Below are 57671 nucleotides of genomic sequence, written 5' to 3'. Positions count from 1 at the left end.
CATTTTTATCTGTTTTTCATATAGAATATAAGGAGTATAACCGCGGTGCGGTGTATCTGGGCTATTTCCTGACACCGGCAACGGTCTGTCTGGCGATTCCGCTGTATAAGCAGCTGGAGCTTTTGCGCCAGCACCTGATTGCGGTTGCTTCTGCAATTGTGGCAGGGGTAGCGGGAAGTGTCGGCAGTATCTATGTGATGTGCCGTTTCTTTCAACTGGAGCATACGCACTATGTGACATTGCTTCCGAAGTCCATTACGACGGCGATTGGCATGGGCGTCAGCGAGGAAGCGGGAGGTATCGTGACGCTGACGGTTATCAGCATTATAATTACAGGAATTTTGGGAAATATTATAGCCGACTGGCTGTTTCAGATATTTAAAATTGAAGAGCCAATCGCGAAGGGTCTGGCACTTGGAACAGCAGCCCATGCGATTGGAACGGCAAAGGCGCTGGAATTAGGCGAGATCGAGGGTGCGATGAGCAGCTTGTCAATTGCGGTCGCCGGTCTTTTGACCGTAGTGGTAGTACCACTGATGTCGGGACTGATTTAAAGGTGGTGCTGAAACGGTCAGAATTTGTATAGAAATTGGAATGCACATAGAGAGGCAGAGAAAAAGATACTGCGGGTCATGCGCATGATAACGGCAGCAAAAAGATAGGAGGGGAGCAGGTATGATGAATTTGTATGAGGCGATAGGATGTCGCCATTCAGTTCGAAAATACACCGATCGGGAGGTCACGGAGAAGCTGCGTGGGCAGATCCTGTCCTATTTTGATAAGACCTCCCGGTTAAATGACCGGATCCGGGTTGAGGCAGTGATATTCGACAATACAAAGAAAAAAGCCGATGTCCACGGACTCTGGAAGGTGGATGCTCCCTACTATCTGGCGATCTATTCGGACCAGGAGGAAGGCTGCGAGCGCAATGCCGGTTATCTGATGGAGCAGATGGTGCTCTATATGACGGCAAAAGGGCTTGGAACCTGCTATTTGGGCAGCGTGCAGCCGGCGCAGAAGGTGCGCGGCGGCAAACGCTGCCTGATGATGGTCGCATTCGGCTACCCGGAGGGCAAGCTCTACCGTGAAAGCCCGCTGGCAAAGCGCCTCCCGCTCAATGAACTCTGTATTTTCAAGGAAGAAGCCGGAGAGCAGATGAAGACGATTCTCCGTGCGGCGCGTCTCGCACCGTCCGCGATGAACACCCAGCCGTGGCGCTTCATCGTCTATTCCGACCGAATCTATGTGTTCGCCCTAAAAACCCGCTTTCCGGGCAAGAGCTTCCATGCGATGCGCGAATTCAGCATCGGCATTATGCTCTCCCACATTATGCTCGCCGCCGAAGAACTCTGGATGGAACTTCAGACGGAGACGGAGGAACATTTTGCGGCTAAAAGTTACAAAAATGGAGATTATGTGGCGACGTTGACGCTGCATTAGATGCATTGATTCATTGTGTTAAATGTTGAAATAGTTTATATTTAAGCAAGAAAAACCAATTTTGCAATTTTAAAACCAATTATTCAAAGAAACGATACACTCAAGAAAGAAGCGCGCCAGCCGTCCGATGCCGTGACAGCTGGCGCGCTTCTTTCGGGGCAATCAAAAGGGCATAAGCAAAAACCCTTTTTTCCTTGCTCCGTGCCCTTGAAAGCGCCCTCCACTTATGATAAAATAAGTTGATTATTTATGAGAGATACTCTGGAGGAGAACGTGATGGTTAGTAAATTGATTGAGAAGATTCAGAAGACAAAGGCACCGATCTGTGTAGGACTGGATCCGATGCTTGGATATATTCCGGAGCACGTGAAGGAAAAAGCATTTGCGGAGTTCGGAGAGACCCTGGAAGGAGCGGCAGAGGCGATCTGGCAGTTTAACTGTGCGATCGTGGATGCGACGGCTGATCTGATTCCGGCGGTCAAACCGCAGATTGCGATGTATGAGCAGTTTGGCATCGAAGGCCTGAAAGCGTATGACCGGACTGTCAAATACTGCCAGCAGAAGGGCTTAATTGTCATCGGAGACATCAAGCGCGGCGACATCGGTTCCACATCGGCTGCCTACGCAACCGGTCATCTCGGCAGCGTGAAGGTTGGAAATACGACCTGTTCCGCGTTCAATACCGAGTATGTGACGGTCAATCCGTATCTGGGAACCGACGGCGTGAAACCATTTGTGGACGAGTGCAACGCATCCGACCGCGGTATCTTTGTACTGGTAAAGACTTCTAACCCATCCAGCGGCGAGTTCCAGGATCGTCTGGTGGACGGCCGCCCGCTTTATGAGCTGGTAGCGGAGAAGGTCGTTGAGTGGGGGGAGGCTTCCATGGATGGCGACTACAGTAATGTAGGCGCAGTTGTGGGCGCAACTTACCCGGAGATGAGCAAGATTCTGCGTAAGCTGATGCCGAAGACTTACTTTCTGGTTCCGGGTTATGGCGCACAGGGCGGTACGGCAGAAGACTTAAAATACTGCTTCAACGAGGATGGACTGGGCGCGATCGTCAATTCTTCCCGCGGTATCATCGCAGCATACAAGAAAGACGCATACGCCAAATTCGGTCCGGAGCATTTTGCGGACGCATCGAGACAGGCTGTCATTGATATGATTGCGGACATTGGACGCGTACTGTAAGGAGGAGCTCATGGCACAGAAGAAAGAGACAGCAGTTGTATATAGTCAGGAAGAACTGGCACCTGGCATTTTCAGTATGTGGATCGTGACGGACATAGCGGACGAGGCAAGACCGGGACAGTTTATCTCGGTCTACAGCCAGGACGGTTCCAGACTTCTTCCGCGCCCGATCAGTATCTGCGAGGCAGATCCGGATGAAGGACGCCTGCGGATCGTATACCGGATTGCCGGTAAAGGAACGGATGAATTTTCCAAATATGTTTCCGGAGACCCGATCGACATCATGGGACCTCTGGGAAATGGTTTCCCGCAGGAGGGCGAAAATGTATTTCTGATCGGCGGCGGTATCGGTGTTCCGCCGATGCTTGAGATGGCGAAACAGTTAAACTGCGAAAAACAGATCATTTTAGGATACCGGGATGAAAATCTCTTCCTCCGGGATGAATTTGAGGCATATGGAGAAGTCTTTGTGGCAACCGAGGACGGAAGCGTCGGCACGAAGGGCAATGTCCTGGACGCGATCCGGGAGCAGAACCTGACGGCGGATGTGATCTACGCCTGCGGACCGACCCCGATGCTGCGCGCCATCAAGGAGTATGCGGCAGAAAAGGGAATCAAGTGCTATATTTCCCTGGAGGAGAAGATGGCATGTGGAATCGGCGCCTGTCTGGCATGTGTCTGCCAGTCGAAGGATGTAGACCACCACAGCAATGTACACAACAAGCGGATCTGCAAGGATGGTCCCGTATTTTTAGCCGAGGAGGTAGAATTATGAGACAGATGGCAGTCAATCTTGCGGGTGTAGAGCTTAAAAACCCGGTCATGACGGCATCCGGAACCTTTGGTTCAGGGGCAGAGTACGGCGAGATGGTCGATCTGAACAAGCTCGGCGCGGTTGTGACCAAGGGTGTGGCAAATGTGCCGTGGCCAGGTAATCCGACCCCGCGTATTGCGGAGGTGTACGGCGGCATGATCAACGCGATCGGCTTACAGAATCCGGGGTATGATTTATTTGCATCGAGGGATATCCCGTTTTTACGTCAGTATGATACGAAGATTATCGTCAATGTATGTGGAAAAACGGCGGAAGATTACGTCGATGTAGTGGAAAAACTGGCGAGCCAGCCGGTCGATATGCTGGAGATCAACATTTCCTGCCCGAACGTCAAGGAGGGCGGCATCGCATTTGGACAGGATCCGAAAGCAGTGGAGGCGATCACCCGCGAAGTAAAACGCCATGCAAAACAGCCGATTATCATGAAGCTCAGCCCGAATGTTACCGACATCACGGAGATGGCGAAGGCAGCCGAGGCAGGCGGTGCGGATGTGCTGTCCCTGATCAACACACTGACTGGCATGAAGATCGATATCAACCGGAGAACCTTTGCGGTAGCCAACCGTACCGGCGGTCTGTCCGGCCCGGCAGTGAAACCAGTGGCAGTTCGCATGGTTTACCAGGTGGCGCAGGCGGTCAAGCTTCCGATCATCGGCATGGGCGGTATCATGAATGCGGACGATGCGATCGAATTTATTCTGGCAGGCGCAAGCGCGGTGGCAGTCGGTACGGCGAATTTCCATAATCCGTATGTGACGGAGGAGATCGTGAAGGGCATCGACGCCTACATGGCAAAATATGGCATTGAAGATATACATGAACTGATTGGTGCGGTTCGGTAAGATAGGAGAGTATGATGGAACAGTATAAGCAGGAATTTATCAATTTCATGGTAGAGAGCGAAGTGCTCAAGTTTGGCGAATTTACCTTAAAGAGCGGACGTAAATCTCCGTTCTTCATGAACGCGGGTGCATATGTAACCGGTACGCAGCTGCGTCGTCTGGGCGAGTATTACGCAAAGGCGATTCATGACAACTATGGTCTGGATTTCGATGTCCTGTTTGGACCGGCTTACAAGGGAATCCCGCTGGCAGTTGCCACCTCGATGGCGATCAGTGAGCTGTACGGCAAAGAAGTACGTTACTGCTCCAACCGGAAAGAGGTCAAGGATCACGGCGATACCGGCATCCTTCTGGGAAGCAAGTTAAAGGACGGCGACCGCGTCGTTATCATCGAGGATGTAACCACTTCCGGTAAATCCATCGAGGAGACTTTCCCGATCCTCAAATCCCAGGCAGATGTGGAGATCAAAGGCCTGATGGTATCTTTAAACCGTATGGAGCGCGGCAAGGGAGAAAAGTGTGCGCTGGATGAGATCAAGGAACTGTACGGCTTCCCAACCGCAGCGATCGTATCGATGTCAGATGTCGTAGAGTGCCTGTACAACAAGGAGTGCCAGGGCAAGGTCGTGATCGATGATACACTGAAAGCAGCGATCGACGCATACTATGAGCAGTACGGTGCAAAATAGAGATTTGGTTCACGGAGCGGCATGCTTGAAATGGGAAATGCCATGCGACGGAGTGTAAGAAGGAGCGGATCGATATGGAAAAGATCTACAAAACGATGCAGGGAACCGGTGTGATTAATATCGTGATTGGAAGCGTGATCATCACGGTAGGGTTGGCAGCCGGTGTGATGGCGATCGTCAGCGGTGCGTTTTTACTGAAACGCAAATCAGATATTACATTCTAAAAATTGGATTTGAAACAGGGCAGATATGCCCAGTCGAAAGAGAAAAACCGTATGACCGGGGACGGTGTACGGTTTTTCTCATTTCTGGCAGTTTATGTGGGGAATTATGTGGAAACGGACAAAAACGCATCAGAAGGTGTGCTGGATATTCTTTGTCGCATACCTGGTGCTTCTTATATATTTTATGTTTTTTTCGGACGGATTCGGGCGCGCGCCGCATGTGGAGTATGCCTATAATCTCGTTTTATTTAAGGAAATCAAACGGTTTTATATTTATCGTGATATAGTGGGGACGGAAGCGTTCCTGTTAAATACGGCTGGCAACGTGGTGTGCTTCATGCCGTTTGGATTTTTCCTGCCGATCATCAGTCCGAGATTTGGAAAATGGTACCTGATGTTGATTCTGAGCTTCCTTCTGACTTTGAGCATCGAGACGATTCAGCTCGTATTCAAGGTGGGAAGTTTTGATGTGGATGATATGTTTTTAAATACGTTAGGTGGAATTGCTGGCTACCTCTGCCAGTGGATTACACGTGCAATTGGGAGGTGTCTGCATGGGACGTCAAACAGATAACCGGATTTCTTATATCCGCAAGCCGATGGCGGAACACGGCTATCTCTGTCTGGGACTGGCGGGAGTCGGTCTGCTGCTGTGCGTGGCAGGGATGGCATTCAGTGTCCGCAGCCAGGGCAATACGCCGGTCGGTGCGCTGTCGATGTGCTTTTCGAGCATATTATTTTCCGTGGCGTCGCTGATGTACGGATGGAAATCTTTTAAAGAAGAAGAAAAAAATTATATATTCGCGAAAATTGGTACGATTTTGTCGGGGCTTCTGGTCATCTGGTGGATTGTGACGATTTTGATTGGCATCCGGGGCTAAGAATGAATGGTTTTTATGCGTGGCTTGCCTGGAATGCCGGACCAATGGAACGCCGGTAAGAGCCTTTGCGGCGGGCGTGGTTTGAAAGTGAAATTTGGCGATGGCAGAAGGAGGGAAATATCTGAACATGAAATATTGGGAACTTTTGAAAGAAGAAAATGAGGCGGTTGCGGAGCGCCATGAGCTCGCGATGGAGCGCATCGGCCATATGAAAGAAGAAGCGACGGTTGGCGAGCCATACCGGGCATTTTTTGAGCGCACCGTCCAGTTTATCGAGCTGATAGAAGAAACCTTCCAGAAACAGATGGATGGGACGCTGGCGGCGATGAGCCAGAAAGAGGCAACAGAATTTAACCGGACGCTTTATGCGGATATACTTCCTGGGGCGTATGGAAAGAGCTTTGCGAACCCGGACTATGCGGCAAAAGAGCTGGGAGAGGACTATGGTCCGTGGCTGTCATTTCTCTATACGGAGATCCGCAGCGCGATCGTTTACGCCTATGAGAGCCGTCTGGTGGATGTGACGGTGTTGGAGGAACTGTTTATTGAGGTTTACAACCTGTTTGAGGACGGGACGCCGGAGGTGGCGGAGCTTCGCGAGCCGCTCTACTATTTTGTCAGTGATTATTGTGACAGGATGCTTCCGTGGCGGGTGCGTGAGACGCTGGATCCGTCGCTGGATTTCGGAAAATCGATCATCATGGACAGTGATTTAAACGATCTGCGTTATCTGTACCGGTTTGGCGAATATATCTCGGAGACAGAGCTTGCGACGGCACGTTTTATGAATGAGCTGCCGGAGGAGACGGTACGCCGGATGGCAGATACCTACACAGAAGGCTACCGCAAGGGATTTGCGGCGACCGGACGCAGCTATGAGGGCAAGAAAACGGTGCAGATCCGTTACCACATCGGATTTGAGCGCATGATCCGGATGGCAGTGGAAAATTTCCGCGAACTCGGTCTGGAGCCGATCATTGCCCGCGCCTCCATCGGCACGGTGAACCGGATGGCGGCGCGCACGAACGGTTACTATGGCACACCGGCGAACCGCCAGTACGAGTATGATCACCGCTACGACAATGCGGTTTACCTGGACAAGGCCTTTCGTGAGCGGAAACTGTCTATTTTGAAGGTGGCATATGAGACATACAAGGATCTGGCGTCGGTATATGCCGGTCCGGCAGTTGTGGAAACCTTCGGCGAGGCCGGATTTGAGCCGGTCAATGCAGCAGCAGCCTTTTCTTTAAGTGAAAAACAGGAGAAACTGCTGTTATCCTACAGCAATGAGGCGATGCAGATTGTGGACGCGTATATTCCGGGAACGGAGACGAGCTTCACAATCATTGCATTCCCGCTTCCGGAGATCGGAGCGGAGTTTGAGGCGATTTTTAAGGAGACGATCCGCATCAATACGCTGGACTATGAGCTGTACCGCGACATCCAGCAGATCATGATCAACGAACTGGATCAGGCATCGCAAGTCCACATCAGCGGACGCGGCGGCAACCGCACCGATCTGACCGTACAGCTTCACACGCTTGCTGAGCCGACGAAACAGTCGAATTTCGAAAACTGCGTGGCGGATGTAAACATTCCGGTTGGAGAAGTCTTTACCTCCCCGCAGCTTGCTGGGACAAACGGGCTTCTGCATGTCGGCAGCGTCTATATCGGGGAATTTCAGTTCAAAGATCTGGAAATCCGGTTTGAAAATGGTATCGCTGTCTCCTATACTTGCAAAAACTTTGAGACGGAAGAGGAAAATAAGGCGTTAGTGAAACAGATGATCCTCAAAAACCATGAGACGCTGCCGATGGGCGAGTTTGCGATTGGCACCAACACAACTGCGTATGAGGTAGCGCTGCGCTACGGCATTCTCGACAAATTCCCGATTCTGATTGCCGAGAAGATGGGACCGCACTTTGCGGTAGGCGATACCTGCTACAGCTGGATGGAGGACTGCCCGGTCTTCAACCCGGATGGACGCGAGATGGTGGCGCGTGAGAATGAGATTTCAGCAAAACGCAAAGAAAACCCGCAGGAGGCATATTTTGGCTGCCATACGGACATTACAATCCCGTACTCCGAGCTGGATACGATCGAGGCGATTCATCCAGATGGAACGAGTGTAAAGATCATCGCGGGCGGACGGTTTGCGCTGCCGGGGACGGAGAAGCTGAATGAGCCGCTGGAAAAATAAAAAGAAAAAGTCATAGAAAACAGGTTTATTCTCATATAATCTCCTGAAAAGGGATTCCGGAGCAGCCGGATGGGAGATAGAATCAAAAAATGGATAGCCGTTCTGCTGGCAGGAAGTATACTGGCGATGATTCAGTTGGTTCCGGTCGGCGGGGCGGTTTTTGTTCGTGAAAACATAGAAAATAAAGAGATTTTGGGAGAGAAAGAGACTTCTCTACAACAGACCCTTCACGCCCGCGCCTGGGTTCTCATGGATGCGGACAGTGGGCGTATTCTGGCGGAGAAAGATGCGGATACCGCTTATCCGATGGCAAGCACGACGAAGATTCTGACCTGCATTCTCGCACTGGAACAGGGAAATCCCGATGACTGGGTCGAGGTATCAGAGAAAGCGGCCTCCATGCCGGATGTCCAGCTCAATATGCGGGCGGGGGAGCGGTACCGCTTATCGGATCTACTCTATTCCCTGATGCTGGAATCCCACAACGACAGCGCCGTGGCGGTGGCGGAGCACATCGGGGGAAGTGTGGAAGAATTTGCGGAGAAAATGAACCGGAAAGCGCGGGAGATAGGATGTAAGAATGTTTGTTTCGTGACACCGAACGGTCTGGACGTTGCGGATGCGGATGGAAACGAACACAGCGCTTCGGCGTCGGATATGGCGCGGATCATGCGCTACTGCGCGTTCCAGTCGCCGTGCCACGAAACATTTCTGAAAATTACCCGTACGGCATCACGGACGATTCAGGATGAGTCGGGAAAACGTTCATTTTACCTGGCAAACCACAACGCGCTTTTAAGCCAGTGCGCGGAGGTGCTGTCGGGCAAGACAGGATTTACCGGGAAAGCCGGGTACTGTTATGTAGCGGCGTTAAAAAAAGAGGGAAAAGCATTTACGGTGGCGCTTCTCGGCTGCGGGTGGCCGCCGCACAAGACGTACAAATGGGCGGATATGCGGAAACTCGATCAGTATGCATTTGATACATATGACTGGTATGATATATTTGACCGGGAGAAAACATTTCCGGAGGTGGAGGTGAGGCGGGGCGTGAAAGGAACGACGGCGCTCACACTGAATCTGCCATCGGAAAAACAGATGTTTCTGATGCTTCTGCGCGCGGACGAGAAGCCAGACATCCGTTATGAGTACCCGACCGAGCTGGAAGCACCGGTTCATGAAGGACAGGAGGTCGGGCAGGCATCCTATTATATTAATGACGAGCAGGTAGCTGCTTATCCGATCTATGCGGCAGAAACAGTGGAGAAGATTGATTATGGGTGGTGTTTAAGACGATGCGTAACTTATTTTGAAAGAGAATTTCAGTCAATGTGGCAGACATGGGGAGTTTGAGTTGTTATTACTGGGCACGTATGCGTGAACAGCAACGACTTGTTCACAATACTTTTACAAAAATCTGCTTTATTTTGCTGGTTAATTTTGTTATAACTATAGATAGTGTGAATTACTGAGAATCAAGGATCCGGACACGGAAACGTGGAAAGGGAAAGAGAGGCACGGAGGATGAAACAGACATCACTGAGCAGGGAACAGGGGCTTGCGCTCCTTCGCAAGTATAATAAAGAACCATTTCATATTTTACATGGACTGACCGTGGAGGGCGTCATGGAGTGGTATGCCGAGCAGCTGGGATACGGGGACGAAAAAGCATTCTGGGGCATGGCAGGACTGCTGCATGACATTGATTTTGAACTTTATCCGGAAGAACACTGCGAGCGGGCACCGGAGCTTCTGCGCGACGGAGGCGCAGAGGAAGATTTAGTCCATGCGGTTGTCAGCCACGGCTACGGCATACGGGTGGATGTGGCTCCGGAACATGAGATGGAAAAGGTGTTGTTTGCAGCCGATGAGCTGACAGGGCTTATCTGGGCGGCGGCGAAGATGCGCCCGTCCAAGAGTACCAAGGACATGGAGCTTTCAAGTCTTAAGAAGAAATTTAAGGACAAGAAATTTGCGGCTGGATGTTCCAGAGATGTGATCCGCCGCGGGGCTGATCAGCTTGGCTGGGAATTAGACAAACTGATGGAACAGACGATTCTCGCCATGCGCTCCTGTGAGGATCGGGTCAACAAAGAGATGGAGGAACTGGAGTTTTGAGAGAAAATAAACCAATGAAACTGTTGTCAGTAGCGATTCCGTGCTACAATTCGGCGGCATATATGCGTAACTGCATCGAATCCCTGCTGCCGGGCGGCGATGAGGTGGAGATCCTGATCGTGGATGACGGTTCCACAAAAGATAATACGGCGGAGATTGCCGATGAGTATGAGAGAAACTATCCGGGGATTTGCCGGGCGATTCATCAGGAAAACGGTGGTCACGGCGAGGCCGTCAATGCGGGACTGCGCAATGCGACGGGCGTCTATTATAAGGTCGTGGACAGCGATGACTGGGTCAACGAAGAGGCATATATGGAGGTTCTGGATACGCTGCGCAAATTTGTCCATGACAATGTGACGCTGGATATGCTGATTACCAACTTCGTTTATGAAAAACAGGGCGCAAAACACAAAAAGGTCATGAACTACAACATGGCGCTTCCAAAACGCCAGCTCATCGACTGGAACGGTGCAAGAGGCTTCCGCCTGGGACAGTATATCCTGATGCATTCGGTCATTTACCGTGTGGAAATGCTTCGGAACTGCGGCTTGGAACTGCCAAAGCATACGTTCTACGTGGATAATATTTTTGTATATCAACCGCTTCCACACGTAAAATCCATGTACTACCTGGATGTGAATTTCTACCGCTATTTCATCGGACGCGACGATCAGTCGGTCAATGAAAAAGTCATGATCAGCCGTATTGATCAGCAGATACTCGTCACGAAGCTGATGCTGGGATATTACGATGTGACCAAGATCAAGAATCCAAAGCTGCGCCACTACATGGTCCGCTATCTGGAGATCATGATGACAGTTACTTCAATTCTGGCGATTCGCTCGGAGACAGAGGAGAATCTGAAGAAGAAAAAAGAACTGTGGCAGTATTTGAAACAGCAGAATTTCACGCTGTATATGCGCCTGCGCTGGGGCTTCCTCGGACAGGGCGTAAACCTGCCGGGAAAAGGCGGACGGAAGGTGTCGATCGCCTGCTATAAGATTTCGCAGAAGTTTTATGGGTTTAACTAGAAATCCATTATAAAAATTGAAATAATATGGATTAGAAAACGAAATCAAATCTATCATAAAAGTGAAATTAAAAGATCCGATCGTCTGGAAAGTCGAGTGTTTCCAGATGGTCGGATTTTCTGATTCTATGTCAATCATTAGATATGATTCGATAAGGGATTACCACGTGATGAATGTTAGAAACCTAGTTTTCGTAACGGCTGCGGCAGGGGGGATTTATCGCAGATAAAAAGCTGGCACCTGTCATACTTTGGCGCCAGCTTATGTTTACTTGTCTTGAGAAATCCTTTAGCGAATATATTCCGGTTCGTTCTCTGTCTCTTCCTGCGTGCTTCCCGCATATACTAACGGATAGATAGCTGCGCTTAAAAGAATCGCGCCTGCGACGTCCAGAACCGAGTGCTGCTTCAGCGAGACAGTTGCCATGCAGATAGCGACCATCAGGATACCGGAAAGAATCCGGATTACTTTGTGCTTTTTCAGAGACTCACTCTTCATGACCGCGATGTGGGTTCCGATGGAATTGTACACGTGGATGCTTGGAAATACATTCGTGTTCGTGTCAGCCTGGTGGAGCATATAGACCAGACGGGAACAGAGGTTCTTGTCCGGGTTTACGGCGGTCCGCAGGTCAGTTCCATTCGGGAACAGGGTGCAGATTAAGAGTGACAGCGTCATGCCGGTAAATAAAAATGCACATAACCGGTAATATTCTTCCTTGTTCTTGAAGAACAGGTATGCAATCGCAGCGGTCACATAGGCGAACCACAGTAAATATGGGATGACGAAGTATTCATTAAACGGAATCATATCATCCAGCGATGAGTGCATGATATGGTAATTGGAGGTCACGGTTTTTTCCAGATGCATAAACCACGGAAGATAGATAAATCCGTATCCCAGAATCCATATATGCCCGTATTTCTTCAGGAGTTCCTTCAGAAAATGTTTCATATCAATCAACCTCGATTTTCTTTTTATCATAAATAAATTAACATTATTTTAACATCTCTCCAAGTTCGTCTGATTATAGCACACTCACCCGCCAACTTCAAGGCTAAATAGGGATTGTTATAAATATTAAGAAAAAGGTTATGGAATGTGAAATTTGTTAAACAAAAATTTTATGGATGGACAGGGACTTTGGATTTATATATTTTATGCGGCTGTATATATGTGTCAACTGTGATGGTATATGCGCTATCGCCTTTCACATAGGAAGTTGGTTTTAGAGTGAATTTAGGCAAAATAAAAACAGCTTGCTCAACTGCAAACTGCTTCATCAATAGCGAGAGGGGGATTCGAACCCTCGACACCGCGGGTATGAACCGCGTGCTCTAGCCAACTGAGCTATCTCGCCATATTAAATTTTAAAAGTGGGACCTACAGGGCTCGAACCTGTGACCCTCTGCTTGTAAGGCAGATGCTCTCCCAGCTGAGCTAAGATCCCAGATAAAATAGCGAGAGGGGGATTCGAACCCTCGACACCGCGGGTATGAACCGCGTGCTCTAGCCAACTGAGCTATCTCGCCATATTAAATTTAGAAAAGTGGGACCTACAGGGCTCGAACCTGTGACCCTCTGCTTGTAAGGCAGATGCTCTCCCAGCTGAGCTAAGATCCCGCTGACACTCGCACAAATCACGACTGCTTTGCAAGTATAATATAAATTTTCAAGATTGTCAACACTTTTGAGAAAATAATTTATAGAAATTTTCTTATCATTTAAAAGGAAGTATGGTATACTTATCTCATGCAAAATTGTAATGGCGCTGTATCCTGTGACAGGTATTCTGGCAGGGTAAAAGATAAAATATAACGGCCCAGCAGGGGAGTTTCTGTATTTTCGGAAAGCAGGGGACGTTATGGCAAAATATGAGGATGGAGTAATGTATTATTTCATTATTAATCCCGCTTCACAGAGTGACCGCGGCTATAAGATATGGAAGAAAATAGAGCAGCGGCTTGTGCGGGACGGGGTTGAGTATCAGGCATATTTGACAGAATATGCGGGGCAGGCGACAGAGTATGCAAGGAAGCTGACGTCCCACTGCAAGGAGGCACGGGTGATTGTGGTCGTGGGCGGTGACGGGACGATGAATGAGGTCGTGGACGGAATCGTTTCCTGCGACATGGTGACGCTGGGCTATATTCCGGTGGGGACAGGCAGTGATCTGGCGCGCGGGCTCCGGCTTTCGAGAAGACCGATGCGTGGACTGCGCCGGATTTTTAAGGCGCGGCGGATCCGGCAGATCGATTATGGTGTGATTGCATATGGCGATGATGTGCTCCGACATCGGCGTTTTATCGTCAGCGCGGGGATCGGGCTGGATGCGGAGGTATGCCAGCATATGCAGCGTTCGGCGATCAAAAATATCTGCAACCGGATTCATCTGCGGCGATTGTCGTACCGGATACTGGGATTTATACAGTATTTGAAGGCGAAACCGATCCGGGGGTATATTTTGCTCGATGGAACGCGCCGGGTGGAATTTAATTATATTTATTTTATCAGTGCACAGATTCAACCCTGCGAGGGCGGCGGATTCTGGTTTGCGCCGAAGGCGGACAGCAGCGACGGCAACCTGGAGGTCTGCATTGTCAGCCATGCCTCGAAGCGGCAGGTGCTTGGAACCCTGCTCCGGGCGTTGTTCCGGCGCTCCCACAACCGGGGGCTTCGGTGCTTCAGCTGCCGGGAGGTCCAGATCTACACGGAACGCCCGATGGCAGTTCACGTGGACGGCGAGAGCTGTCAGTACCAGAGCAATCTGGAAGTCCGCTGTATTGAGCGTAAATTAAAAATTGTTGGATAAGTGTATATTTTTCAAAAGTATAAAATAATTTATCAAATAAAGTAACTGCGGGCAGTCCGGACAGTTACAAAATGACCAAGAAAGGAACTGGAATACGATGAGAATAGGACAGGGATATGATGTGCATAAACTTGTTCCGGATCGGGAACTGATTTTAGGCGGCGTGACGATCCCGTATGAGAAGGGGCTGTTAGGACATTCGGATGCGGATGTGCTGGTGCATGCGGTGATGGATGCGCTCTTAGGGGCGGCGGCACTGGGCGACATCGGACAGCATTTTCCGGACACGGATCCGGAATATGAGGGTGCGTCGAGCATCGAGCTTCTGAAAAAGGTAGGGAAACTTCTGCAGGAACGCGGCTATGTGATTGAAAATATCGATGCCACGATCATTGCGCAGCGCCCGAAGCTGGCGGCATACCGCCCACAGATGGCAGAAAATATTGCAGATGCGCTGGGGCTTCCGGTCAGCCGTGTGAGTGTCAAGGCGACGACCGAGGAAGGCCTTGGTTTTACAGGCAGCGGCGAGGGCATTTCCTCACAGGCGATTACCCTGTTGACGGAAGTGGAGAATTACTGTTATGATAGTGAAATGATGACGCAGGCAGCGGCTTGCGGTGGATGCGGCGGCTGTGGCGGCTGTCAGGCAGCACCGGAAGCAGATTTAAAATAGAAGAGGAGTAATGAGGTTATGAAAATTTTCAACACATTGTCCCGCAGAAAAGAGGAGTTTGTGCCGATCGAACCGGGCAAGGTTAAGATGTATGTGTGCGGACCGACCGTTTACAATTTTATTCATATTGGAAATGCAAGACCGATGATCGTATTTGATACGGTCCGCCGGTATTTTGAGTACAAAGGATACGAAGTAAACTATGTATCTAACTTTACTGATGTGGATGACAAGATCATCAGGAAAGCCATCGAGGAGGGCGTGGATGCGGAGACGATCTCCAAGCGCTATATCGCAGAGTGCAAAAAAGATATGGAGATGATGAACGTCAAACCGGCGACGAAGAATCCGCAGGCGACTCAGGAGATCGGCGGTATGATCGAGATGATCAATACGTTGATCGAAAAAGGACATGCGTATGTGGCAGCTGACGGCACGGTTTATTTCCGCACCAAATCCTTTAAAGAGTACGGAAAACTGTCCCATAAAAATCTGGACGATCTGCAGTCCGGCTTCCGTGAGATCAAGGTAACCGGCGAGGAAGGCAAGGAAGATCCGACCGATTTCGTTCTCTGGAAACCGAAAAAAGAAGGAGAGCCGTTCTGGGAGTCTCCGTGGTGCCAGGGCCGTCCAGGCTGGCATATCGAGTGCTCCGAGATGTCCAAGAAATACCTTGGCGAGTCCATCGATATCCATGCAGGCGGAGAGGATCTGATCTTCCCGCACCATGAAAATGAGATCGCGCAGAGCGAGTGCGCGAATGGCAAGACCTTTGCCAACTACTGGATGCACAACGCATTCTTAAATATTGATAACCGCAAGATGTCCAAATCTCTTGGAAACTTCTTTACCGTGCGTGAGATCAGTGAGAAATACGATTTGCAGGTTCTGCGTCTCTTCATGCTGAGCGCCCAGTACCGCAGCCCGCTCAATTTCAGCGCGGATTTGATGGAAGCTTCGAAAAACAGCTTAGAGCGCATCCGCACTGCGGCAGAGCATCAGGCAGACTGCCTGAAAGCAGCGAAAGAGGGCGAGATGACGGCAGAGGAGAAGCAGAATCAGGCAGCAGTCGAGGAGTTGGTTCAGAAGTTCGAGACGGCGATGGACGATGATTTCAACACCGCAGATGCGATTTCAGCTATTTTTGAGATTGTACGCCTGAGCAACTCCACGATTTCGGAAGCATCGACGAAGGCATACGTTTCCTATGTTAAAGAGACGATGGATAAACTCTGCGATGTGCTCGGTATTATCACGGAGAAGAAGGAAGAGATTCTGGACAGCGAAGTAGAAGACTTGATCGCAAAACGCCAGCAGGCGAGAAAAGACAAGAATTTCGCACTGGCGGATGAGATCCGTGGACAGCTTCTCGATATGGGAATTATTCTGGAAGATACGAGAGAGGGCGTCAAATGGAAACGGGCTTAAATGCGTTTAAGGAAGCGCTGCATTTAAAACATGTTGAGGCGGGGGAGTATTCCCCGCTGGCGCTGGCGTATATCGGAGATGCGGTCTATGAGCTGGCGATCCGTACCCTTGTCATGAACCGCGGCAATATGCAGGTCAACAAGATGCACAAGAAGACGGCGAACCTGGTCAAGGCGGACGCACAGGCACATTTTTATCTGCTTCTGGAGGAAGAGCTGACGGATGCGGAGAAGGCGGCATACCGACGCGGACGCAATGCGAAATCTTTTACGATGCCGAAGCACGCGACGATGAAGGATTACCGGATGGCGACCGGATTTGAGGCGCTGATGGGCTATCTCTATCTGACCGAGCAGTTTGACAGGATGGCAGAACTTCTGGGAAAAGGGCTGGAACAGATGGGAGAATTAATATCGTTATAAATCATGATGAGGAAGATAGATGGAACAGGAAAATAAGCAGGAAAATAGATTTGAAGAGACGATGATCGAAGGCAGAAATGCCGTTTTAGAGGCATTCCGTTCGGGCAAGACGGTGGATAAGCTGTTTGTGCTGGATGGCTGCCAGGATGGACCGGTCAAGACGATCACGAGAGAGGCAAAAAAGCAGAATACGATCATCCACTATGTGGCGAAGGAGAGACTCGACCAGCTTTCTGAGACCGGCAAGCATCAGGGCGTGATTGCACAGGCAGCGGCATACCGCTATGCAGAGGTGGAAGATATGCTAAAGCTGGCAGAAGAGAAAGGCGAGCCGCCGTTTCTCTTTATTCTGGATGGCATTGAGGATCCGCATAATCTGGGTGCGATCATCCGTACTGCCAATCTGGCAGGCGCACATGGCGTGATCATCCCGAAACGCCGCGCAGTGGGACTGACATCGACGGTTGCGAAGACCTCGGCGGGAGCGCTGAATTATACGCCGGTGGCGAAGGTAACCAATATTTCAGCCACGATCGAGGAGCTGAAAGAGAGAGGACTCTGGTTTGTTTGCGCCGATATGGGCGGAGAGAGCATGTACCGCCTCGACTTAAAAGGACCGATCGGTCTGGTGATTGGCAATGAGGGCGAAGGTGTCAGCCGTCTGGTGCGGGAAAAATGTGATTTCATCGCATCGATCCCGATGAAGGGAGATATCGACTCCCTGAACGCATCGGTGGCAGCTGGTGTGCTGGCATATGAGATTGTGCGTCAGAGAATGATGTAGGGTAAGTGAAAGGTATCGGGCAACCGATTCCGCTACTCCCCTCCCCGTTGGAATCATATAAAAATATGAAAAGATAGGAAATGAGAATCGGATGTCTGCGAATGAAAACGGAGGCATCCGATGAAAAAAACGGGAAATTTAAAAAAATAAAAAAAATTCAAAAAAACCGTTGACAAAACGATTGTATCATGATAAACTAATCGAGGCTTAGAGATGAGCCGAAAACAAAAAGATGCTGCTGTAGCACAGTCGGTAGTGCGTCGCATTGGTAGTGCGGAGGTCACGGGTCCGATTCCCGTCAGCAGCTCTGCTAGAAAAGAACGGAAGCCTTTGATTTACAAGGGTTTCCGTTTTTTTTATTCTCTACTTGCAATTCATTCCAGTTGTGCTATAATGATAACAGTTTGGACGGGGACATAGCTCAGCTGGGAGAGCGTTGCGTTCGCAACGCAAAGGTCGCGGGTTCGAATCCCGTTGTCTCCATGATAGAGAAAGCCTTGAAAACACTGGTTTTTCCTTTGTTTTCAAGGCTTTTTTGTGTTTTTAAGATTTCAAGCGGAACAAAATATTCCGTTATAGGTACAAACTTTTCGGTACAAGGATCACACGAAAGATCACACGGACTTTCAGTATCGATGAATTTGCCGCACATTTTTTAAAAAAGAACTTTCGAAAAAATTCAAAAAAATAAAAAAAACTCTTCCATTTTGAACTACCCTATGTTATAATAAACTCACTTGTGAGTCAGAAAGACAAGCAAGCGGGCATGGCGGAATTGGCAGACGCGCCAGATTTAGGTTCTGGTACGAGAGTGTGCAGGTTCAAGTCCTGTTGCCCGCACTAGAAATTACGCAGAAGTGGCGGAATTGGCAGACGCGCACGGTTCAGGTCCGTGTGATGGCAACATCATGAGGGTTCAAGTCCCTTCTTCTGCATGATTAGCTGCAGAACCTGAGTGCAGCGTGGAACTCCCAGAGATGATTTCTCCGGGAGTTTTTCTTTTTCTATACAAGGAATCAAAAAGGGGCAGACGCGCAAGCGAAAGCCCCTTTTGTAATTCGAATTTGTAATATAAATCAAAAAATTAGAATTTCTGAAATTCTTCTACATTTATTACAAATACGGTTGCTCCGCCGACTTTCATGTTCATCGGAACGGTCATATTAACGGTCGGGCAGCAGTTTCCGGCCATGGTCGGCGGCGTGTATACAAGCTGCTCGCGGGCACCGGACATTTTTTTGATGATGGAGATGGCGTCCTCGACGCGTTCATCTTCGACACCGAGCATCAGGGTTGTACTTTTCTTTTTCAGAAAGCCGCCCATCGTGGAAAGCTTGGTGACAAAGAAGGAGTGCTGGTTTAATTCATATACTAAATCATCGGCGTCCTCACTGCCAATGATTGCGATAATCATTTTCATAAGCGGTACCTCCTGAAAAATTTTCTATTATTGTACCATTAATTTATGAAAATGGAAATAAAAAAATGAGAAATTTATGTTAAAATATAAATGATTATGATTGCTTGCAGGTGAGAATTTTTTGGACTGAAAATTCCATCTGCCGCAGGAATGGCGGCAGATTTGCGGGATGAGAGAAAGGCAGAAGTATGATTCGAAATATAGTATTTGATATGGGAATGGTTTTACTGGAGTATGATCCGGTCAAGGTGTGCTGGGAGTACACAGATAATCCGGAGGATGTGGAGTGGATGCACCGCGAATTGTTTGATTCGAAGGAGTGGTCGCTTTTAGACGAGGGAACGCTGACGGATGCACAGGCGCTGGAGCGGGTGCAGAAACGCCTGCCAAATGAACATCTGCGCTGGCTGGCGAAGGAAAGTCTGGAACACTGGCATGAGTACAACATCTGGGCAAAGCCGGGGATGGGAGAGCTGGTGAAGGAACTGAAAGAAAAGGGCTGCGGCATCTACCTCTGCTCGAATTGTTCCGTGCGCCTGCGTGTGTTCGAGTATGAGATTCCGGGCATTGAATATTTTGATGGCACGCTTGTCTCAGCGGAGGAGAAGCTGGCGAAGCCGAATCCGGCGATCTATGAGAGATTGTTTGAAAAATTTCATCTCAAAGCGGAAGAATGCTTTTTCATCGATGACCGTCAGGATAACATCGATAGCGCGAAGGGCTGCGGCATGGATGGTTACTGTTTTGCGGACGGGAATGTGGAGAGGCTGCGGGCGTACATGGAGGAGATGGAAATATTATAGAAAAGCAGTGCAAGGTGGCCGATAAAAAGATTATTTTCCTAAAAAACACCGGGAGAGTCATAAGCTGATGAAAAGAAAGTGAAAAGGTTTTGGAATCAGGCACTTATGGTCTAAAAAAAATACAAAATCAGCAAGAAATTTGATTGATAATAATATCACAATATGAGATAATGAAGAAGAATGGGGAAAGATGCATTTTTAGTAAATTCCCCTGGAAGATGCATGTGAACAGGCAGTTTTTTGACCGGGAATCTCCGGTGAAAGGCTGCGTCTGTTTTATAACGGATAGTGAGGAGGTCATTATATGAGAGTATCGATTTGTATCGGAAGTGCCTGTCATCTGAAAGGATCCCGTGAGGTAATCCAGAAGCTGCAGAAGCTGGTTTCAGAGAATCATCTGGACAGTGAGGTAGATTTAAATGGAGATTTCTGCAGCGGCAACTGCCGTAAAGGTGTCTGTGTGACGATAGACGGAGAACTGTATTCCGTAAAACCGGAGACAACCGAAGAATTTTTCCAGAAGGAGATTCTGGGACGCCTGAACGCGTAATCGTTTACATATAACGGCAAAAAGAGAGGGAGAGTCTATGCCGATTATTGATTTTAAGGCGACGATGTGTAAGCATTGTTATAAATGTGTGCGGGGCTGCGAAGTGAAATCAATCATGATCCGGGATGGTCATGCATATATCATGCCAAATCGCTGTATTCTCTGTGGGCAGTGCCTTTTGAACTGCCCGCAGTCGGCAAAACGTGTTCCGAGCGAACTTTCCAAGGTCAAAAAGCTGATTGAGAGCGGCGCACCGGTCATTGCATCGCTGTCGTCTTCCTATATGGGGGTTCTGCCGTATAAAAAGCGGGGGCAGGTCAAGTCAGCATTAAAAAAGCTGGGATTTACGAATGTTTGTGATGCGGCGGAGGGCGCCGCGCTGGCGACGGAAGAGTATGTCCGTTTATTAGAGCAGGGCGAGATGAAAAATATCATCACAACTGCCTGTCCGAGTATCGTGAACCTGATTGAGATTCATTATCCGGAACTCATCAAATATCTGGCACCGGTGCTGATTCCGTCGGGGATCCATACGCGCATGCTGCACGCGGAGTTCGGCGAGACGGCGAAGGTAGTTGTGATCGGACCGTGTATCGCGGAAAAAGAGAAAAACAGGGTTGTGAAGCCGGATGCAGTCCTCACATTTGAGGATTTAAAACAGTGGCTGTCAGAGGAACAGATCGAGATCGAAGCATGTGAGGAAGAACCGTTCGAGGATCGTGAACCGGGCGCGAACCTGCGTTATCCGGTCAGCGGCGGACTGCTCACGGCGGTGACGGCGACCCAGAAGAAACCGGACAAGTACCGCAAGTTCTACGTCAGCGGCGTGAAGGACTGTCTGGATGTCTGTGAGGCGATGAAAACCGGCGAGGTGGCTGGCTGTTTCATCGAGATGAACGCCTGTCATGGAGGCTGTGTCAATGGACCGTCCACGGCGACCTCGGTGTCGAGTTTTAAAGTTAAGCTGGATCTGGAAGCGATGCTTCCGAAGGAACCGGCAGATTTGTCCCTGATGCATGAGGCGGCGCGTCAGGTAGAGATTCACCGGACGTTTGCGGACCGTTCCCAGAAGGAGCGGATTCCGACCGAGGAAGAGATCCGGGAGATCTTGAAAAAGACGGGCAAGACGACACCAGAGCAGGAATTAAACTGTGGTGCGTGCGGTTATCCGACCTGCCGGGAGAAAGCGATCGCCGTTTTCCAGAAAAAGGCGGAGGTCGATATGTGTATTCCGTACCTGCATGACCGGGCGCAGTCGCTGTCTCATCTGGTGATGGATACGTCCCCGAACCTGATCATGATCATCGACGATGATATGCGGATCCGGGAGTGTTCGGTGGCGGCAGAAATGTATTTCGGCGTCAAACCGGAGGCGATCAAGGGAAAACCGCTGGAGGACTTTATCAACGCCGAGGATGTACGCGAGGTATTCCGGACGCACACAAGCGTCCATAGCCGGAAGGTGATCTATCCGGATCGGAATCTTGTGACGCTTCAAAACATTGCGTATATCGATGACGGCAATTTTGTCATTGCCACGATCATTGATGTGACGCGCGAGGAAAAACAGGCAAAACAGGAATATGCCAAGAAAAAGGCGACCATTGATCTGGCACAGAATGTCATTTACAAACAGATGATGGTTGCACAGAATATTGCCGGACTCCTGGGTGAGACGACGGCGGAGACGAAGACAACCCTGATGAAGCTTTGTTCCCTGATTGACGATGAGAGCGAAAGTGAGGTCCGATAAATGGGAGTAACCGTAGATGTCACGTTTAAAAGTCTGAATAAGTATTCAGAGATCCTGTGCGGCGATACGGTAGAGTGCCTGAAAACGGAAGATTCGGACGTTATCATTCTGGCGGATGGCATGGGAAGCGGCGTCAAGGCGAATATTCTTTCGACGCTGACGGCAAAGATTCTGGGTACGATGTTTTTAAATGGAGCCACGCTGGAGGAATGTGTGGAGACGATTGTGCAGACGCTTCCGATCTGTCAGACGAGACAGGTGGCGTATGCGACGTTCTCGATTCTCCAGATTTTCAACAACGGCGAGGTATATTTAGTTGAATATGATAACCCGCGATGCATTTTTTTGCGCTGTGGTCATGTGGTGGAGCTGCAGAAATACAAGCGTCTCGTCAAGGACAAGGAGATCAGCGAGTGCCGGTTCCAGGTTCAGAAGGGTGATGCGCTGGTACTTGTCAGCGACGGCGTGACGCACGCGGGAGTCGGAAAGAGCGGCAAATATAAATTTGGCTGGCCGTGGGAGTCGGTGGCAGAGTTTGTTTCGGAACAATGCCTGACCTCTCTTTCGTCGGCACGTATGGCGGCGGCACTCTGTGCGGAATGCAGCCAGATTTACGAGGGAAAACCGGGCGATGATACGACGGTTGTGGTAGCTCGGATCATTGACCGGAAACCGGTCAACCTGATGACGGGACCGCCGCTCGACCGCAACGACGATGAGACGATCACGGCGGATTTTATGAAAGATGAGTCGGCAAAGCACATTGTATCGGGCGGAACCAGCGCGACGATCCTGTCGCGGGAGCTGGGACGACCGCTGCGGGTATCAATGGATTACAGCGACCCGGATATTCCGCCGATCGCTTTTATGGAAGGTATCGATCTGGTGACGGAGGGAGTCCTGACGCTGCGGAAAGCGATCGAACTTCTGAAACGCTATCTGATCGAATGCGATTTAAGTTCTGAGTTTTTCAGCGAGTTGGACAAGAAAAATGGTGCGTCCATGATCGCGAAGATTTTGATAGAAGACTGCACGGAATTACATATGTTTGTGGGAACGGCGGCGAACAGCGCCTACCAGAATCCAGGGCTGGCGTTTGATCTGGGAATCCGCCAGAACCTGGTCAAACAGCTAAAAGAAGCAGTCGAAGGTATGGGAAAGAAAGTTACGGTAACGTATTATTAATAAGGAGGATAAACCATGGTAACGAATGACGCGACAATTCTGCGCATCAAACATGAGATACTTTATGAGGTAGCAAAGCTTGCCTGGAATGATCAGTTAGAGGACGGAAGAGACGATATTCCGTACAAAATCAGCCCTGGTCCGCAGGCACAGTACCGCTGCTGTGTATACAAGGAGAGAGAGATTGTCCGCCAGAGAATCCGTCTGGCAGAAGGTAAATGTCCGTCTGACCGCAATACAAACAACGTCGTACAGGTTATCAATGCAGCCTGTGAGGAGTGCCCGATTGCGTCCTACACAGTCACCGATAACTGCCGTAAATGTATGGGTAAAGCCTGCCAGAACTCCTGTCCGTTTGGAGCGATCAGCATGGGAAATACCAAGGCGCACATCGACCCGGATAAATGCCGCGAGTGCGGAAAGTGTTCCCAGGCATGCCCATACAATGCGATTGCCCATCTGGAGCGCCCGTGTAAGAAGGTCTGCCCAGTGGATGCGATTACCTACGATGAGTATGGCGTATGTGTGATCGATGAGAAAAAATGTATCCAGTGTGGCGCCTGCATCCATTCCTGCCCGTTCGGTGCGATCGGTTCCAAGACCTTCATGGTCGATGTGATCCGCCTGATCAACGCAGGCAAAAAGGTCGTAGCGATGCTGGCACCGGCGACCGAAGGCCAGTTTGGACCGGACATCACGTTTGCAAGCTGGAAAACAGCTTTAAAGAAGATTGGATTTGCAGATATGATCGAGGTTGGTCTGGGCGGCGATATGACCGCGGCAGCTGAGGCAGAAGAGTGGGCGGAAGCTTACAAAGAGGGCAAGAAGATGACGACCTCCTGCTGTCCGGCATTTGTCAACATGATTAAACAGCATTTCCCGCAGCTGCTTGACAATATGTCCACGACGGTTTCCCCGATGTGTGCGGTCTCCCGTATGCTGAAGGCTCAGGATCCGGAGGTTGTCACCGTCTTTATCGGACCGTGTATCGCGAAGAAGAGCGAGACGCTGGATCTGAATATCCAGGGCAATGCGGACTATGCGATGACTTACGGAGAGATCCGTGCGATGATGCGGGCGAAAGATGTAAATCTGGAGCCGGAAGAGAACAGCATGCAGGAAGCCAGTGTATTTGGAAAACGCTTCGGCAACGGCGGCGGCGTAACAGCGGCGGTATTAGAATGTCTGAAGGAGTCTGGTGAGAATACCGATATCAAGGTAGCGCGCTGCAACGGTGCGGCTGAGTGTAAGAAAGCCCTTCTTCTTCTGAAAGTGGGACGTCTGCCGGAGGACTTCATCGAGGGTATGGCGTGCGTCGGCGGCTGTGTCGGCGGACCGAGCAAGCACAAAGCCGAGCTGGAGGCGAAGAAGTCGAGAGACAAACTCATCGCCGAGGCAGATGCAAGAGAAGTACATGAGAACCTGAAGGCGTATGATATGTCGTCGTTCTCGATGCATCGGCATTGATGTGGGATACCCTTGGGAGAATGTGGCTGAGATAAAATAAATAGGAATTTATATATGAGTTAGTGGGAAAGTGCCTGCTCTGGAAAATGAAATTTGGAATATGAATTTTATTTTCTGGGGCGGGCGTTTTTCGTTGTGAAAATTCCAAAAGAGTTCTTGCATTTAGAGAATAGATGTGTTAGACTCAATATATCTTATCGAAATGAACTGCGGTCGCAGGTGGTTTCGTTCTAATTTATCTTTTTATTCTGGTAATTTGTGAGGTGCGTTTCGCACAGAATTCGATGATTTAGGAAAATTTGGGAGAATCGGATAACTGTATCGTTATAAAAAATGTGCAATATATTATATGATATATGCAATGTAAAATGAAAGCTTTTTATAGACGGAAAGAACCGTTGTTTAACTCAGAGTGAGGATGTGAAAAAGGTTTGAGGGGGGAGGTTTGAGTTGTTAAAAATAAACATGGGGGCTCATAAAGGGCGTCGCTGCCGGAATGGTACCATTTTGGGAATATCACTGATATTGATATTTTCATCCGGTAGAATGGCGCTGGCAGCTGAAAATGCAGTGAAACAGGCAGAAACAGCTGTCATAGTCGGCTACAGCGTCTCATTTATAGATGCTGAGAATGCAAATCATCTTATATTTCATACGCAAACGGGCAAAGTTTTGGAAGGAACTTCTCTGAATGTATCTTTCCCAGAGCAAATCATAGGGAGCGACGGGCATATCTGGAAATCAGCGGTACAGTCACCGCAAATATTTGAACTGTATGGAACAGGAACTGAAAAAATTTATATCAAATATGAAAGAGGCGGCAAGGTCCCAGAAATGGGAGCAGAGGAGGATGCCGCCATGCTGGCGCTTCGGAAACGCCTGGAACGATGGAAACAGAGGGCATGGGAGGCAGAGTGCGCCATATTTGGGCGCGAGGATGCGGCGGTATCGGGCAGCGATTCCGGTCTGACCGTTCAAAATCAGTCGGAAAATGATGCCAGGATCCGGAATCTGGTATCTGCGATTGGGGATGCAGCGTGGCATGAATTTTATCTGATTGGTCAGGATTTTACACCATCGGCAAAAACAATCGGGGTGGAATACGACGCGGTTTATTCTGAGGTGGAAGAGGATTCCTTTTCGGTGGATGGAAAGGAATATATCATCACGCGCATCCGGGTGCGGAGAAACTGGGATGACCGTACTTGTACGCATCAGTGGAGCCAATGGGAGTGGGAGGAAAATGATTGCTTAAAGAATGGGCGGGCAGTGTATGTCTGCGGACGATGTCAGAAAGAAAAGATAGAGCGCCTTCCGGCGCTGGGGCACCTGGATGAAAACGGGGATCAAATCTGTGACCGCTGTGGAAGCGTGGATTGGAGTGAAAGTGAAATGCCCGAAAAAGTGATCTGGAAGGAGGGCGATGTCCAGCTGCGCGAGGTGGGCGGAGAGATTTTGTCATTTACCTGTATCGACGACGATTACCATGACTGGCAGAATGAACACCGGAAAGCAGCGCTGTTTCTCTGTGACCGCGTGATCCGGGCGGATGTGGACACGGCACCGGGAAAAAAGATGAACATTTTCTCGTTTGGCAAAGACAATAATTATAAAACTTCGCAGGTGCGCGCATGGCTGCAGAAAAACAGTCAGAACAGCAGCTTCTGTCTGGAACCGATCCATACGGGAATCCAGACCGCGTACATGGGAAGCACGGCGGCTGGTGCATTTTCGCAGACGTCCGGGCGGGAACTGGCGCGTCATGATATTGGTTTTCAGCTTATGAACGACCAGCTTTTCTGCCTGTCATTGGAAGAGGCACTTGCGTACCGGGAATATCTATGGCGGTTTGATTCCGGGGATGATAACCCACAAAGTCAGGTCAGTGCCTATTCACAGGGATATTATCTGCGGACGCCTTTTTATTTGCAGGATGAAAACGGGAAATTCATTTATAATCAGCAGATTTATGGCGTTGACCTGGTAAATGGCTGTCTGCGTCCGGTGAGGACGGACAGTGAGACATATGGAGTACGTCCGGCATTTGCACTGTCACAGATGTAAAAAAGAATACTTGTTGAGCTTGGAAAGCGGGAGTGAAGCTGTTTGGCAGTTTGATTAGGAAAGAGATTAATCAATCTAATGTTTGGGGAAAGAGGGGAACGTGTATGGGGAAAAAGAAGATGAAAAAAGTGATTCCATTTACGGTGATGACGACGATGTTTTTGTCGGCGACGCTGCCGGCGTTTGCGGCGAGCGGGTTTGTGTTTGAGGATTGGGATTTGGGGATTGTTTCGGAAAGGAAGGAAAAGTTAGATGATACAGACGATGCCATAAAAAGGCGGAAAGAATGGCAGAAACGGGCTGCATCGTCCAGTGAGCTTATGAATGCGGATGTGAGGGCAACTCCCTCTGAATTACGTTCTTCCAAAGTCATAGAGGCAACTCCTTCACAATTAATCATGCCGCGCGTTAGCGTCAGCGCCAGCCTCGGAAATCTCTGGGAAAACTGGGATGTGGTGGATTTGAGCTTTCTGGATGGAACACATGGACTTGGAACGAAACAAAAACCGTATCAGATACGCACGAAACATCAGCTGATGGGACTTAGCTTCCTGGCGGCGTTTGGCATGCAGCCGGATTACGGCGAGGTGGAAGAAGAGATCGTGGGGGATTACCGGGGCGCATGGTTTGAGCTGACGGCGAACATCGATCTGGGAGGAATGGACTGGAATCCGATCGGTTATTACCGGGATGATTCAGAATTTTCAGGGGAGGTGACGCACCCGTTTACGGCAAATCTGGATGGAAACGGTTATAAGATTTCAAATTTCCGGTTTGCAGGAGGCAGTTCGCCGAATGTTGGATTCTTTGGTGCGCTGGATGGGGCGGAGATCCGAAATCTGATGCTGGAACCAGGAAAGCCGGTCAAAGGAGTGCGTCAGGTGGGAATTTTGGCAGGAAATGCGAAGAATTCCAAGATTTTTAATTGTCAGGTAAAAGGCGATGTGGAAGGAACCGGAGCGGTCGGTGGAATGATCGGGCACATGGAAGGCAGCACGGTGGAAAATGGAACGGCACAGGTAACGGTCCGAACGACGGGACGTGCAGCCGGAGCGCAGGCGCTTGCGGGCGGAATCGCCGGGGAAGCGGCGGATGATTCTCGTATCATTGACTGCCAGGTCCGCACCGGGGATAACAGTACCTCGCGGATTCAGGGAACGGATGCGACTGTCGGCGGAATCGTGGGGCTTCAGAATGGGGCGGCTCTCTACAATACCTATGTAAATGGCACGATCGGCGGTTCTGGCAGCCAGAATGTCGGAGGACTCGTTGGAGAACGAATCAGCGGAGACTTGAAAGTGGGGCGGTTTGAGGGAACGATCGGTCAGTCGGGAACCGGGGCTGCCGGACACAGAGGAACCTTCATCGGATATCGCGCACCAGCTAATTATTTTAAATATGGGGATGACATCGCGTACCTGTTTGCGGATACGGAGGCGAAAATCGCAAACAATGTCTGTGGAAGCGGCATTTCAGATGATAACCAGTATACATACGCGGCGCACATCGGATATTCCCACGCGAAGGACAATTTCTTCACGCTGGTATCCGGCGGTGTCACGCGGGATGTGGACGAGCGATATTTTTATGAAGAACTGGAACAGGGGATTCTCTCGATTGTGGATGAAGAGCTGGGCGGGGAGATGGATGCGGAGTCGGTGGGGTATGATCTTGACCATTTTGCACCAAATGATGCGGGACGCCCGGTCCGTGGTTATCTGATTACGATTCCGCAGGTCGATACCGTCTCCAATGGAACGAATTATTACGATGTGGCAGTGCTGGAAGCACGGGGAAATGGCGCGTATTACCGGACACTCGATAAAGAACACCGCGGTGCGGTGGCACCGGGAAAGACGGTGACGGTCAGCACCTCGGCAAAGCAGGCGGAAAAAGCACGCTTTCAGATGGAGGGAGTTCCGACGTACACGCGTGGGAAGAGCCGGAAAGATACTACTTATGTAAATGGCGGCGAGTATTGTTTTACGATGCCGGAGGAAAATACGCAGGTGTCGGCGGTTTATAAAAAGGTGGCAGTTTCGGTCGGTCTGACGCCGGGCGTGACGAAATTCCAGGTGGTGCAGGAGCGGACCGGAAACCGGAAACATCCGACGAAAGTCACACGCGTGATGGATGGAAATGGAAAATTAATTGCGACGTACATCCATGGAAATCTGCAGGCGGGAACACAGGTGCAGCCGGTGACGGTGCAGGCGATTGTGGATCGGAATAATGATGTGGCGGATGCATCGGTGCGCTGGAGTATCGATGATTCAGATTTGATTACGTTACTTCCAAATGACGATGAGGAAAGTGGTTATACGAAAAAGAGCGCGTCAGTCCAGGTAAATTTAAATAGTTCGTTTATCACTGATATAGTCCGGAAACTGGAAAAAGAGCAGGCAGACCGCGGATACCAGTATGCGATCGGAAGCGACATATACGGAGCAGGGTATCAGAATGGCGGCGTAGCGGTGCTGACGGCAGAGACGAAACCGGCGGCGAGCTTTGATGGGAAGCCGTGCCGGGGAAATGCGCGGATTGAGGTTACGTTCCAGATCAAGGATCAGACCTATGTAGCCAATGAGGGGGCAGAACTGAATCAGGATCAGTTGAAATTTGAGGTTGTGCGGACATTAACCGGAAATCGGAAACATCCAGATGAAACGATTCAGGTCACGGCACCGCAGGTCTTGAGTGCGTCTTTTACACCCGATTATTTTGACCGGAAAGATATATCGTGGACTGTCGGTGACGCAGCACTGATTTCGGTGGACGGAGAGAACAAGTCTGCCGGTGTGCAGGCGAAAAAGGATGCAAAATGGATCCGGGATCTGATCGCGGCAGATCAGGGCAGACATGTAAATACACCGTATGAAATACAGACAGCTTCTGGCAGCCGCACGACGAAGGTGACAGTGATCGGCGATGATATGCTTGGAAACCGGCAGACGGCATCGTGCAGAGTACAGGTGGATTTCCGGACAGTGGACGAATCGAAGATTTGTGTGGAAGGCATCAGCCTTATACCGAAAACGCTGCAATACGAGATCAAACGCACCCGGACGGGGGCAGGTTATCGTCCGGTGGAGGCATGGACGGGAACCGGTGCGAAAAAGCTGGCAGCGTCGGTATTTCCGGCGCAGGCGTTTAACCAGAAAGTGACATATCAGGCAAGTGATGATTCGCTGTATGTATCATCGGATGGAACCGTGACGGTCAATACGACGGCTTCCTGGATACAGGAGCTTGACCGTCAATACTTAAAATCAGGCAGCCATACGGCATATGTGACCGTGAAAACCGAGGATGGTGGCTTCACGGATCGGGCGGCAGTCACAATTCAGTATGAGGCGGTCGATCAGACATACAGCGGAGGTTCCCATTCGGGTGGAGGTTCTCATTCGGGCGGCGTCTTGGGTGGAGGCTCTTCTTCTGGAAAGGGGGCAGTGGCAGGAAGCAGCGCAGCGAATGCAACCGGACCGGCATCGGGGTTCAGTGATTTGACAGGAGCGGGTATTGGAAATCTGACAGAAGGACAGGCAGGCCCCGGGCAGAATGCGGATGCGGCAGCCATACCGGAATATGTAGTAGCTGGAAACTGGCGGAAGAATGCAGATGGAACCTGGCAGTTTGAAGCGGGCGGTAGAAGCTATGCTTCTGAATGGGCGGCTATCCACAATCCATATGCCGATCCGGCAAAGGGGCAGAGTACGTTTGACTGGTTCCGATTTGATGCAGATGGCAGAATGGTGAACGGCTGGTATACGGATGTGGATGGAAACACATATTATCTCTGGAAGGAAATGGATGGAACACAGGGGCGTATGCTGACTGGCTGGAACTGGCTGCCGGGAAGCGATGGAGTGTTTCATTGTTACTATTTTCAGGAAAAATCTGATGGAATGAGGGGACGTTTGTATCGAAATACGCACACGCCCGATGGGAATTTAGTCAATGCGGATGGTTCCTGGGTGCTGGACGGAATAGTACAGACGAGAAGCTGAGAGAGGAGGAGAGAAGAAAACAGAGATAAACAGGAAAATGAAGTGGAATGACACGGAAAGAATAAAAAATGGGGGTAAAAAAATGAAACAGGATAAGAAAACAACCAATAAATCGGGATGTACAGCCGTACTGGCAGCAGCCATGATCGCATCCGGAGGTTTCAGCGCTTATGCGGGCAATCAGGGAACGCATGGCGGTGAATGGAAGGACACAGAGAGTCTGAGATGGGAGTGGCAGAATGGAGAGATGAGTTTTTACGGAAATGGAAGTATTTTTTCAGAGCAGCACCCAGAGATCAGCGATCCGGAATATTACCTGAAAGAGGCAGTCCGTTATCCGGGGGAAGCAAATCCAGGGTGGAATATGAAGGGAGAACCGAAAGCAAATTATAGCTGGGCTTCGGTTGAAGAATTGCAGAAATTTGTCAATAGTTTTGACTGGATTCATTTGGATGAAAAAACGCGTCTTCTGTATGTGCATAACCGGATTGCAAACGGAGAGGGAGGTTTTAACCAGAATCATTACGGTTCGCCGGAAGAGGCAAAGGATTTCCCGGTTTTGGAAGGAGGCATTGGCGTCTGCCGGGATTTCGCGAAAGAATTTCAGTTCCTATGCCAGATCGTAGGGCTGGAGTGTGTGACCTACACGCCGGAATATCTCCATGATGCGTGCCTGGTGCGGATCGGCACGCAGTGGTATGCGACGGATCCGACCTCCAGCCTGCCGCTATTTTCAAATGCGAAAACATATCCGGTTGACTTTGAGACGGAGTTTTACCGCTATGAGAATAAGGAGCGGGAGCAGAGAAGAAAGGACTATGAAGCGGATCCAGACAGTCTTGCCAATGTGTTGGCGCTGACCTTGAGTATGCGGGGAGAAGGGACGATTTCCGAGGCTGCCTGGGAGAAAATACAGGCACCGATGGGGCAGATAGAAGAACAGTGGGGACGACAGGAAATATCAAGACAGGAGTATGAAAAGGGGATTATCTCGCTGCTGAAATCAGTTTGGGGAACTGAAAAATAAAGAAAACGAGGGACTGCCGGTGTTAAGGGGCGCGGGGCAGTAAAAACGAGGAGGAAGTTTATGGGGGAGTATCGGTACAGAGAGAATGTGAAACGGGGGATGGCGTTTGTACTGGCAATTATATTGGGAGGAATGGCTTTTTTGCCAGGATTCCCGGTTTTTCCGGCGAAAGCGGCACCTGCGAGCGGTCAGCAGACAACACTGACGACAGCCCATGGCGATACGCTGCTGGGACACAAGCTTTATTGTATCGATAAGGGCGGTTATGCGATCTGGGGAATTGCAGAAAAAGGGGATCTCTATGAAGCACACCGTCCCTCCCAGGCATCCGTTCCGCTGAGCAGTCAGGAACAGAAATATGTATTTTGGGCGATGCTCTCGCTCAGAGCCGCGCTGGGGGATGAAAAGGCAAATACATTTATCCGGGCGATCAATGTGGCAGCAAAAGCACAGGGAAAACCGGAAATTATCAAGATGGTGTCCGAGGAAGATCTGAAAACAATCCTCTATGTTCCAGTTGTGCGGGCAAAATATCCGTGGCTGGAGGCAGCTGCGTCAAATAGTGAGGCGTACATGCAAATGGGAGGAATGCTGTCTGGCGGAGGCAGCGGAAAGGAAAATACCGGTGTCGGCGGCGGAAAGATTCCAAATGTGATAGCTTCCAGCACCTCGCTGGGAACGGCAAAACAGGTAGATGCGGCGACTCTGACGCTGTCGTTTGCGCCGGATGGCTCGGATTGGGATTTTATCCGTTCTGTACCGCTTGAATTTTCAAACAATGACGGTGTTTCATTCAGTCCGGTTCCGACCGATGGATGGACGTATACAAAAACCGACTCGCAGATTGTATTTAAAAATCCAAATCCAAAACCGTCGAAAGCCCTGATTCGTTTCCGGGTGGAAGGAACCCCATACGCTTCGGGCGGCGGGGGATATGCTTCGGCGGAGGAGGCGATTGACCAGTCGCTTCAAATCTGGGAGTGTGTGACCTGTTCGGGGACACACGGAGGCGGAACGCCTGCCAAAAGTGATCCGTGGATTCATCAGCGGATGGCATGGATGGAGCTCGGAATGGTTCCGGTCAATTATTTTGCTGCATTGGCGGGCGATCCAACCCCGGTACCGGAGCAGGGAGGCATTCAGTTTGAGGTATTTAGGCATGAAGAGGATTTTACTTCCACCTATAATCTACAGATGTATAAATACGATCATGAGACAGGGAAAGCGCTGGAAGGGGCGCGGTTTGGCTTCTTTGAGCGCTTTGACGATAAGAACAGGGTAAATACTGAGCGGGACGGAGCTGCCGAATTGTATGAGGGCGGAGAACCATATGCCAGTCATTATCAGGATGAGCCGGTTCTCTGGGATGGTTTCAGACAAGTGGGTTCGGCGGTAACAGATGGCGATGGCTACGCCTCCCAGACAGTGGAACACGGTTATCACTATGATAAGACATTCTGTGACGGTCATCCGGCGCCGGCCTTTGTACCTGTTCCAGAGGAAGAGGAGGACGAAGAGGGAGAAGTCATCAATGAGGATGAGATTGAGGCGGCGCAGGCAGAAAATATCCGCCTGGCAAATAGCTGGCTTTTGTGCGAAGAGGAATGTGAAAGAAAGGCGGGCGGAGACTTTGAGGGCGTCCATTTCCACTGGATAATGGAGGAGGTCGATGCAGGGGAGATAGAAGGTATCGCGTCAGACGGCGGCTCCGAGGGAGAAACACCCGATGCGGGACCGATGACAGGGGCAGACGGGGAAACTTCGTATGCAAAGTCTGGCTGCCAGGAGGACTGTGGGCAGACGTATGAGAAGTTCATTTCCATGAAGTACAGTTATACCTGGAAAGAATTTAAAGCGCGGGATGGATATATTCTGCATGATGAACATGCAGATGACCTGCCAATTGAGATTATCACAACCGATGCATCTGAGCATGGGGCAAATGCAGCCTTTGGAGGCGGATATTCGCGTGATGTGGTGCTGGGAACGAAGAGTGTGAGAAGGAGTCAGGGCATCGGAGAGGCTTCCGGAAATCAGAATGGAGAAAGTGAGGCGAAGGCAGGAATTTCTGAAAAAAATGGCTGGGATCGTCGAAGTGCGTCTGGCTGGACGATCCGGGAAAATTTAGCGGCTTTTCTGGGGGAGAGTCCTGCATTTCCAGGGCCGTTAAAAATGCGTGTTTTGCCGCAGAGGGTGGTTCTGTTTACGGCATTGGATGCAGCGCTTCTGGGGAAAGGGACACCGTCGGAGGCGGAGATAGGAGAAAAACCGCAAGATACAGGAAGCAAAGCGGGGAGAAATAGGAGTAAGACAAGTGAAAACAAACAGGACATAAATGAAAAAGGCAGAAAATTGACACAGGAGAAGAAGGAAGCAACTGCCTCGGAGATGAAAGTCTCTATTTCGGAGCGTCTGGTAAATCGCGTCCAGAAAGGTTTTGTGTTTATTGATGAAGCGGATGATGATTTAGAAGAAGCAGAAAAAGCGGAACGTGCAAGTATTCGGCGATATATGGCAACCGGCTCAGATTTATTGACAACCGAGGCAGGTTTTTATACAAGCTGGCATTTACCTTCTTCGTTGTATCAAAATCCGCAGTTGTCACAAAGAACGGAAACACTGGCGGGTGCGGCAGCAGAGTCTCTATTTTTCCCAGCCTATGAATCGGCGCTTGTTTCCGCGAGTGTGGGTTCAGCGATAGAGCCGGGAAGTGCTGGCAATTTCAGCCATTGCAATGGGGCAGACGGCGAGAAAGATGCCTGGAGGATCTACGATCACCGGACAGAGGGCGAGGTACATATCAATAAAAAGGATCTGGATCTGAAAAAGGGCGAAAATGAGTCTTACAATGCGCTTGGGGACTCACAGGGGGATGCAACGCTGGAAGGTGCAGTGTATGGCTTGTTTGCAGCAGAAGATCTGCTGCATCCGGACGGGAAAACAGGGGTAGTTTACCGGGCCAATCATCTGGTGGCGGTGGCGACGACAGACAAAAATGGCGATGCCTCGTTTCTGGCATGTACAGAGGCGCCGGGGCGAACCTATGATTATTCGAAGGGGACAATTGCGGATGCAGCGGATGGATGGCGAAAGAAAGCGCCGGGAAATCTGTATACACAAGATGCGGCGATCGATGATTATACGGCAGATAAAGCCTGGGAGCGGATTTATTATAACAATACGTCAAAGAATGGAAATGCCTGGATTGGACGCCCGCTTCTGATGGGGGAATATTATGTCAAGGAATTAAGCCGATCCGAGGGCTTTGAACTTTCGATTGGAAATAAACTTCACGCAGTTACAAACCTGGGACAGGATCTGGAGGCAGCGGTCCTGGAACCGGGAGAAGGATATGCCCATATTTCCATGCAGATGTACGGGGAAGAGCAGGCAGGCGATGGCGGCGCTGATACGAATGAAATTTTCTTTTCGGCAGAGTCGAAGAACACGAAAGAGGGAGTTTATGAGATTGTGGTGTCAGGGCTGCCGGAGGGCGTGAGCTTTTATCGAAAAGACGAGGGAAAAGGAACGGTTTCGGTGGAAGCTGGGACAGGTGAGTATGAAAAAGTTTATACCGGGGAACTGGCAGTGGCAGAGAACGACTATCAGTATCCAAAGTACAATGCGGATGGCACGCCGATGAATAAAAAAGTTCCGATTGAGTATGCGGCGGGGTGGATGCGCCAGGTCCGGGTGCAGGAACTTGTGCCGGAGACAGTGGAATCAGTTCTTTTGCAGGCAGAAACGGGAATGACCGAGGAAGAAAATGCGGACAAGCTGGTAAAGACATTTGATGTGGATGACTTTTGTTATCTGAAAGGGAAAGCTGAGCGGGTACTCCGCAGACATGCGAAAACAACGCCGAGAATACCGGGAGCAGGAGGAAATGCATATTCCAGTATCTATACCGGCGTATTTGACCGGGGTGTCCGGGAAGGAGAGCGGGACGTGTACGGCGTCAGCGGTGTGACGCCGGGAGAAAAGGCAGAAAAAATAGTGTATGGTTCTCCGGTTCAGACGATTGCGGTGCCGAAAACAAAAGATGGAATTTCAATGACAGTGGGAGACGCGATCACTTCCATTCTGGATTTTTATCATACCCATCCATATATCAGCTATGGCGGTCTGGACGCGGTGCATGAGTATTCGGATTCGTTTGAATTTACGGTATATGCAGGAATTTTAGGAATACCGGAAAATTTTATGGTACTGGGAAGTGATCCGGAGAAAGACAGCTTGATTTTTCACCGGGCAGAGTGGCTGCCGGATAATATGGAAATGTGTCCGCGTTATGTGTATATACCATATTCAAATAATCGCGAGCGGGACGCATTTGGAACGTATACCGATTACAGGGAAACAACTGCTGGAAATCAGGTGATGGCGTCGGCACTTTTGCAGACCGATGCTGCGATTGAGGGAGATGGTACGATTGTTCCGAAGGAAAATGAGGTAAATGTCTATTACAAAACCGGGGAAATTCCGCACGATGCGGATGGGCAGCCGATCCGGGTATTTATTTACCAGGAAAAGACAGAAACACAGCAGCGGGAGGTGACGGAGACAAAATGGGTTCATCAGGCAGCAGAGCGGAATGCAGACGGAAAATACATACTGCAGATCAACGCGAATTTTACCGACAGTTTTGGTGTAAAAAAAACAAATGCAGGTGTGCTGGAAGAGCTGGGATTTAAGGCGGTATTGAAAGAGAAGAAGGTTACACTGAACGAGGAAGAAGCCGCAATGCTGGGAAATGGTTTCTTTGCCGGTCACCAGATGAACAGTTCCAGCTATTACACGTGGGTAAAACAGGCGCGGGCAAAGGCATATATCGATTCTGGACGTTCTGGCTTGATAGGGGATGATTCCTATGTGGTCCCGGTGGCACTGGCATACCCTGGGCAGGAGACCACCTATCAGGATGCCGGGACAAGAAAAGAACCGCTGGGTGTACTGGAGCGTGTGATCCGCCAAAAGATAAAAATCATCAAAGATATAGCGACGACGCCGGAGAACACCTATGCACATAACACTTATGCGGAAAGTGGACATACCGATCTGTTTACGGAAAAAGAGGGAGGGAAGGAAAATGTCGCTTCGGCACTGCCAAATTTCCGTTTTAAGCTCTATTTGAAATCCAATCTGGAACGTCTGTACCGGAATACGGATGGCGAAATCGTGTGGATGAATCGGGATGGAGAAGTTGTCTCGTTGCCGGAGGTAAAAAAGAATTTTCCGCTGCTTATAGAATCCTTTGCTCCGGTTCAGAAAATTTTCACGCAGGTAACTCATAAAAAAGATTCCCAGACGGCTGGTTCCGTCAATAACAATGTCTGGGACAGCGCAGTGACGGCAAATGATCGTCTGTACGAATATGGAAAAGACGGGCAGATCGCGGATTCGAAAGAGGTCAATCAGGGGTATACAAGACTTCTTGAGACAGTCATGCGGATCAAGGAAGATGGAGCGGGAGCGGTACGGGAAGTTCCAGGCTATCAGTATGAGAAATTTTTCGATGCGATGGCGGTGGCGAACCGGGATAAATGGCAGCGGGCAGATGCAGCAGATACATCCTTTAAGCCGTTTGCGTGGATCCGTACGGGTATTTTTGGAAGCAGCGGCGGAGAAACAAAAGATCCGGTGCATCATAACAATGCGGCGATACAGAATCAGAGCCGTACGTCAGAAGCAGCCATAGAAAATGCAAAACGGTCGGATGCTGTCCGTCAGTTTGCGATTGACTGGTATTTGAAGAATGAGGTAAAGAAGCAGAACATTCAAGCATCGGGAGAACAGGAAAGCTATCCGGATTATATCTATGATGAAGCATTATATCAGGCAATTTTAAAAGCAGAGGAATATTTGAAGCCGTTTTTCTCCTATGATTTGGACGATTTATACGCGATTGAGTGGGACAGCGCGGAAAATGGAGGTTCCGATCGGGACAAAACAACGTTGTCAGCGGAAAACTTAAAAAAATCCGAGGAAAGTTATTATTACGGCGTTTCGAAATACCTTCCTTACGGAACCTATGTGGCAGTCGAGCAGCAACCGTATTCGGGAGCACTGGAAGATTTCAAAAATCAGCATTACCAGATCGACCAGCCGAAAGAAATAGAAGTCCCGTCGGTTTATGAGGCAGGTGGAAACCTCGTATCTCCGGAAAAAAAGTCAGCGGATTATCAATATGACGCCTCGGCATTGCCGGAAACGCTGGCGGCGAACTATCAGATCCGGATGAATGAAGAGTGGGGAGATACAAATCAGGCGGATTTGAGGAAATATGTGATCCGCGCACATGGACAGGATGGAAATTATGAGATTTATAAGTATGGTCTGGATGCGGATAAACGGCAGGGAACGATCTCCTATCCAGGCGGAAGCTATGACTACAGCGGATTTTCGCCCGCTCAGAGGGAAATGGCGCCGTACAAGGACATTTATCGGTCTGAAAATGCAAACAGCCGGTACCGGAGCAACGAGAAGGTAGAAAGCTATTACCGCTATGGTTCGGTCTCAGAGCAGGCAGGGTGGGCAGATTCAGTGGAATATCCGTATGGAGAGAAGACGGATGATAACAATCCGGCGGGATTTTATCTGAAAGATCATGTCAGGACAATCACCGGGGCGCTGACCGGGTTTGACGGGCGGTATTTTCAGGGATTGGTGCCTTACAGTGTGACAGAACCGGCGGCGGAGTCTGCCTATGATGCGTTGGGATTTACCGGCTACGCGGATGGAAAATACCGGAATACGTTTTATGCTGCAAAGCTTCGGATTGAAAAACTAGATTCGGAGACGGGAGAGAATATTCTGCATGATGATGCGGTGTTCGCTATTTATGCCGCCAGCCGGGACACGTCGAAGTACAGCGAGGGGGAGGTGCAGTTTTATGAAAAAGATACACAGGTGACAGCCAGCCGGGAATTTTTGGAGGCAATGGGGGCAAAGAAAATCGCGCCGGTTGATTTGAAAACGCTAATTCCGTCAAAATACCCCTGGAAAGCACCTTATACAGGAAAATATACAGGCATAATCCCGGCAGGAACTCCGATTTGCAGTGAAACCGATCAGGTGGTGATGCAGGATGCCTTTGGGACGCGGACGGGCACATTCCGGGTTTATTCGACGCTGCAGGATTTTGGTGGTTTGGGGGAAACTCTGCCGTCCAACCAGAATACAGGATATCTGATCACGCCGCAGCCGCTGGGAGCAGGAGCCTATGTGTTGTGTGAATTATCTGTACCGGAAGGATACGTGAGAACGAAACCGATAGCGGTGGAAGTGTATTCGGATGAAGTGACGTATTATCGGGACGGAGAGCGCGGTCAGCGGGTGGCGGCTACCGTGTATGAAGAAATGGTAACCCGGATAAGCGGCAACGGGGAAATGCTCCAGAACCCGGATGGAACGGAGCCAAATGGCAATAAGCCGCAGGATTGGGGCGATGTAGCGCGGATTTATGTAGGAAATACGCCGATCCGGCTGGAAATTGCGAAGGTAAAACAGGATGAAACGGAGATTTTGTTTGAGTTGAATGATCGGCGAGAGGGAACATTGACCGAGCTTTCGAACCGTTATGGTCTTGAAAATCTGGAACTGGCGTACAATGCGTCGGGAACGTTCCTTGGATATGGGTGGTCAAAGGGCTGGCTGGATAGTCTGAGGGCAAAACAGGAAGCCGGGGAGTGGATTGACCTGATTTATGAGGATCAGGTTTTTACTGGAAAGGCGATCTGGCATCGGGTTCCAGATACGGCGCACGCACTCAACCGCTATCTTCCAGGTGCATCGATGTGCCTGTATGATGCGATCGAGGTAAAGAAGAACGGGGACAGTGAGGATCGGGCGTATGCCGGTGTCAATGTGGTGCGCGATTCGTTTGGAAATGTGATCCGGATGTATGTGCAGAAAGGTTATGCGGGAAACCGACTTCTGTATGTGAGGGATAAAGATCAAGAGGGGGAAGATAGCGAAGGAGAAAATAACAATTATACACGATATACGCAGGATGACCGGTTCAACGACCAGGGAAAAGGCAGATGGATTCTCAAGCGGGTTGAACGCGAAGATACAGACATTTTATATTACGATCTCGGGGCTCTGGAGGTATTTACGACACTCCGGGGCGTGCGGTATGCCTATAACGAAAAGGGCGAACTGGTGCGTCCAAAAGACGGCGAACCGATCTATGCGATGAAAGACGGTGTTCCATTTCTGGAAATTGTAAGCCCCAGCTATGAAAAACTGGCGTACAGTCGGAAAGAAAGGCGGTTTGAATACGTTCCGTCCGGGACAAAATTCTATCATCTGGCATCAGACGGAAGCCGGGACAGCGAGGTAGAACCGTACACGGGAATGGCATATGTGACGGAGGAGAAAACCGGCAAAACATTGGTGTGGGTGATCCAGGTATCTAAGGATCACTATGGAAATGTGATTGCCAGGGATAAGGTAAAGACCGGCCGCGTGGCAACGATGTATGCTGATACGGAACAGGAGTACACGATTGGAACATATGACGGAGGTCTGCTGCAGCCCCATGTCAATCCGGTTTTGAATGAAAATGGGCTGCCGGTTTATTACCAGCGTTCCGATCAGACCTATATCAAAGGATATCCCGTTTATGATCGGGATGGCGATTATGTGCGTTACCGATACAGCGATCTTCTCAGAGCTTACAATGCCAATGCATGGGATCTGCAGTTGAAGGCAGCGCTCTATGATATTGGAAATGATCCGGAAAACCGGGAAGACGATCGACCGCTGTACCACCGTCAGGGGGAGGCGTATCTGATGGAAAACAGCTGGATAACCGGGGATGAAACGCCAAACGATCCGTTCCATACACGGATCAGAGATGGGCAGGTGGACGTTTTAAAACGCGTTCCGGTGGGAGTGTATATTTTAGAGGAGACGCGTGCCCCATCCGGCTATGCGAAACGGATGCCGACAGGTATTACGGTAGAGGAAACCTGTGAAGTACAGGAGCTGCGCCTTACTAACCGCCCGATCACGGTGCAGATTGAAAAGATCGACGCGCCAGAACAATATCAGCAGCCAGTCCGGGACTATGATCGCATTTTGAACGAATCGGATTCTAAGACCTGGGAGGAAGGAAAAGGAGGTTATACGTTTTCAAGTGTGGAAGGAGCCGTGTTAGCGCTCTATCCAGCAAAAAGAATTGCGAGTGATGATTTGGAAGCACATCCGTCCGGGTGTTATCTGGAAAAGAAAGGGGAACTTCCGGCGAACTGGACGGTACTAGATGAGAGAAACCAGAAAAAGACAGTGACTGCCAAATGGACCGTCGGAAAGACGCCAATGGCATGGGAGGGGATTCCGGCAGGCGATTATATTCTCGGGGAGATAGAGACGCCTCCGGGATATCTGACAAATCAAATGGAGGTGGAAATCCAGGAAACTTCTAAGCTGCAGCTCATCACGATGCAGGAAGATCATATAAAAACTGCCTTTTTCAAATATGAGGAGAAGGATGGAAAAAAAGAATGTCTGCCGAATGCATATGCGGCGGAGCTGACCCTGTACGAGGCAGTGACAGATGAAAATGGAATTGTCATGGAAGCGGATGGAACACCGCGCTATGACCGGGAAAAACGGGTGACGAGCTGGAAGACCGAAGATGCGAAAGCCTACAGCCAAGGAAGCGACAGCTTTGCAGCCCGCTATCAGAAGCTGTATGCAGAATATCATACAAGGTTTAACACGGTTACATGGTGTGGATATACCGCTGAAAAACAGGAAGAAACGGCGACAGAACAGGGCGAATCAGTGCGTCAGCTCTGGAATCTGGGAAATGGTTCACAGGTGCTTGTTCAGGTGACGAAAAATTTGCAGCTAGATGGAAAAGCAGGCTACAGCTATGATTTCCGATGGAATTACCAGGCGGAGGGAACTCTGGTCAGTTATGATACCTCCGATGGGATTCACCGAATTGATTATTTACCGCTGAATCCGACGAAAAATGATTTGGCTTCGAACAGAAAGAAAGGCTATTACGTTCTGGTGGAGACGAAAACACCAAGCGGCTATCAGAAAGCAGCACCGAAGCTGGTGATTGTCGAAGAAACTGCTGAAATTCAGCTTTACGGGCTGGAAAATAGGGCAAAGTCTGTCTATATTTCCAAGCTGGGAAGCTCAGGAGAGGCATCCGAAGAGGCAATTTATCTGGCAGGCGCAGAACTTGCTGTTTTCCGGGCGGCACAGGATGGAAGCCTGATGCAGGAAAAAGAATATTTAGTGGAACGCTGGATTTCTGGATCGGATGGAAAATTTACAGAGGAAGAAGCAGAAAAACAGGAGATTCCGGCAGGCTGGAAGGCAGGGGACTGGAAGCCGCATCGGATTTCTCCGATTGCCTATGGAGTGTATTATCTGGTGGAACTTTCGGCACCGGCAGGTTATCGCCTCATGGAACCTAAGAAATTTACGGTGGCGGCTGCTTCGGGGGAGACAATCGAAGCGGTTAATACGTTGAAACAGGGACGGGTTCGGGTTGAAAAGGTGGATGAGAGAAAGCCAGAGGAAAAACTGGCAGGTGCGGTGTTTGAAGTGAAAAACAGAGAGACGGGAGAAAAGGTTCAGATGGAGACAGACGAGAGCGGTCAGGCGGAAAGCCCATTGCTGCCAATCGGAACGATAGGGGAGAATGGAAGCTGGATTCCGTACCATTACGAAGTCCGTGAGACGATGCCGCCGGATGGATATCAACTTATTCCGCGCGTGTACGAGGTGCTGATGGAAGATCAGAAGGAATGCGAGGTGCTAACGTATGATCTGACGGTGCCGAATGAAACAACGAAAATCAAAATTTCCAAGCTGGATTTCGATACGGGTCTCTTTGTGTCAGGAGCAAAGCTGGCAGTGTATGAAGCGGGATTTTTGGATGGTGTGTACACTGAAGCGGGTGAGGCATTGGAAACCTGGATCTGCGATGGGAAAACACACGTGATAGAAGGAAAGCTGATTGCCGGGCACACGTATCTTCTGAAAGAACTGGAAGCGCCGGATGGATACACTGTGCAGAAACCGATGATTTTCACGGTGTCAGATACAGGCAGGGGGATTAACGCAGCCAGAGATGGTGTAAATGCGCTGGAGACAGAGACAGCAGACGGTTTATTTGACAGCATAACGTCTCTGCAGGTGCAGGGAAGAAAAGCGCTTCGTCTGGTGAGAACTCTGTGGGATTTGGACAGTGGGGAAGAATTTGTACTTTCTTCACTGATGGAAGCTTCTGTGCCTTATCTGGAACGAGAAAAATGTGAAAAAGAGGGGGTGGCGGAAGGACATCGTTTCGAACTGCGGGAGATCATTGAGTTCAGTGACGGCAGCCGCCGGACGATAGGAAAAAATACATTCCGCCTGAATTGGGATGAGAACGGACATTATCCGCTGACGCTTCGAACATTAAAAGGAACGAGGTATCGTCTGGAAGAATATGATCAAAAAGAGACAGATGGCAGGGAAGTAGAAAGCTGGATCCCGGAAAACAGAGATGGCCTGGGATATATCCATGAAATACGAAATCCGGAATACAGCGACCCTTGTGGCATCCGCGCCGTTTCCCCGATTGGAAAAGATGGAGCAGCGGTGCTGCCGGGAAGTGTAATTGTATATGAAATTACATATCGGAACCAGTCAGATAAAAAAGAAAATATGAAGATTGGACTGGAAATTCCAGCTGGGTGTGAACTAATGACAGCGGCTTCGATGGGCGGAGCGGAACAAATAGGCGAATCCTGGTATTGGAATATAGAGAATGTGGCAGCCGGATCAGGAGGCATTTTGCGGGTGACTGTTCTGGTTGGAGAGCATATAAATGAAAACGGACAGGAAAATCATTCTGGTATGACGGTAACGGCAACGATATGGGGAAAAACGGGCAAAAGCTATGAATCCTTCCATCCAATTCTATCTCCAGGCGCAATTGCTATCGCCGGACGGGTGACGGGAACTGCCGCGGCGTTGTTAAGGCAGGTAGATATAACATATACATTATACTTAAAGAATGCGGAGGGAAAAGAGCTTCCAGGCTTGATTTCGTACACAGGTTCTAAATCGGGAACGCTGCGAAGTGGAGGAAGCCTGACGCTTTCTTGTGGCGAATCGGTTGTTTTGACAGGAATGCCGTGGGAAACAAACTATGAGGTTCGGGCACAAGTTCCGGCACAGACTCCGGATGGACTGCCGATCGAGTGGAAGAGTACAGGAAGCACGGGACGAACCTCTCGGCAGGGAAATACAGCGCTCTGGGAATTTCATCAGAATGATCGGTCGGTGCGCGAAGTGCTCAAACGTGGGAATAGATACCGCCTGGTTGAACTGCTGGAACTGGACGGTGGAAAAACGGAAGAGGTGGAGTCGAATCAGATGATTTTTTCTCTGGGGGACGATGCACAGATAGATGGAATTGGAATGATAGATTCCCCGACAAAGCTGGTCTTTTCAAAGACAGATCTGGGCGGAACGGAGCTTCCGGGTGCTCAGATAGAGATTCTGGATCAGTCTGGAAATGTAATCGAATCATGGATTTCTGCGGATCATCCTCATGAGATAATTGGAACGTTGACACCGGGAAAGAGTTATATAATGCGCGAGACGGGAGCGCCGGATGGATTTGCGTATGCGGAAGAGATTCCGTTTACTGTTTCCGAGGATGGAACGGTCGAGCGGATTTCCATGCAGGATAAGCCGACGCACGTGGAAATCACAAAATACAGTGTGACGGGAGAAAAGGAACTGCCGGGGGCGCGGATGGAACTCTGGGAGGAGAAGGAAGGCGGAACCTTGGTTGATTCGTGGGTATCTGATCGGGGCGCCCATGTGATAAAAGGAAAGTTAAACGCTGGAAAAAACTATGTGCTGGTAGAAAAAATAGCGCCGGATGGGTACTGGAAAGCAGAAAAAGTGACATTTACGGTATCACTGGACGGTCGAGTCGATCAGGTGAAGATGTATGACAGGCCGACGGAAGTGCAGGTGGAGAAGCGGAAATGGAGGGAGCAGAAAGGAGATAGCGAATTTGTAAAAGGTGCCCGCCTGAGGATTTCTGATGAGACTGGAAAGGTAATATTGGAATGGATTTCTGAAGAAAAGGAGAAATGCATACAGGGCATTTTAAAGGAGGGCTGCCGCTATATTCTGGAAGAGCTGGAAGCGCCGGAGGGCTACGAAAAAGCCGAACCAGTTTCATTTACGGTTTCAGAGGGCGGAACGGTGACGGTTGTGCGGATGTATGACTGCTTGAAGCCGGAGAATCCGGGGCGACCGGGACACGGTCAGCCGGAACATCCAAAGAAAGTGATAGAAGATCTGAAAGAGGGCTATTTAACAGTTCATGTGCCAGAGTCGATCTGTGGAGATGGGAAAATTGTTCTCGACGGCAGACAGATGAAGCCGCTTCCGAAGATGGGATATGGAGAATCAGCCACCTGGGAAGTAGAAGGTGCTTATCAGGTTGAGGACGAAAAAGAGCGTCTGAATGAAGTGATTTCACTGATTTGGAAGTGGAAACTGGTGATTGGACTGATATGTATGAGCGCTGGGGCTGGACTGGCGCTCGTAGAGCGGCTAAGAAAGGAGGAAAATATAAAAAAGAATATGGAGAGGAATGATAAGGGCAAGGAGGAGTAAAAAAATAAGAGAAAAATGAACAGAAGAAAGATGTACTCTCGGAGTCTTTTCTGCACTTGCTTTTGCGGCTAACAAAAAACATTTTACAAAATCAAGCACAGAAAGATTTCGAGAGCACATAAAGTGGGAGAGGAGGAATTTTATGAATCAGATGGCGAAAGGGCTGCTCTTCGGAGCAGCCGTACTGAGCCAGACGGCTGCGGGATGTTTCTCCGCTGCCGCAGCATCCATCGATCGGGTCAGGATTCGGCTGGCAGCAGAAGAGCTGGATGAAATGGGAATGCCTGTTTTGGAGGCGGAAAGCCGGGACAGGGCATATAGCGTCACTGGTGTGGAACGAATCTCCGGTGATCCGGCAAGCGGACCGGCGATGGATGGGGCAGAGGTGGGAAAAAAAGAAAATGAACAATATAAAGGGAGCATACAAGCCGACTCTGAAAATATAGGTACCAAAGAAGTTTCTTTAGAAGAACGAAAGATAGAAGAAATCCATGCAGAAGAACCTGCTCCGGAAATTCTATACGAAATAGAACTGGAATCCGACGCAGATGATTCTTTTTCCGTCCTTCGCCAGGAGGACATCCAGTTTTCAGGGCTTGGCGCGGTATGCAGCAAGGCAGTTCGGAAAGATAATGGCACTACGTTGCTTTTGACGATCGAATTACAGGATGCCGGAGAGATAATAGGAACGGTGGATGCAGCAGACTGGGAGAAAAGAGGAATTGGCAGGTGGAAGAAAGCGCCGGGGGCTTCGGCATATTTGGTGATGCTTTACCGGGATGCGAAGCGTGTCGGACATCCGCATCGGACGAGTGCTGAACAGTACGATTTTGTACCGTTGATGCAGACTGCGGGCGTATATCATTTTAAAGTGATTCCTTTGACAAAGCAGGGAAAGCGTGGTCAGGCAGCAGAATCGGCATGGAGGAAAGTGACGGAGGCAGAGGCAGCTCAAAACCGGGAAGAATGGGGAGGGAAAAAGCCGGGATGGCAGCCAGAAGGGGAAATTCCATCGTATATTTTAAAAGATGGTGCATACCCGCAGATGGATTCTCTTTTGATTGGGGAAAAGTATGAGCAGTTTAATGAAAAGGGGGAAAACGTGTCGCGAACCGTAATATTTTGAGGATTTTCGTATAATTTATAAAAATCAGTTGAAAAAGCAGAAGAAATGTGATAGCATACCTCACATAAGTTCGTTCCTGTTTACTGAACCGTCCTGACGAGTGATCGAAGGTCAGTCAGGCAGGGACACTCTGGAGAGTCTCCAAGAAGGAGCGCCGAAGGTGTAAGACGGATGCACGTCCATGGTATTCGTTGATCTCTCAGGCAAAAGGACAGGGCATACAACCAATCACAATGGAACCAGGGGATGAGTTCTATTGTATGCATATGTTCTACTCTTTGGAGAGCTGATTTGTATCAGCTCTTATTTTATTACTCGATCCCGGATTTACAAAAGAGCCGGAATCGTAACGAAAACATAGAGGAGGATAAAAAATGGACACGATTTTGACACTGGTAAACAAAGGCAATGATTTTCTGTGGAGTTTTCTTCTGCTGATTCTGCTGTGTGGAACGGGCATCTATTACACGATTCGTCTCAAATTCATCCAGGTAAGAAAATTTGGCGAGGGCTGCAAGCATGTGTTTGGACATTTCAGCCTGAACGGAGAAAAACATGAAAAAGGGGAAATGAGCCCGTTTCAGTCGATCATGACGGCGATCGCAGCACAGGTTGGTACTGGTAACCTGGCAGGTGCGGCGACAGCGCTGTTTGGCGGCGGTCCGGGTGCAATCTTCTGGATGTGGCTGAGCGCGTTCTTCGGAATGGCGACCATCTACTCCGAGGCGGTTCTGGCACAGACCTACAAAACAGAGGTAAATGGTGAGGTGACAGGCGGACCTGTCTACTACATCAAGGCGGCATTTAAAGGTAATTTTGGAAAGGTATTATCCACTCTGTTTGCTATCTTTATTGTTTTAGCACTTGGGTTTATGGGCAATATGGTACAGTCCAACTCGATCGGTGCTGCGTTTACAGAGGTATTTCAGGTATATGGAATCAATATTCCGCCGATCACGATCGGTCTTGTGCTGGCAGTACTGGCAGGATTCATTTTCATTGGTGGAACCAAACGTCTGGCAGCTGTGGTAGAGAAGGTTGTGCCAGTTATGGCAGGCGTTTACATTGTAGGAAGCCTGATTCTGATTGGTCTTCATATCAATCACGTGCCGACAGCATTTATGATGATCATCAAGGGCGCGTTTGATCCGAAAGCGGTAATGGGTGCTGGTGCTGGTATCACCGTCCGCGAAGCAATCCGTTTTGGTGTAGCGAGAGGACTTTTCTCCAATGAGGCAGGTATGGGTTCCACACCGCATGCTCACGCACGTGCGAAAGCAGAAAGCCCGCATCATCAGGGGCTTTGTGCGATGATCAGTGTCTTTATTGATACATTTGTTATTTTAAATCTGACCGTATTTGCAGTCCTGACAACGGATGCGATGAGCTCCGGCAAGGATGGTACAGCGCTGACACAGGCGGCATTCATGCAGAGCTTTGGAAACTTTGGTTCTATTTTTATTGCGATCTGCCTGCTGTTCTTCGCATTTTCGACGATTCTGGGATGGCATTTCTTTGGTCTGACGAATGCGAAATATCTGTTCGGCGAGGGCGCGGCAAAGGTTTATTCCTTCATCGTAGTGATTTGTATTGTCATTGGTTCTATGTTAAAGGTAAATTTAGTATGGGCTCTGGCAGATTTCTTCAACGCGCTGATGGTTATTCCGAACGTTTTGGCATTACTTGCATTGAGTCATGTGGTTGTGGCGGCTGACCGGAAAGCGGAAGCGATCACGAAAAATGTGACACAGGCATATCGGGCTGCAGAAGAAAAGTAAGAGCAAATAAAGAGAAGATAAAAGGTAACTGTAAGCGTAAAAAGCGAGCATTAAACAATCATTCAAAAAAGACCTGCTTATATAGTGAAATACATAAGCAGGTCTTTTTTATGAAAATGAAAACAAATAAAAAACCAAAAGTCCCTAAACAGCTGCCATTACCTTCCGCTCTCTGTAAAAATAAGGAGTTTCTCTCTTTGCTGTCTGCTTTTTAAGCGTTTCATCGGTCAATTCGCGGACAGACTGCAAAATCCTCAGATGCGTCTCCAGAGGGAGTGCATCAACGGTCAGTTCCGCTTTTTTCGTGCATCCATCCACACCGCCTGCTGCCACAACCCGGCGGAGCAATTCTGTCTCGGTGCGGTCAGAGGGGAGAAGATTCCGTCCTAATTCCAGGGAGAGCAGGGAGGCAATGCCCCAGCCCCACCAGTTGGAAACGCCGCTTGCCAGCGTCAGGTCTGCTGCTTCTGCGGTGCAGATAAGTTCGCCGTGTGGAACACCTGCGAGAATTTCACGGCGGAAAGTCCCCATTCCCATCTCGTTGCCGCCATCTCCGATGGAAATGACCGTGGCACCAGCTTCTCTGGCAGCAGACAGGAAAAGAGCCGAATCCGTGATCATGTCGTCGAGCTGTTCACCGCGCATGCTGTGATAATGTCCGTTTTCAGCTTTACCTGGGCGCTCCAGGCTGATCAGATGGGTCGGTTTTGCATCATGGATAAAGGTGCGGATAAAGTTATCCGTATTCTGTTCCGGCAGACGGATCAAGGTTGCCTGCGGAGCGCGGAAGCGGAGAGCCGCTTCCAGATGCGGATAAGAAGACCAGTCGGTTACGACTGACACGCCGCAGCCAGCTGCCGTCAGCGCTGCTGCGAGGTTGGCAGTTCCGGAAGGTCCATCCGTCTCGCCGGTAATAGAACCGTCTGGCATTCGAACCGGGAAACCGGTCAGAAGAACGGCTCTTTTCGCATGGGCGAGAGAAGCAGATACAGCCGCAAGTGGGGAAGCAGGCAGAGATGCTAAAAGTCCGCGACCGCCAAAATCCTGTTTCATAATTGAATCTAAAGTTTCATAAAAAGTCATGGTATCAATCCTCCAGGTATACTGCATTGTGCAGAAATTGACAGGGGATTTTCTATCTGGATGATCCGAGCGCTTATTTACTGGATAATTTCCAAATCAAAAAAGATTGGCAGCAGTCCGGTATGGTAGCTGTATCGGAATCATGTGCAATAAAAAAAGACCCACGTATCCTGTAAGATTCATGGCTCTTATTTACGAAGGGAGCATCCGGGCAGGAGTCCCGATAAATAAAAGAATCTGTTTTGTTATAATTATATTGTAAATGAAAAATATCAGACTGTCAATTACAAATTTATTTTACGGCTGACAGAAAGCAAAATTTGGAATATAATAAAAAAATGGGGTAACTGTTCAGTAGGTCAGCGCATTTACTGCGCTGACCGTACGAAAATATGGGTCAGCAGGCAAAAATCCCATTGCCGTAGGCAATTTTTAATGGATTTTTGCTTGTGGCTGTGAAGGTACTGAACAGCTACAAAATAGGCATATAAACAAGCTCAGAAATAAAAGCAGACAAGAAAATGGATAGAGAGAATGAAACGAGAATCAAATGAGATAAAAAAAGAAAATGACCGCGCCGCATCGTTCATGCGCTTCTGCGAGGTAGTCCGCCATCTCCGTGCCGAGGACGGCTGTCCGTGGGATCGGGCGCAGACGCATACATCGCTGAAACCGTACTGCATTGAAGAAGCGGCAGAGGTGATTGGCGGTATCAATATCTGGGAGGCGACCGGCGATGCGGAGAACCTGAAAGAAGAACTGGGGGATTTAATGCTGCAGATTCTTCTTCACGCGCAGATCGCGGAGGAAGAAGGACTGTTTACGGTACGGGAGGTCATGGATGGTGCCAGCGAAAAAATGATCCGCCGCCATCCGCACGTGTTTGGTAAGTCGATGCTGTCCGAACAGGGAGAACCGGTCACGGATTGGGATGCAATCAAGAAGCAGGAAAAAGCCGGAAAAGAGTGGACGGAAGCGTATCTTCCGGGAGCGCTGGAAGAGGCGGAGAAACTGCTCGAGCGGGCAAAAGAACGGAAAGGCATCAAAAAATAACGTTTGAGATGCTTCAATACTGAAATAAATAGAAAAATCTATATATAAAAAGGCATTCGGTCAAAATGGAATGCCTTCGTTCATTTATAAATGCTAATTCGTACTTTTCGGCAAAGACTGACTTTCCTTTACCAGATCTTCTAAAGTAATATTATAGAAGAAATTGTGTACAACCTGATCAAAGCGTTTCCACATCGGCAGGGTCACACAGCTTGTCTGACGTTCGCACGGCGGCGCATCCGGTGCAAGGCAGGCAACGGAAGAGAGAGAGCCTTCGGTCAGTTCCAGAATCTCTCCGGCGGTATATTCATTAATCGGACGGGTTAGACGGTAACCGCCGCCTTTGCCGCGCTGTCCTTCCAGTAATTTATTTTTGACCAGAACCTTCAAGATGATTTCCAGATACTTTTCAGAAATCTGCTGACGGGTGGCAATTTCATTCAGTGGTATATATCCAGCAGAATTTTGTTCCGCCAGATCGATCATAACGCGCAGGGCGTATCTTCCTTTTGTTGATATCATTCGGTAACCTCCTTACTATTAACCAATTATAACGCAAGGTAATAGGACTTTCAAGGAGAAAAGCGTGGAAAACAAAGAAAAAAAGTTTTTTCCTAATACCTATTGACAAAGTTGGTTTATAAGAGTATCATTAAGCCATCGAGTTCGGAAAGAACATGAAAATGAAAAGGAGGCAGATACAATGGCAAGACAGAATATTGTATGGAACGGAAATCTGATGTGTTGTTGTCGAATGTGTAATTCCCGGGCATTTTATATGGTCAGGTAAATTTGCATATCTGCCGTTCAAGAGAATGACAACGATTTAAGATGCAAGCCATTTGCCCGGGAGCTTAAAGAAGATTAAGCGGTCCGGCTTTTTATTTACCCAAAAAGCCAAATATACATTTGCATAAGCAAATATAATAATGCGGAAAAGCAATTATTTTATAGAAAGCTTGAAAATAAATGGAAAAACGCTTGCTTAAATAAAAAAATGAATATAAAATAAAAACGAATTTACATACTAGGAAATAAACTTTCAGAAAAGAAAGAGAGGTATTTTGAGATGGGAAACTATAGATTTGAGACTCTTCAGTTACACGTAGGTCAGGAGCAGCCGGATCCGGCAACCGATTCCAGAGCCGTTCCGATTTATCAGACCACTTCTTATGTATTTAAAAATTCCGCCCATGCGGCAGCACGTTTTGGCCTGGCAGATGCCGGTAACATTTACGGACGTCTGACCAACTCCACACAGGATGTATTTGAGAAGAGAATCGCAGCACTGGAGGGCGGCGTTGCAGCACTGGCAACCGCATCCGGCGCAGCTGCTATTACATATACAATCGAGGCACTGGCAGCAGACGGCGGTCACATCGTAGCACAGAAGACCATCTACGGAGGCAGCTATAATCTTTTAGAGCATACACTTTCCCATTTCGGTGTATCTACAACTTTCGTAGATGCTCATAATCTGGAAGCGGTAGAAGGGGCAATTCAGGAAAATACCCGTGCTATCTATCTGGAGACTCTCGGAAATCCGAATAGTGATATTCCGGACATCGACGCGATTGCTGAAATTGCACACAAACACGGACTTCCGTTAGTCATTGACAATACATTTGGCACACCGTACCTGATTCGCCCGATCGAGCATGGCGCAGATATTGTCGTGCATTCCGCTACCAAGTTCATCGGCGGACACGGAACCACTCTGGGCGGCATTATCGTAGATTCCGGTAAATTTGACTGGAAAGCAAGCGGCAAATATCCGGCAATCGCAGATCCGAATCCGAGCTATCACGGCGTATCTTTCGTAGAGGCAGCAGGTCCGGCAGCATTCGTCACCTACATCCGTGCTATCCTTCTGCGTGATATGGGCGCTACGATTTCCCCGTTCAACGCATTCCTGCTTCTTCAGGGAACTGAGACACTGTCTCTGCGTATCGACCGTCATGTAGAAAATACCAAGAAGGTTGTTGAGTACCTGTCAAAACATCCGTTAGTAGAGCACGTTAATCATCCGTCTCTGCCGAATCATCCGGATCATGCACTGTATGAGAAATATTTCCCGAACGGCGGCGCTTCTATATTCACCTTTGAGATCAAGGGCGGACAGGCAGAAGCTCATAAGTTCATCGACAACCTGCAGCTCTTCTCTCTGTTAGCAAACGTAGCAGATGTAAAGAGCCTGGTTATCCATCCAGCAACCACAACACACTCCCAGCTGACTGACGAGGAGCTGGCAGATCAGGGCATTAAGCAGAACACCATCCGTCTGTCCATTGGTACCGAGCATATCGACGATATCATCGAGGATCTGGAGCGTGGATTTGCAGCTCTGAAATAAGTAAGAGTGTGTCGGGCTGAGAATCCGAAGCATATACATAATAAATGGTAAATTGATAAAATGCGGTGTCATCTGCCAACTCTTCTTTAAGCAGGGAAGAACGGCAGATAACGCTGCATTTTTACTATTCCATTTTGGAAGAAAATGGCGTAGAAAAATTCATACCAAACCGCCTTTCACAGGGTAAAATGCTGAATTGTTGGGATTTAAGGAGGAAACGGGGAGGCGAGTCTTGACAATAAGGGCGGGTAAGTGGTAATTTATCAGATAGAAGGATACAGAGCTGTACATTTGTGATATAGGGGGGCTCTGGATTCCACCATAAAATTTAAGAATGAGGTGCAAAAAATGCAGGAGATGAAACCGATTAAAGAAGGAAAAGTCCGTGAAATCTATGACAATGGAGACAGCCTGATTATGGTTGCAACGGATCGTATCAGTTGCTTTGATGTTATCTTACATAATGAAGTGACAAACAAAGGCAAGGTACTGACACAGATGTCCAAGTTCTGGTTTGACCTGACGAAAGACATTATCCCGAATCACATGATTTCCGTAGATGTAAAAGACATGCCGGAATTCTTCCAGCAGGAGAAATTCGAAGGAAAGAGCATGATGTGCCGTAAGCTTGAGATGCTTCCGATTGAGTGCATCGTCCGCGGTTATATCACAGGAAGCGGCTGGGCAAGCTACCAGAAGACCGGAAAGGTTTGTGGAATTGAACTGCCGGAAGGCTTAAAAGAGTCTGACAAACTGCCGGAGCCGATCTACACACCGTCCACTAAGGCAGAGATTGGCGATCATGATGAAAACATCTCCTATGAGCAGAGCGTAGATCATCTGGAAAAATACTTCCCGGGCAAGGGAAAGGAGTATGCAGATAAGCTGCGTGAATACACGATTGCACTTTACAAAAAATGTGCGGAGTACGCATTGGAAAAAGGTATCATTATCGCAGATACCAAGTTTGAGTTCGGTCTGGATGAGAATGGCAACATCGTTCTTGGTGATGAGATGCTGACTCCGGACAGCTCCCGTTTCTGGCCGGCACAGGGCTACGAGGCAGGACATTCCCAGCCGTCCTTCGACAAGCAGTTTGCACGCGATTGGCTGACCGCTCATCCGGGCAATGACTGGACACTCCCGCAGGAGATTGTAGACAAGACCATTGAAAAATATCTTCAGAGCTATGAGATGCTGACCGGCGAAAAGCTGGCATAAGCGGATCGCTCGATGCAGCCAGTCAGGCAGCGGAAGAAAATACATTGAATAAAAGTAAAAAAGCTGCTGTGAAAAGAATGAAAATCTTGTTTCGCGGCAGCTTTTATATATGGAAATAAAAAACAAATATATTGCTAGTTCGTAATCTGCAGCAGAGGGGCTGTTTACAGATGTGTGCTTTTGAAAGGGAAAATAAAAGATGCGCGATTTCATGGATTTATTTAGCTTAAAGGGGAAAAAAGCGATCGTCACGGGCGGAACCAGAGGACTCGGCTATGGCATGGCAGAGGGACTGTGCAGAGCTGGGGCGGAGGTTGCTATTTTGGGAACAAGTGAGAAGGTGCGGGAGAGCGCTGATGCGCTTGCACGGACAACCGGTGTGGTGGTTCACGGAATAGTGGGAGATCTGGTAAGAGAAGAGGAGGTTCCGAATATCTATAAGCGTCTGGTGGAAAGCCTTGATGGTCAGGCGGATATACTGGTAAACTGTGCGGGAGTTCAGCACCGGTGCGTGGCAGAAGATTTTCCGATGGAAGAGTGGAATCGGATTCTGCGAGTAAATTTAGGTGCTATGTTCCAGATGTCTCAGCTGGCGGCGCGGGATATGCTGCAGCGTGGATACGGCAGGATTATTAATGTGGCATCGATGACCTCCTTCTTCGGAAGTGTGATGATACCGGCATACGCGGCAAGTAAGGGCGGTGTGGCGCAGCTCACGAAAGCCTGCTCCAATGAATGGTCATCGCGTGGTGTGACCGTCAATGCGATCGCACCTGGTTATATGGAGACAAAGCTCACATCGGATATGAAAGCCAAAAATCCGGATCAGTATGAAGAGGTAACGGCGCGGATCCCGATGCACCGCTGGGGGAAGGCGGAGGATCTGGCAGGAATTACCGTGTTTTTAGCGAGTGACGCGGCAGAATATATAACGGGAGCGGTAATCCCGGTGGATGGCGGCTACCTGGCGAAGTAAACGAGAGAAAAGGAAAGAAATATGAATCTATTTGATATAGTAGGTCCGGTGATGGTCGGACCGTCCAGTTCCCACACAGCGGGCGCGGTTCGGATTGGATTTGTGGCGCAGAAGCTTCTTGGGGAACCGGTTAAGCGGGCAAGGATTGGCCTGTACGGCTCATTTCTGGCAACGGGAACCGGACACGGAACCCAGAAAGCGCTGATTGCGGGACTTTTAGGAATGGTGCCGGACGACATGCGGATTCCGGACAGCTTTCACCTGGCAGAGGAGAAAGGGATTGAGTTTTCCTTTGAGGAAGCTAATTTAAAAGAGGCGCATCCAAATTCGGCGGAACTGGAGCTTGAGGGCATTTCCGGGCGCAGTCTGACAGTAGTAGGTGAATCACTGGGCGGTTCCCGGATCAATATTGCGAAGGTCGATGGGATTGAAGCCAATTTTTCCGGCAGTTATCCAACCTTGGTTGTCCACAATGACGATCAGCCGGGACATGTGGCGGATGTGACGGCGATGCTGGCGCACAAATCGATCAATATTGCGACGATGCAGCTCTACCGTGCGGCGCGCGGCGGCATGGCAGTGATGGTTATTGAGTGCGATCAAGAGATTCCGGAAGAAGGGCTTGTGTGGCTGCGCCGTCAGGAGGGTATCCGAAAGGTAACATATTTAAGTCTTCGATAGGAAAGGTTCATATAAGAAAAGGAATGGAACGGGAAAATGGAAATGTTATATCATTCAGTGAGTGATCTGGTCCGCTTAGCGAACGAACATCAAATTCCGCTCTGGAAGGTGGTTCTTCTGGCAGATGTGCAGGAACGCCAGGTGACGGTGGAAGAATCGTTTGAAACAATGCGGCAGATGTATCAGGCGATGCGTCAGGCAGATCAGGAATACGACGGCTCGATCGTCTCGGCAAGTGGAATGGCGGGCGGCGACGGAGAAAAACTGCACGCATACAACGCCTCCGGTCGCAGCCTGGCGGGCGGATACATGGGGCTTGTGATGGAAAAAGCGGTGAAAATGGGAGAGTCCAACGCCTGTATGAAACGAATCGTGGCGGCTCCGACGGCGGGCGCATGCGGGGTGATTCCGGCGGTATTTTTGTCGTATGAGGAATATTGTAAGGAAACGGAGAACCGGATGGTCGAGGCACTCTTTGTCAGTGCAGGAATCGGTGCGGTTATTGCAGAAAATGCGAGCATCGCCGGTGCATCGGGTGGATGCCAGGCGGAGATTGGTTCAGCAAGTGCGATGGCAGCAGGGGGGCTGGCATATCTGCAGGGCGGCGATGCGGAGTGTATCGCGAATGCAGCGGCATTTGCCCTCAAAAATATGTTGGGACTAACCTGTGATCCGGTCTGCGGTCTGGTTGAAGTTCCGTGTATCAAGCGGAATTCCGCTGGCGCCGTCAATGCGGCGGTCAGCGCGCAGATGGCAATGGCGGGAATCAAGAGCGCGATCCCGGCAGACGAGGTCGTCGATTCCATGCGCCGGATCGGCAATGCGCTTCCGGCTGCTTTACGCGAGACGAGTGAAGGCGGTCTGGCAGTGACCGAGAGCGCCAGAAAGATAGCAGAACGGATGGGAAAGAAGGAACACATTGCTAAGAAAACCCGGGAAGGCAATGAAAATCAATAGAGCCAGACAGCACGCGATTGCAGAACCTGTCAGAACTGTTCCGGCTGCTGATGAGAAGATAAAATTGTAGAAGAAAGAACAGCAATATAGAAATAGCTCTGTTTAAATGATGCCAGAATATTCTTAAAAATCACAAAAAAACATATAAAATAGCAAATTTAGAAAAATGCTTGACTTTCTGGGAATGCTCTGGTATCATAACATACGTCCTCGAGACAAGGACAAAAACAAAACGCGAAACGAAAGAAATGATTTGAAGATTCTTGATTAACTCAGAAAAATTTCGAAAAAACGTGGATTTGTAAAAAAAATAAAAAAGTGTTGACAAAAGCAAAAACTTTTGATAAACTATAAAAGTTGCTGCTGAGGCAACACAAAGAACCTTGAAAACTGAACAGTATGTAAAACCCTGAAAATTCTAAGAACAAAGGCTTTTGGTTAAGCCTTGAAGTTCAAGAGAACATTCAGAACAAAACCAAAACAACAGTAATAACGGTTAAAATTAGCCAAGCGAATTTTGACTGGAATCAAAACTTTAACATGAGAGTTTGATCCTGGCTCAGGATGAACGCTGGCGGCGTGCTTAACACATGCAAGTCGAACGAAGCAATTTAATGGAAGTTTTCGGATGGAAGTTAAATTGACTGAGTGGCGGACGGGTGAGTAACGCGTGGGTAACCTGCCTCACACTGGGGGACAACAGTTAGAAATGACTGCTAATACCGCATAAGCGCACAGGACCGCATGGTCTAGTGTGAAAAACTCCGGTGGTGTGAGATGGACCCGCGTTTGATTAGCTAGTTGGTGGGGTAACGGCCTACCAAGGCGACGATCAATAGCCGACCTGAGAGGGTGACCGGCCACATTGGGACTGAGACACGGCCCAAACTCCTACGGGAGGCAGCAGTGGGGAATATTGCACAATGGGGGAAACCCTG

39 protein-coding genes, 8 tRNA genes, 1 rRNA gene and 1 riboswitch (1 of these 49 running past the window's edge) are annotated in these 57671 nt (G+C 49.3%); of the genes, 40 read left to right on the top strand and 8 right to left on the bottom strand.

Annotated features, from left to right (window positions below; genetic code table 11):
- The 13 genes from C7U56_RS05310 to C7U56_RS05255 all read left to right on the top strand — a co-directional run.
- Positions 1–554 carry the 3' portion of an LrgB family protein gene (locus C7U56_RS05310; protein WP_107000487.1) on the top strand. The gene continues 139 nt to the left of window position 1, outside the view, so only the last 554 of its 693 coding nucleotides appear in the window; the start codon falls outside the window, past its left edge; its stop codon occupies positions 552–554.
- A 121-nt stretch (positions 555–675) separates the two neighbouring features.
- Positions 676–1440, top strand: coding sequence for a nitroreductase family protein (locus tag C7U56_RS05305; protein ID WP_333489839.1), 765 nt, complete (start codon positions 676–678; stop codon positions 1438–1440).
- Between the two features lie 276 nt (positions 1441–1716).
- Positions 1717–2634: an orotidine-5'-phosphate decarboxylase gene (pyrF, locus tag C7U56_RS05300; RefSeq protein ID WP_022359361.1), complete on the top strand. Its 918-nt coding sequence runs from the start codon at positions 1717–1719 to the stop codon at positions 2632–2634.
- Between the two features lie 10 nt (positions 2635–2644).
- On the top strand, positions 2645–3409 hold the full coding sequence (locus tag C7U56_RS05295; protein ID WP_107000486.1) for a dihydroorotate dehydrogenase electron transfer subunit: 765 nt from the start codon (positions 2645–2647) through the stop codon (positions 3407–3409).
- Positions 3406–4311 (top strand): dihydroorotate dehydrogenase, encoded by a 906-nt coding sequence (locus C7U56_RS05290; RefSeq protein WP_107000485.1) that lies wholly within the window; start codon positions 3406–3408, stop codon positions 4309–4311. Before C7U56_RS05295 ends, C7U56_RS05290 begins: the two co-directional genes overlap by 4 nt.
- A 14-nt stretch (positions 4312–4325) precedes the next feature.
- On the top strand, positions 4326–5000 hold the full coding sequence (pyrE, locus tag C7U56_RS05285; RefSeq protein WP_107000484.1) for an orotate phosphoribosyltransferase: 675 nt from the start codon (positions 4326–4328) through the stop codon (positions 4998–5000).
- A 74-nt stretch (positions 5001–5074) separates the two neighbouring features.
- Positions 5075–5224 carry a hypothetical protein gene (locus tag C7U56_RS15570; RefSeq protein WP_022359365.1) on the top strand — a complete coding sequence of 50 codons (150 nt, stop codon included), beginning with the start codon at positions 5075–5077 and terminating at the stop codon, positions 5222–5224.
- A 106-nt stretch (positions 5225–5330) separates the two neighbouring features.
- Entirely contained in the window at positions 5331–5798 is a 468-nt protein-coding gene (locus C7U56_RS05280) for a VanZ family protein (protein WP_107000974.1), read from the top strand.
- Positions 5779–6105, top strand: coding sequence for a hypothetical protein (locus tag C7U56_RS05275; protein WP_107000483.1), 327 nt, complete (start codon positions 5779–5781; stop codon positions 6103–6105). The genes C7U56_RS05280 and C7U56_RS05275 overlap by 20 nt, the downstream gene beginning before the upstream one ends.
- 127 nt (positions 6106–6232) lie before the next feature.
- Positions 6233–8305, top strand: coding sequence for an aminopeptidase (locus C7U56_RS05270; RefSeq protein ID WP_107000482.1), 2073 nt, complete (start codon positions 6233–6235; stop codon positions 8303–8305).
- Between the two features lie 69 nt (positions 8306–8374).
- A complete protein-coding gene (locus C7U56_RS05265; protein ID WP_107000481.1) occupies positions 8375–9655 on the top strand; it encodes a D-alanyl-D-alanine carboxypeptidase family protein in 1281 nt (426 codons plus the stop codon).
- A 171-nt stretch (positions 9656–9826) separates the two neighbouring features.
- Positions 9827–10420: a hypothetical protein gene (locus C7U56_RS05260; RefSeq protein ID WP_022359370.1), complete on the top strand. Its 594-nt coding sequence runs from the start codon at positions 9827–9829 to the stop codon at positions 10418–10420.
- Positions 10421–10434: 14 nt separating this feature from the next.
- Positions 10435–11454, top strand: a complete 1020-nt coding sequence (locus tag C7U56_RS05255; protein WP_107000480.1) for a glycosyltransferase family 2 protein — start codon at positions 10435–10437, stop codon at positions 11452–11454.
- 288 nt (positions 11455–11742) lie between these two features.
- Here C7U56_RS05255 and C7U56_RS05250 read toward each other — a convergent pair whose 3' ends face one another.
- The 5 genes from C7U56_RS05250 to C7U56_RS05230 form a co-directional block, all read right to left on the bottom strand.
- A complete protein-coding gene (locus C7U56_RS05250; protein ID WP_107000973.1) occupies positions 11743–12408 on the bottom strand; it encodes a phosphatase PAP2 family protein in 666 nt (221 codons plus the stop codon).
- 332 nt (positions 12409–12740) lie between these two features.
- Positions 12741–12814 (bottom strand) — tRNA-Met (locus tag C7U56_RS05245).
- A gap of 17 nt (positions 12815–12831) precedes the next feature.
- A tRNA-Val gene (locus C7U56_RS05240) sits at positions 12832–12904 on the bottom strand.
- Positions 12905–12912: 8 nt separating this feature from the next.
- A tRNA-Met gene (locus tag C7U56_RS05235) sits at positions 12913–12986 on the bottom strand.
- Between the two features lie 18 nt (positions 12987–13004).
- Positions 13005–13077, bottom strand: a tRNA-Val gene (locus tag C7U56_RS05230).
- Positions 13078–13318: 241 nt separating this feature from the next.
- Between C7U56_RS05230 and C7U56_RS05225 the strand changes: the two genes are divergently transcribed.
- The 9 genes from C7U56_RS05225 to C7U56_RS05185 all read left to right on the top strand — a co-directional run bounded on the left by C7U56_RS05225 (position 13319) and on the right by C7U56_RS05185 (position 18508).
- Positions 13319–14266 (top strand): diacylglycerol/lipid kinase family protein, encoded by a 948-nt coding sequence (locus C7U56_RS05225; protein ID WP_233430198.1) that lies wholly within the window; start codon positions 13319–13321, stop codon positions 14264–14266.
- A 97-nt stretch (positions 14267–14363) separates the two neighbouring features.
- Complete coding sequence (gene ispF / locus C7U56_RS05220; RefSeq protein WP_107000479.1) at positions 14364–14939, top strand: 2-C-methyl-D-erythritol 2,4-cyclodiphosphate synthase; 576 nt, start codon at positions 14364–14366, stop codon at positions 14937–14939.
- A gap of 18 nt (positions 14940–14957) precedes the next feature.
- Positions 14958–16367: a cysteine--tRNA ligase gene (cysS, locus tag C7U56_RS05215; protein ID WP_107000478.1), complete on the top strand. Its 1410-nt coding sequence runs from the start codon at positions 14958–14960 to the stop codon at positions 16365–16367.
- Positions 16352–16789, top strand: a complete 438-nt coding sequence (locus C7U56_RS05210) for a Mini-ribonuclease 3 (RefSeq protein WP_107000477.1) — start codon at positions 16352–16354, stop codon at positions 16787–16789. Before cysS ends, C7U56_RS05210 begins: the two co-directional genes overlap by 16 nt.
- Before the next feature lie 19 nt (positions 16790–16808).
- Positions 16809–17573, top strand: a complete 765-nt coding sequence (rlmB, locus tag C7U56_RS05205) for a 23S rRNA (guanosine(2251)-2'-O)-methyltransferase RlmB (RefSeq protein ID WP_022358985.1) — start codon at positions 16809–16811, stop codon at positions 17571–17573.
- A gap of 234 nt (positions 17574–17807) precedes the next feature.
- Positions 17808–17880 (top strand) — tRNA-Thr (locus C7U56_RS05200).
- Positions 17881–17983: 103 nt separating this feature from the next.
- A tRNA-Ala gene (locus C7U56_RS05195) sits at positions 17984–18056 on the top strand.
- A 277-nt stretch (positions 18057–18333) separates the two neighbouring features.
- A tRNA-Leu gene (locus tag C7U56_RS05190) sits at positions 18334–18413 on the top strand.
- 11 nt (positions 18414–18424) lie between these two features.
- A tRNA-Leu gene (locus tag C7U56_RS05185) sits at positions 18425–18508 on the top strand.
- 149 nt (positions 18509–18657) lie between these two features.
- Here the strand turns inward: C7U56_RS05185 and C7U56_RS05180 are convergent.
- Positions 18658–18993, bottom strand: coding sequence for a cyclic-di-AMP receptor (locus C7U56_RS05180; protein WP_022358984.1), 336 nt, complete (start codon positions 18991–18993; stop codon positions 18658–18660).
- Positions 18994–19181: 188 nt separating this feature from the next.
- Between C7U56_RS05180 and C7U56_RS05175 the strand changes: the two genes are divergently transcribed.
- The 11 genes from C7U56_RS05175 to C7U56_RS05125 all read left to right on the top strand — a co-directional run bounded on the left by C7U56_RS05175 (position 19182) and on the right by C7U56_RS05125 (position 48409).
- The gene (locus C7U56_RS05175; protein WP_107000476.1) at positions 19182–19796 is read left to right on the top strand and encodes an HAD family hydrolase; all 615 of its coding nucleotides are present in this window, start codon (positions 19182–19184) and stop codon (positions 19794–19796) included.
- A 304-nt stretch (positions 19797–20100) separates the two neighbouring features.
- Positions 20101–20346, top strand: coding sequence for a (2Fe-2S) ferredoxin domain-containing protein (locus C7U56_RS05170; protein WP_107000475.1), 246 nt, complete (start codon positions 20101–20103; stop codon positions 20344–20346).
- A 37-nt stretch (positions 20347–20383) separates the two neighbouring features.
- Positions 20384–22099, top strand: a complete 1716-nt coding sequence (locus C7U56_RS05165; RefSeq protein WP_107000474.1) for a [Fe-Fe] hydrogenase large subunit C-terminal domain-containing protein — start codon at positions 20384–20386, stop codon at positions 22097–22099.
- Positions 22100–23284, top strand: coding sequence for a SpoIIE family protein phosphatase (locus C7U56_RS05160; RefSeq protein WP_107000473.1), 1185 nt, complete (start codon positions 22100–22102; stop codon positions 23282–23284).
- 15 nt (positions 23285–23299) lie between these two features.
- On the top strand, positions 23300–24751 hold the full coding sequence (locus C7U56_RS05155; protein WP_107000472.1) for a 4Fe-4S dicluster domain-containing protein: 1452 nt from the start codon (positions 23300–23302) through the stop codon (positions 24749–24751).
- 834 nt (positions 24752–25585) lie between these two features.
- Positions 25586–26815, top strand: a complete 1230-nt coding sequence (locus C7U56_RS05150; protein WP_146143909.1) for a DUF6273 domain-containing protein — start codon at positions 25586–25588, stop codon at positions 26813–26815.
- A gap of 104 nt (positions 26816–26919) precedes the next feature.
- On the top strand, positions 26920–30822 hold the full coding sequence (locus tag C7U56_RS05145) for an Ig-like domain-containing protein (RefSeq protein ID WP_107000470.1): 3903 nt from the start codon (positions 26920–26922) through the stop codon (positions 30820–30822).
- 82 nt (positions 30823–30904) lie between these two features.
- Positions 30905–31849 carry a hypothetical protein gene (locus C7U56_RS05140; protein WP_146143908.1) on the top strand — a complete coding sequence of 315 codons (945 nt, stop codon included), beginning with the start codon at positions 30905–30907 and terminating at the stop codon, positions 31847–31849.
- Between the two features lie 60 nt (positions 31850–31909).
- A complete protein-coding gene (locus C7U56_RS05135) occupies positions 31910–45505 on the top strand; it encodes a SpaA isopeptide-forming pilin-related protein (protein ID WP_107000468.1) in 13596 nt (4531 codons plus the stop codon).
- Positions 45506–45647: 142 nt separating this feature from the next.
- Complete coding sequence (locus C7U56_RS05130) at positions 45648–46631, top strand: hypothetical protein (protein WP_107000467.1); 984 nt, start codon at positions 45648–45650, stop codon at positions 46629–46631.
- Between the two features lie 120 nt (positions 46632–46751).
- Positions 46752–46856: riboswitch (glycine riboswitch) on the top strand.
- A gap of 149 nt (positions 46857–47005) precedes the next feature.
- Positions 47006–48409 (top strand): alanine/glycine:cation symporter family protein, encoded by a 1404-nt coding sequence (locus tag C7U56_RS05125; protein WP_022359445.1) that lies wholly within the window; start codon positions 47006–47008, stop codon positions 48407–48409.
- Between the two features lie 144 nt (positions 48410–48553).
- Here the strand turns inward: C7U56_RS05125 and C7U56_RS05120 are convergent, their stop codons facing one another.
- The gene (locus C7U56_RS05120; RefSeq protein ID WP_107000466.1) at positions 48554–49492 is read right to left on the bottom strand and encodes a DUF4392 domain-containing protein; all 939 of its coding nucleotides are present in this window, start codon (positions 49490–49492) and stop codon (positions 48554–48556) included.
- Between the two features lie 534 nt (positions 49493–50026).
- On the opposite strand from C7U56_RS05120, the gene C7U56_RS05115 reads away from it, so the two are divergent.
- Positions 50027–50545: a MazG nucleotide pyrophosphohydrolase domain-containing protein gene (locus tag C7U56_RS05115; protein WP_207655659.1), complete on the top strand. Its 519-nt coding sequence runs from the start codon at positions 50027–50029 to the stop codon at positions 50543–50545.
- A gap of 93 nt (positions 50546–50638) precedes the next feature.
- On the opposite strand, the gene C7U56_RS05110 is transcribed toward C7U56_RS05115, so the two are convergent.
- Positions 50639–51067 carry an RrF2 family transcriptional regulator gene (locus tag C7U56_RS05110; protein ID WP_022359441.1) on the bottom strand — a complete coding sequence of 143 codons (429 nt, stop codon included), beginning with the start codon at positions 51065–51067 and terminating at the stop codon, positions 50639–50641.
- 547 nt (positions 51068–51614) lie between these two features.
- Here C7U56_RS05110 and C7U56_RS05105 point away from each other — a divergent pair.
- The 6 genes from C7U56_RS05105 to C7U56_RS05080 all read left to right on the top strand — a co-directional run.
- Positions 51615–52898, top strand: coding sequence for an O-acetylhomoserine aminocarboxypropyltransferase/cysteine synthase family protein (locus tag C7U56_RS05105; protein WP_107000465.1), 1284 nt, complete (start codon positions 51615–51617; stop codon positions 52896–52898).
- A gap of 348 nt (positions 52899–53246) precedes the next feature.
- Positions 53247–54119 (top strand): phosphoribosylaminoimidazolesuccinocarboxamide synthase, encoded by an 873-nt coding sequence (locus C7U56_RS05100; RefSeq protein WP_022359439.1) that lies wholly within the window; start codon positions 53247–53249, stop codon positions 54117–54119.
- Positions 54120–54330: 211 nt separating this feature from the next.
- Positions 54331–55095 carry an SDR family NAD(P)-dependent oxidoreductase gene (locus C7U56_RS05095; RefSeq protein ID WP_337539901.1) on the top strand — a complete coding sequence of 255 codons (765 nt, stop codon included), beginning with the start codon at positions 54331–54333 and terminating at the stop codon, positions 55093–55095.
- Positions 55096–55116: 21 nt separating this feature from the next.
- Positions 55117–55776 carry an L-serine ammonia-lyase, iron-sulfur-dependent subunit beta gene (sdaAB, locus tag C7U56_RS05090; RefSeq protein WP_107000463.1) on the top strand — a complete coding sequence of 220 codons (660 nt, stop codon included), beginning with the start codon at positions 55117–55119 and terminating at the stop codon, positions 55774–55776.
- A 42-nt stretch (positions 55777–55818) separates the two neighbouring features.
- Positions 55819–56733, top strand: a complete 915-nt coding sequence (gene sdaAA, locus C7U56_RS05085) for an L-serine ammonia-lyase, iron-sulfur-dependent, subunit alpha (protein ID WP_107000970.1) — start codon at positions 55819–55821, stop codon at positions 56731–56733.
- A gap of 536 nt (positions 56734–57269) precedes the next feature.
- A 16S ribosomal RNA gene (locus tag C7U56_RS05080) occupies positions 57270–57671 on the top strand; the annotation flags it as partial.

The organism is Clostridium fessum, assembly GCF_003024715.1.
Lineage (GTDB): Bacteria > Bacillota > Clostridia > Lachnospirales > Lachnospiraceae > Otoolea > Otoolea fessa.
Note: the sequence above shows the minus strand (reverse complement) of the source record. Positions and strands in the feature narration are given on the sequence as shown.

Bases quoted from the DNA above. Each gene is read 5' to 3' on its own strand.
- C7U56_RS05135 (WP_107000468.1), top strand. From the start codon at position 31,910: ATGGGGGAGTATCGGTACAGAGAGAATGTGAAACGGGGGATGGCGTTT.
- C7U56_RS05280 (WP_107000974.1), top strand. From the start codon at position 5,331: ATGTGGAAACGGACAAAAACGCATCAGAAGGTGTGCTGGATATTCTTT.
- pyrE (WP_107000484.1), top strand. From the start codon at position 4,326: ATGGAACAGTATAAGCAGGAATTTATCAATTTCATGGTAGAGAGCGAA.
- C7U56_RS05255 (WP_107000480.1), top strand. From the start codon at position 10,435: ATGAAACTGTTGTCAGTAGCGATTCCGTGCTACAATTCGGCGGCATAT.
- C7U56_RS05145 (WP_107000470.1), top strand. From the start codon at position 26,920: ATGGGGAAAAAGAAGATGAAAAAAGTGATTCCATTTACGGTGATGACG.
- C7U56_RS05155 (WP_107000472.1), top strand. From the start codon at position 23,300: ATGGTAACGAATGACGCGACAATTCTGCGCATCAAACATGAGATACTT.
- C7U56_RS05150 (WP_146143909.1), top strand. From the start codon at position 25,586: ATGGGAGCAGAGGAGGATGCCGCCATGCTGGCGCTTCGGAAACGCCTG.
- C7U56_RS05165 (WP_107000474.1), top strand. From the start codon at position 20,384: ATGCCGATTATTGATTTTAAGGCGACGATGTGTAAGCATTGTTATAAA.
- C7U56_RS05110 (WP_022359441.1), bottom strand. From the start codon at position 51,067: ATGATATCAACAAAAGGAAGATACGCCCTGCGCGTTATGATCGATCTG.
- C7U56_RS05180 (WP_022358984.1), bottom strand. From the start codon at position 18,993: ATGAAAATGATTATCGCAATCATTGGCAGTGAGGACGCCGATGATTTA.
- sdaAA (WP_107000970.1), top strand. From the start codon at position 55,819: ATGTTATATCATTCAGTGAGTGATCTGGTCCGCTTAGCGAACGAACAT.
- C7U56_RS05295 (WP_107000486.1), top strand. From the start codon at position 2,645: ATGGCACAGAAGAAAGAGACAGCAGTTGTATATAGTCAGGAAGAACTG.
- C7U56_RS05100 (WP_022359439.1), top strand. From the start codon at position 53,247: ATGCAGGAGATGAAACCGATTAAAGAAGGAAAAGTCCGTGAAATCTAT.
- C7U56_RS05275 (WP_107000483.1), top strand. From the start codon at position 5,779: ATGGGACGTCAAACAGATAACCGGATTTCTTATATCCGCAAGCCGATG.
- C7U56_RS05305 (WP_333489839.1), top strand. From the start codon at position 676: ATGATGAATTTGTATGAGGCGATAGGATGTCGCCATTCAGTTCGAAAA.
- C7U56_RS05170 (WP_107000475.1), top strand. From the start codon at position 20,101: ATGAGAGTATCGATTTGTATCGGAAGTGCCTGTCATCTGAAAGGATCC.
- C7U56_RS05290 (WP_107000485.1), top strand. From the start codon at position 3,406: ATGAGACAGATGGCAGTCAATCTTGCGGGTGTAGAGCTTAAAAACCCG.
- pyrF (WP_022359361.1), top strand. From the start codon at position 1,717: ATGGTTAGTAAATTGATTGAGAAGATTCAGAAGACAAAGGCACCGATC.
- sdaAB (WP_107000463.1), top strand. From the start codon at position 55,117: ATGAATCTATTTGATATAGTAGGTCCGGTGATGGTCGGACCGTCCAGT.
- C7U56_RS05130 (WP_107000467.1), top strand. From the start codon at position 45,648: ATGAATCAGATGGCGAAAGGGCTGCTCTTCGGAGCAGCCGTACTGAGC.
- C7U56_RS05260 (WP_022359370.1), top strand. From the start codon at position 9,827: ATGAAACAGACATCACTGAGCAGGGAACAGGGGCTTGCGCTCCTTCGC.
- C7U56_RS15570 (WP_022359365.1), top strand. From the start codon at position 5,075: ATGGAAAAGATCTACAAAACGATGCAGGGAACCGGTGTGATTAATATC.
- C7U56_RS05105 (WP_107000465.1), top strand. From the start codon at position 51,615: ATGGGAAACTATAGATTTGAGACTCTTCAGTTACACGTAGGTCAGGAG.
- ispF (WP_107000479.1), top strand. From the start codon at position 14,364: ATGAGAATAGGACAGGGATATGATGTGCATAAACTTGTTCCGGATCGG.
- C7U56_RS05270 (WP_107000482.1), top strand. From the start codon at position 6,233: ATGAAATATTGGGAACTTTTGAAAGAAGAAAATGAGGCGGTTGCGGAG.
- C7U56_RS05125 (WP_022359445.1), top strand. From the start codon at position 47,006: ATGGACACGATTTTGACACTGGTAAACAAAGGCAATGATTTTCTGTGG.
- C7U56_RS05120 (WP_107000466.1), bottom strand. From the start codon at position 49,492: ATGACTTTTTATGAAACTTTAGATTCAATTATGAAACAGGATTTTGGC.
- C7U56_RS05160 (WP_107000473.1), top strand. From the start codon at position 22,100: ATGGGAGTAACCGTAGATGTCACGTTTAAAAGTCTGAATAAGTATTCA.
- C7U56_RS05225 (WP_233430198.1), top strand. From the start codon at position 13,319: ATGGCAAAATATGAGGATGGAGTAATGTATTATTTCATTATTAATCCC.
- C7U56_RS05210 (WP_107000477.1), top strand. From the start codon at position 16,352: ATGGAAACGGGCTTAAATGCGTTTAAGGAAGCGCTGCATTTAAAACAT.
- C7U56_RS05250 (WP_107000973.1), bottom strand. From the start codon at position 12,408: ATGAAACATTTTCTGAAGGAACTCCTGAAGAAATACGGGCATATATGG.
- C7U56_RS05095 (WP_337539901.1), top strand. From the start codon at position 54,331: ATGGATTTATTTAGCTTAAAGGGGAAAAAAGCGATCGTCACGGGCGGA.
- C7U56_RS05115 (WP_207655659.1), top strand. From the start codon at position 50,027: ATGAAACGAGAATCAAATGAGATAAAAAAAGAAAATGACCGCGCCGCA.
- cysS (WP_107000478.1), top strand. From the start codon at position 14,958: ATGAAAATTTTCAACACATTGTCCCGCAGAAAAGAGGAGTTTGTGCCG.
- C7U56_RS05175 (WP_107000476.1), top strand. From the start codon at position 19,182: ATGATTCGAAATATAGTATTTGATATGGGAATGGTTTTACTGGAGTAT.
- rlmB (WP_022358985.1), top strand. From the start codon at position 16,809: ATGGAACAGGAAAATAAGCAGGAAAATAGATTTGAAGAGACGATGATC.
- C7U56_RS05265 (WP_107000481.1), top strand. From the start codon at position 8,375: ATGGGAGATAGAATCAAAAAATGGATAGCCGTTCTGCTGGCAGGAAGT.
- C7U56_RS05140 (WP_146143908.1), top strand. From the start codon at position 30,905: ATGAAACAGGATAAGAAAACAACCAATAAATCGGGATGTACAGCCGTA.